This is a genomic window from Aeromonas sp. S15(2024), from assembly GCF_041402265.1.
In the GTDB taxonomy this organism is placed as follows: Bacteria; Pseudomonadota; Gammaproteobacteria; order Enterobacterales; family Aeromonadaceae; genus Aeromonas; species Aeromonas dhakensis.
Map to the genome: position 1 here is coordinate 169,719 of NZ_JBGLQY010000006.1, position 53,450 is coordinate 223,168.

The window sequence follows — 53,450 nt, forward strand, 5'->3', positions numbered from 1 at the left end:
GTTGTGCGGGCGGCTTTATGCCTCGTTGGCGTGGGCTTTTTGGCACCCTTCCACGGCATGGGCGATGAGTTCGAGCGCGCTCTTGTCACACGGCGGCAGTTCGGCCTCGCACGCCTTGATGGGTGTCACGCGCTCGCCCCACTTGATGATGGCGGCGCCCCAGGTCAGGCCGGCACCGAAGGCGGCGGTCAGCAGATAGCTGTTCGGCTGGACGCGGCCCTGTTCCAGTGCCTCGCACAGGGCGATGGGCACGGTGGCGGCGGAGGTGTTGCCGTAGTGCTCGATGTTGACCATCACCTTCTCCATCGGCGCGTTCATGCGCTTGGCGAGGGTCTCGATGATGCGGATGTTGGCCTGGTGCGGCACGATCAGATCGATCTGCTCCGGTGCGATGCCGGCCTGTGCCAGTACCGTGTTGGTGGCTTCGCCCATGCCGCGTACGGCCCGCTTGAAGATCTCCTGACCTTCGAAGTTGAAGGTGAAGAGGCCGTCGATGTCGGCAAAACGCACCCGGTCGGTACCGAAGTTCGGCACGTGCAGGATCTCGCGTGCCTCGCTGTCACAACCCAGCTTGTTGGCAATCAGGCCGCTCTCCTGCTCGCTCGCCTCGATCACCACGGCGCCGGCGCCGTCGCCAAAGAGCACGGCGGTATCGCGACGGGCCCAGTCCAGCAGATAGGTGAGTCGCTCGGCGCCGATCACCAGCACCTTCTTCATCATGCCGGTCTGTACCAGCGAGGTGGCGACCGAGAGGGAGTAGACGAAACCGGTGCAGGCGGCGTTGAGGTCGAACACGGCGGCATTGGTGGCGCCCAGCTTCTTCTGCACCGCGGAGGCGGCGCTCGGCAGCAGGTTGTCCGGCGTGGCGGTGGCCAGGATGATGCCGTCGAGGTCGCTGGCTTCCAGCCCGGCGCAGGCTAGTGCACGACGCCCGGCCAGGGTGGCCAGATCGGAAGTGCTGACATGGGAGATGCGGCGAGCCTTGATGCCGGTGCGCGGGTAGATCCACTCATCCGACGTATCCATGATGGTGCTGAGGTCGTCGTTGGTCAGTACGGAGGGAGGCAGGCATTTGCCCCAGCCTGTGATATTGGCGTATTTCATCTTGTTACCGCTTCTCAAGTGGATCGCCCGCGGGCGGAAAATCGCGCAATTATGCCGCACGGGGCAACCACTGTCATCTTGTGGTCATGGTTATCTGGCTGCAGGGTCACGCCAGGTTGCGGGGGCCGGCGGGAAATTTCGCTTAAACCACAGGGCTTGGCTGCCCTAAGATAGGGCTTTCGCCACTGGATGGAACCTCTCCCTTGCACAAAGCCAATCTCAACCTGCTGCCGACCCTCAAGGTGCTGCTGGAGACCCGCAACATCAGCCGGGCGGCGGAGCTGCTGCACCTGAGCCAGCCTTCCATCAGCAAGCAGCTCGGCCAGCTGCGCAGCGAGTTTGGCGACGAGTTGCTGGTGCGGGAGGGGCAGCGCTGGCTGCTGACGCCACGGGCCGAGGCGCTGGCTGCCCAGTTGGCGGATTCCCTCGGTGCGCTGGAGCGACTCTACGAGGCCCCCGGTTTTGACCCAAGCCGCTGCGAGCGGGTGTTCCGGCTCGCCTCCTCCGATTACGTGGCCCAGCACATCCTGCCGGACATCTGCGCGGCGCTGGCCAGGGAGGCGCCGCTGGCGGCGCTGGAGTACAGCCTGTGGGACAAGCGCCTGCTGCCGCAGCTGTGGCAATCCGAGCTGGACATGGTCTCCACCATCACCGAGCTGGTGCCGGATCAGATCCGCGGCCTGCATCAGGGGGAAGATCGGCTGGTGGTGTTGATGGGTAGCCACCACCCGTTGGCAGGGCGCTCGCTCAGTCTCGATGACTACCTCGCCTGGCCTCACCTGCAGGTGAGCGGCGGGGGCGACAAGGACAGCCCGGTGGAGCAGGTGCTGGCACCGCAGGGGTTGAGTCGGCGCTGGTTTGCCCGGGTGCCCTTCTTTCAGGCGGCGGTGGAGGTGTTGCTGCGTACCGACTGCCTGCTGACCACCCCGGCCCACATCGCCTGGCAGCTCTCCTGCGAGCATGCCCTGTACTTTTGTGATCTGCCGTTTGTCAGCCGCACCCAGCAGTATCATCTGCTGTGGCATCAGCGCCACCATCAGGACCCGGCCCACAGGTGGTTTCGCGAACTGGCCTATCCCTTCCTGCGCGAGCACCTGCAGCGCACGGTGGCGGCGAGCCGCAAGGTGTTGAACCCGCCCCGCTAGCAACAGACGCTTCTGTTGGCCTATAACCATTGGCTATGGGTTCTATTCCCAACTTTCACTTCTGGCATAACCAGGGGCCCTTTACCCTGAGCGCAGACATTCATATTCCGCTTGAGACAAGGAACACCATGGAACTGACGAGTTGGCTGGCACTGGCCGCAATCTGCGTAATGGGCGCCATCAGCCCGGGGCCGAGCCTGGCGCTGATCATCCGCAATACGGTGCAGGGAGGGCAGGGGCACGGCGTGGCTACCGCGCTTGGCCACGGCTTCGGAGTCGGCATCTATGCGCTGATCACGGCTTTGGGTCTGGCCATCCTGATCACCCAGACCCCGCTGCTGTTTGACGTTATCCGCTACGGTGGTGCGGCGTTTCTCGCCTGGCTCGGGGTCAAGGCGCTGCTGGCCAAACCCGCCAAGGGGGAGGTGAGTGAAGAGGTGCATCAGCTGCGCGGTCGGCAAGGCGCCTTCGAAGGCTTTATGGTGGCCTTTCTCAACCCCCAGCTCGCGGTCTTCTTCATCGCCCTGTTCAGCCAGTTTGTGCATGCCGATACCGGCTGGCGCGAAGGGGGCATCATGATGCTCACCGCCGGTGGCATAGATGCGATCTGGTATGTGCTGGTGGCGCTGGTGCTCTCTCGTGGCCCCGTGCTTGCCTGGCTCAAGGCCAAGTCCTTCGTCATCGACAAGGTAAGCGGTCTGGTGCTGCTGGGGCTGGCCCTGAAGGTGGTGCTCTGATCCAATCCTGTATTTTGCGGTGATCTTAAGCGGGATCAAGGCGGGGAGGGGGGCAATGCCCTAGAGTGGCGCCCATTTGCTGTCCGCCCTGATCCCGAGACCATGCACCAGAACAAGCACCCGTTAAGCCACCACAACCGGTTGGAGCTGCTGGCTCCGGCCAAGAACCTCGCCTACGGCATCGAAGCCATCAACCACGGCGCCGATGCCGTCTACATGGGCGGCCCCGCCTTTGGCGCCCGCAGCGCGGCGGGCAACTCCATTGAGGATATCGAAGTGCTGGCGCGCCATGCCCATCGCTTCGGTGCCCAGGTCTTCGTCGCCTTCAACACCCTGCTGCACGATCACGAACTGGAACAGGCCCGGCGGCTGACCCACCAGATCTACGAAGCCGGGGCCGATGCGCTGATCGTGCAGGACATGGGGCTGCTGGCGCTCGACCTGCCCCCCATCGCGCTGCATGCCAGTACCCAGACCGATAACCGCACCCCGGAGAAGGTGAAATTTCTGCAGGATGTGGGCTTCTCCCAGGTGGTGCTGGCGCGTGAGCTGTCCCTTGCGCAGATCCGCGAGATAAGCGCCACGACCAATGTGCAGCTGGAGTTCTTTATCCACGGTGCGCTCTGCGTCTCCTACAGCGGTCAGTGCAACATCAGCCATGCCCGCACCGGCCGCAGCGCCAACCGCGGCGAATGTGCCCAGCTCTGCCGCCTGCCCTGCTCGTTGCAAAAGCCGGACGGTGAAGTGCTGGTGGCCGACAGCCACCTGCTCTCCCTCAAGGACATGGATCAGACCGACAACCTGGAGGCGCTGATCGAAGCGGGGATCCGCTCCTTCAAAATAGAGGGGCGCCTCAAGGGGCTCGACTACGTCAAAAATGTCACGGCCTGGTATCGGCAGAAGCTCGACGCCATTCTGGAGCGCCGCAGCGATCTGGTGGCCGCTTCGGCCGGCCGCTGCAGCTACAGCTTCACACCGGATCCGAAAAAGAGCTTCAACCGCGGCAGCACCGATTACTTCCTCCATGGTCGCCAGCCCGGGATCGACTCCACCAAGAGCCCGAAATATGTGGGCGAGCCGCTGGGCCGGGTTACCAGTGTCACCAGGGATGGCATCGAGATTGACGGCAAGCAGGTCACCCTCAACAACGGCGACGGTCTCGGCTTCTTCAAGCCGAACAACGAGCTGGTGGGGATGCGCCTGAACAAAGTAGAAGGTAAGCAGTTACTCCTGTCAGAGCGCATGCCTGGCTTGAAGGTGGGCACAGAAATCTACCGCAACCACGATCAGGCATTCAGCAAGGTGCTGGAGAAGGCGAGCGCCGATCGCCGCATCCGGGTCGATATGGTGCTGGCAGAGTGTGATGAGGGATTGCGCCTCACGCTCACCGATGAGCAGGGTATCAGCGCCGCCGTCACGCTCCCCTGTGACAAACAGCCGGCCGACAATCCGGAGCGGGCGCTGCAACAGGCGCGCGATCAGCTCGGCAAACTCGGCAATACCCTGTTCGTGGCGCGCAAGGTTGAGTTGGCGTTTACTCACCCGCTATTCATTGCCTCATCCATGCTCAACGGTTTGCGCCGGGATGGCATCGCCGCGCTGGAGGCTGCCCGTCTGGCCGGCTACCAGCGTCCCGAGCGGCGCATCGCGCTGCGGGATATCCACTATCCCCAGCACCGTCTCTCCTACCTTGGCAACGTGCTGAACAGCGCGGCCGAGCAGTTCTTCCGCGAGCACGGGGTGGAGCGCATCGCCCCCGCCTATGAGGCGAACAAGGAGGAGCGGGAAGTGGTGCTGATGATCACCAAACACTGTATCCGTTACAGCCAGAACCTCTGCCCGAACGAGGTGCCCGGCCTCAAGGCCGAGCCGCTGGAACTCAAGATGGGCAAGGACACCTTCCGCCTGCGCTTTGACTGTCACCGCTGTGAAATGCATGTGATGGGGAGTTTGAAACGCTGAGAAGCACGATGCCGCCAGGTTCCATGGCTCGGGCAGTGTGGCCCATTTGGAATTGAGTTATCATCCTGTGCCAGGGATCCCCAGCAAGCTGCAAGGAAGGACCTATGCTCGCACTCTCCATCGTGGCGCCCCATGGCGCCAATATTGCTTCGGGCAAGAAGACGCTCGAAGTTCGCTCGTGGTTGCCTCCCTCACTGCCCATTCGCGACCTGCTGATCGTTGAAAATGGCCGATACCTCAGCGCCGATCATCCTGGGGATTCGGCCGGTCGAGCGGTCGCCCTGGTTGATATCGAGGAGGCCCATGAGTGGCAACCCGATGAGGTGTTGGCCGCCTGCTCCGGGGGCTGGGAGCCGGGTTACTTTGCATGGCGGCTGTCCAACGTGCGTCCTGTGGTCGATGGGCCCGTGGTGCCGGCGCAGAGGAAGTTGTATGAGGTAGACGGCTCGGGCGTTCTGGGCGCACATTGCGGCTAAAACAGGGCTGGTCAGAGGAACAGGCATCGGCTTGTGGGTTGATACCCATGGAGAGTGTTATCGGAGGTGGTGAGGTGGCCGCACAGCCCCTTCGATGCTGCGCAGTGCGAGCGGCATCTACAGGGATGGCACCCCTGCTGGATTGCCGGTGCGGGGAGGTGCCTTCAAGATTTTCAATTATTGGAATTTATTCAGAAACGCCTCTAATGCCTCTCCTGGGTTCTCTTTTTCAGATGAGATCATGCTGATCCCCCATTGCTCAAGGACGGCCTCTTGTACCGGATTCGACTTGGCCGAGAAAATATACGATTTCGGCTGGGCATCACCCGCCTGGTTGGCTTTCCATAATTTGGAAAGTTTGTAAAATAAAAGCCGCAGGTTGATATCGGCCAAGCTATATCCGATAAACAGCACTGATTTACCCAGCACATCCGAACGCAGTTTTATATCCAGTGGTGTTTCGAATTCAAGTCGTTCAAAATAACTGGTCTCATCAATGACAATGGACTTGTCATCATCAAAATCACCATGAAATTTTACAACTTGTACCTTGTCACTTTTGATCCTGGTAAAGTCTGATACCGATGCGATTTTGGTAAATGGCTTGCCATAATATGCAAGGGCATGCTCTATCCAGCGATCATAGTTGGTGGTGTATATTATCGGAAAGTTAGCTTTGGCAATGTATTCATGGACTTTGGACGTTGAAATATCAATGTCAGGTGAATGCCAAACTCTGTCCATCCAGCTTCTTAAAGGGCCTATGCTGCCTTTTTGTAAACGATAATATTCTGCCAGCGCATAGTGATCGCCAAAAGATTTGTATATTTCAGGCTCATAGCCAAGATCCTTGGCGATCTTGTCGAGCAGGGTTGACCATGATGGAAGACCAAGGTTCATCGATACCCCGGCCCCAACAAAAAGAATGACGTTGCCCTGTCTAAAGGCCGATAGTAGTTGCTCCATATTTAATCTCTCCTTAATAAATATGGTTCTGCCACTATACTCGGGTTAGAAAAGTCGATGAAATCGTAAATCTGTGGTGGATATTATTTTATGATAGATAGTGTCTATGGCTTATAGGCATTACATTATCTTTCACTGATATTCTCCAGTTGCAGCAACGCCTTTTTAATCTCCAGTCCCCCCGCATAGCCGGTCAGGCTGCCGTTCTGGCCGATCACCCGATGGCACGGAATGATGATCGAGAGCGGGTTGCTGCCGTTGGCAGCCCCCACCGCCCGCACCGCATTGGGCTTGCCGATGGCGCGGGCGATGTCGCCGTAGCTGCGGGTCTCGCCGTAGGGGATGTCGCACAGGGCCTGCCAGACCGCTTGCTGAAACGCCGTGCCTCTTGGTGCGAGCGGCAGGGTGAAGCGTTGCAGGCGGCCGGCAAAGTAGGCTTCAAATTGAGCGAGAAAAGGGGCCAGCGCCGTCTTGTCCTGTTGCCAGTCGCGCATCTCGGGCAGTGCGCGCAGCCCCGCCACAAAGTCCACGTGCACCAGACCGCGCTCGTCGATGGCCACCAGCAGATCGCCGCAGCGGCTGGGCAAGAAGTCGTAACGGATCATGGGGTTGTCTCCTCTGCTTGGTTGTCGCTTGCAGCGCCGCCTGGTGCTGACTCGGTCAACAGTGCCGGCTGCTCGCTCATGGCATGCCACAGCCAGCTCGCCGCGTAGCCGCGCCAGGGCCGCCACCCTTCGCTGTGGGCCAGTACATCCTTCACCGGCAACTTGGTGCCGCCTCCCAGCGCTTTTTGCAGCACCAGATCCGAGGCGGGGAAGGCATCCGGATCCAGTCCGCAGCGCAGCCGCCAGTAGGCGACCGTCCAGGGGCCGATGCCGGGTAGCGCCAGCAGTTGTTCATCGCTGGCGCAGGTCAAGCTCAACTCGCCGCTGGCCAGCGCCTGTGCCAGCCCCTGCAGCGTTCTTATCCGGCTGCCGGGCATGCCGATACCGTCCAGATTGAGCTCGCACAGCTGGGTGGGGGTGGGCAACTGCGCCACCCCGAATTGCGCCTCGGTGCGCGCCACCAGCCGCCCGAGTATGGTGATGGCCCCCTTCACCGACACCTGCTGGCCGACGATGGCGCGCAGCATCACCTCGTACTCATCCCAGCCGGCGGGCAGCCGAACCCCCGGCCAGCGCGCCTGCAGGCGTGCCAGCAGCGGATCCTGCCCGAGCCGCGCACCGATGCGCTGCATGTCAGCATCGAGATCCCACATCCGGCGCACCCGATACAGCAGATCCGGCAGTGCGGCGGGCGGCAGATCATGGACGCTGAGCTGCAGGCTGTTCCCCTTGCCCTGGCTGATGCGTACCCGTGCGAGCCGATCGCCGACCCGGTGCAGGCGTTCATACACCTCGCCATCTACCCGCTCCAGCCCCGGAATGGCGCGCAGCCGGTAGAACGCCAGCATGGCCGCCACGTCATAAGGGGGGCGGTAGGGCAGTTGCAGCGTGAGCATCGCCCCCTCCTCGGTCAATGGCGCAGCCTGCGACAGGGCGGTGGCGTCGTCGGTTGGCTCGCTCTGACGGCGCAGCGCCCGCGGTGCCAGCCCATATGCCTGCTGCCAGGCGTCGTTGAAGCGGCGAATGCTGGCAAAGCCCGCCGCAAACGCGATGTCGGTGATGGGCAGCCGGGTTTCGGTCAGCAGCCGTTTGGCGAGCAGCAGCCGGCGCGTCTGCTCCACCTGTTTTGGCGAAGCGCCGAGGTGCTGCTCGAACTGGCGGCGCAGCGTGCGCTCACTGATGCCGGCCTGTTCAGCCAACGCGGTGAGCGAGCCTTCCGCCAGCTCGCCGCGATCGATCCGGGCCAGCAGGCGCGCCAGTGTCGGCGGCAGATCGCCGGGGGTGGCGGGCGCGAGCTCAGGCCGGCAGCGCAGGCAGGGGCGCAGGCCATGCTGCTCCGCTGCGGCGGCGCTTTGGAAGTAGCGCACGTTGTGCTCGTGCGGTGGCCGCGCCGGACAGACAGGCCGGCAGTAGATGCCGGTGGAGAGCACGCCGGTAAAGAAGCGACCGTCGAAACGTGCATCGCGGGCCAGGCGGGCGGCATGGCACTGCTCGGCGCTGAGCGGCAGGCCTGACTCATCCTCTGGGGCCGGCGGCATCGTCATGACGTGATCTGTTGGCATCGGTGGCTCCTTGCGCCGAAAACGGGGTGGGCACGGTGGCCCGGATGAGTGAGAGACTAAGCAGGAACGGGGGCTATGACTAGCCAGAAACGGACAGCAATTGAAATAAAGCCGATGCCGCGTGCACGGTATGAAAAACAGATCGGTTTGAGGGGGCAAGTGTGCGAATCTGGGCTGACAACATCCAAGGAGGAGAGAGTCATGCCAGGACCCGCACGTGCCGGTGCCCTGATCTATGCCAGGGATCCCGGCCTGCTGAGCCACTTTTATCGCACCCTGCTGCAGATGGAGATCCGCAGCCAGAGTGACGAGCTGATCGTGCAGGAAAACGCCGACATCCAGCTGTTGCTGCACGCGATCCCAGCCCCCTATGCCGAGCAGGTGGTCATCACCACGCCGCCGCAGCTGCGCGAGCAGGGCGCCATCAAGCTGTTTTTCACCGTGCCTAGCCTAGCCTCGCCTGGGCGGAAGCGAAAGCGGCCGATCTCGGTGGAGGCCTGCTGCCGCAGCAGTGGTCAGGCCCAGGCTTCGTGGTGCGCAATGCGTTTGACCCCGAGGGCAACATCCTGCAGCTGCGCGAGTTCACCGGCGTGTCGGACGGGCGCTGACACGCCACGCCGCCATGAAAAACGGGGCCGTGAGGCCCCGTTTGTTATCTGCTGGCGGGCGCGCTGGCACCTTATTTCAGATAGCGCTGTTCCAGATGGCGGCGCAGCCAGTGCGGATTCAGCGCCTCGCCGGTGGCGCGGCTGACCAGCTCGTCGGTGCCGTAGCGGCTGCCCTGGGACCAGATGTGGCGGCCCAGCCAGGCGAAGATCTCCGGCAGGCGGCCCGCCGCGATCAGCTCGCCCATGCTGCCGAGCTCCCGCTCGAGCGCGAAGCGCAGCTGCGCCGCATACATGGCACCGAGCGTGTAGCTCGGGAAGTAGCCGAACGAGCCGTCGGTCCAGTGAATGTCCTGCATGCAGCCATTCTGGTAGTTGCCCTTTGTGGAGAGCCCCAGCCACTGCTGCATCTTGGTGTCCCACAGCGCGGGGATGTCTGCCACCTCGATGCGACCTTCCATCAGATCGCGCTCCAGCTCGTAGCGCAGGATGACGTGGGCCGGGTAGGTCACCTCGTCCGCATCGACCCGGATAAAGCCGGGCTCGACCCGGTTGTAGAGCTTGACCAGGTTTGCCGGCGCCAACGCCGCCTGCTCGCCGAAGTGGGCGCGAATGTGCGGCGCCAGCAGTGTCAGGAAGGCGGGATCATGGCCGAGCTGCATCTCGCAGAACAGGCTCTGGCTCTCGTGAATGCCCATGGAACGCGCCTCGGCCACCGGCTGGCCAAGCAACTGGCGCGGCAAGCCTTGCTCGTAACGGGCGTGGCCGGTTTCGTGGACGATACCCATCAGGCTGGAGACGAACTCCTGCTCGTTGTAGCGGGTGGTGATGCGCACGTCGGTCGGCACCCCGCCGCAGAACGGGTGGCTGCTCACATCAAGCCGGCCATGGGCAAAATCGAAGCCGAGCAGCCCCATCACCTGCTGGCCGAGCGCCTGCTGGGCGGCGATGGGGAAGGGGCCTTGCGGGGTCAGGATGGTTTCGCTCTTTTGCTGCTCACTCACTTGTTGGATGAGGGAGGGCAGCCAGCCGGTCAGATCGCCGAAGATCTCGTCGAGCCGGGCGCTGGTCATGCCCGGCTCATAGAGCGCCAGCATGGCGTCGTAGGGGCGCACCCCCAGCGCCTCGGCACGCAAGGAGGCGACCTCCCGCGACAGTTTCACCACTTCTGCGAGGTTCGGGGCAAAGCCGGCCCAGTCGTTCTCCTTGCGCTGGCGGCGCCAGGCGTGCTCGCACTTGCTGCCGGCGAGCGACAGCGCCTCCACGAGATCCCCGGGCAGCAGGCTTGCATCCTGCCAGTGGCGCTTGATTTCGCGCAGGTTGGCGCGCTGGGTTTCGTCCAGCGGCTCGCTCTCGGCTTTGGCAATCCAGTCGCCCAGTTCGGGGGCGGTGCGCTTGTGGTGGATCAGCAGCCCCAGTTCGGCCATGGCCTCGGCGCGGGCTTCGTTGCCCCCCTCCGGCATCATGGCGGCCTGATCCCAGCCACAGATGGCGGAGAGGTGGGAGAGCCGGTGCAGCTGTTGCTGATGTTGTTCAAGTTTCTGATATGACATGGGATTATCCTTGTTATCGTCCCTGATGGCGTACACCCCGTACCTGGCATGCTCGGGGCCGTTCGATGCTACCACCGCTCACCGGTCGGCGCGAGCCGCCGCTCAGCCAAGCCGCTTCTGGTGGCGTTCGCGGTTCTCCGCCTTCTTGCGCTCGCTCTTGCGCAGCAGTACGTAGAGGGCGCCACCGCCGCCGTGGCGACGCTCGGCGCTGTGCATGGCCATCACCGCCGGCAGTTGCGGCAGCCAGGCGCTGACATAGCTTTTGAGCAGGGCGCGCGGCGTGCTGCGCTCCCCCTTGCCGTGCAGGATCAGCAGGCAGCGGATGTCGCGCAGTTCGCAATCTGCGATGAACTGCACCAGGCTCTGGCGCGCTTCGTTCAGGGTCTTCTGGTGCAGATCCAGGCTCGCCTGCAGCTCGTATTTGCCGAGTCGCAGCTTCTTGTAGACCCCCTCCTGCACCCCGTCGCGCTTGAAGCCGACGATGGCGTGGGGGTCGAGCATCTCGACCGCTTCCATGCTGAGGTGATCCAGGGCGAGTTGTTCGGCGGTGGCGGCCTGGCGCCGCGCCAGCTGGGCGTCGGTCGGGCTGCTGGCCGTCTGGAGGCGGACATGGTCGTTGCGAATGGGGCGCACATCGGCCACTTCATTGCGAAACAGTGAGAGTTCGTCGTTTTGAGACACGGCAGGCTCCCCGCAGGTGGAATGAGCGGCCATTATAGCGGGCGGGGGCGGATCTGAAAGTGGCGGGCGCGGCAGTGGCGCGGGTCTGCTCAGACCCTGAGCAAAGGGGAGGCGAGGGCGGGATCAGGCGATCGGGGATCGGGGATCGCCTGACGCAGGCTTATTGGCCCTCTTTCGGCGGCTTGGCGTTCATCACCTTGTAGATGAAATAAGCCGCGTAGGAACTGATCAGCAGGAAGGTACCGATAATCACCAACATGGACATCAGTCCCACGCTGTTGCCGAACATCAGGTTCATCCAAAAATCCATCTCGTGCACTCCTGTCATCCCATTGATGACAGGCATGATAGATACCTCTTTGGGAGCAAAGAGATGATCTCGATCAAGTCCCCTTGTGGTTATTTAATCGGCAGCCGGATCTGTGAGCCTCCTCCCAGTTCAAGACCCTTACGGGGCCGGTGTGGCCCCGTCGGCGCCTATTGGCGGGCAGGCTTGCGCGGGCCTGGCTCGGTGAGCGGGGTGATGCGCCAGCCCTGCTGCTCCAGCAGGGCGAGCAGCCCCTGGTCGCCGTAAAGATGCAGCGCCCCTACCACGATGAAACTCTCGTTCGGCAGGGTGGACCACTTCTTCAGCCAGTTGTGGTTGCGCTCCGCCAGCAGGGTCTGTTCCAGCCAGGCCTGCAGTTTGGGCGGTGCCATCTCCGATTTGAGCAGATTGATGAGGGTCGCCTCGTCCCCCTCTTCCCACGCCTTCATCACCTCGCCAAAACCGCGTTCGAGCTCGGGCAGTTCGTCCAGGGTGCTCTCCAGCATCAGGGTCTGGTTGTCACCGACGCTGGCGAGGTAGCCAAGCTGCTCGAGCAGGGTCTCGAAGCCGATGATGGGCTTGCCGCCGTCGGTGGCCTGTTTGGCGAAGTGCTGATCCACCCCGAGCGCGCTGCGAAAATCGGTGCGCTCCAGTGCCGCCTGGGTGAGGGTGATGGCGGCGAACCAGGGGCGCAGCGGGGCCAGCATGTTCTCGGTCAGGCCGTTCTGGCCGGCGGCGATGATGGTGCGCCGGTAGAGGTCGAGCGGTATGTGCTCCTTGAGGGTCTTGCCGTCCACCAGCCGGGTGATGGCCCCCATCTCCTGCCACTGCTGCTGGCTGATGTGGGTCAGATCGACCTCCAGCACCAGGGCGCGGCTCTGCAGCCAGGCCCGCTCTATGGGGTCGGGCAGCGGATAGAGCGAGGGCTTGCCCGCGTGGATGGAGCCCAGCAGCCAGTGCTGCTGATCGCCCTTGCTGACCCGATAGAAGGCGGGGTCGGCAAGGGCGCTCAGCGGCAGCAGCAAGCAGAGCAGGAAGGGGAGCAGCAGGCGATGGAGTCTCATGGGGCACCTTATGTCAGCAGATGGCTTCTCTTCGTCACAATAACCCCTATGATAAGTCCTCATTTGTCACAGCCAAGAGGTTTTCCCATGCCCCACCTTCGTTTCCGGGCCGTCACCGTCGACACCCTCAAGCAGATAAGCACCCCCCTGCTGACGGATCTCTGCGCCCTCACCGGGGGCAAACCTGAGTTTGTCACCCTGGAGTGCATCGACAGCCACTGGGTGCGCGGGGGGGAGCGCGAGGCCGGCTTTCCGTTTGTCGAGCTGGTCTGGTTCGAACGCCCGCAGGAGCTGCAGGACGCGGCCGCGGCACTGATCACCCGCCACCTGAAAGCGGTGCTGGGGGAGCAGACCTATGTGGTGGTGCAGGTGCTGCCCATCGTCAAGAGCTGCTATTACAGCAACGGCCAGCACTACTGAGCGGGGACGGCCAGGGATGGCGGCTTGAATGATTCAAGCCACTCTGGCGCTGCACTCTGGTGCCGGTTGGTGGGGATGAGACGAGAGGCGACGATGCGCGTCGTCGCCTCTGGTTGCCAGTAGTGTGCGGGCGTGCCGGGGGGCGAAGCGGTTGCCGTCAGGCCGACTTGGCGAGGATCCGGTCGAGCAGGCGGCTTGGCAACAGGCGGCGCAGCACCCCGAACAGCCGGGTCGGGAAGGTGACCGGGTAGCGGTGTTTTGGGCGCGGGCTGCCGAGTGCATGCAGCAGCGGTGCGATGCAGGCTTCGCTTGGCAGGGTAAAACCGCGGGCACCCCCTTCGCGCTCCAGCCGGCTCAGGGTCTGCTGGTAGGCGGCCTGATGGCGGCTGGTTGCGGGATCTATGTGGCGCAGGAAGGCGGCGCGGGCATTGGCCCGAAAGCGGGTATCGATAGGGCCGGGCTCGATCAGGCTGATCTGCACGCCGCTGCCGGCCAGCTCCAGGCGCAGGGTATCGGTATACCCTTCCAGCGCGAACTTGCTGGCGTTGTAGGCGCCGCGATACTTCATGGCCACCAGCCCCAGCACCGAGCTGTTCTGCACGATGCGCCCCTCGCCGGCCGCCAGCATGGCCGGTAGCAACTGGCGAATGAGGTGGTGCCAACCGAACAGGTTGGTGTCGAACTGCTCGCGCAGCGCCTGGGTGGGCAGATCCTCCAGCGCGCCGGGCTGGCCGTAGGCGCCGTTGTTGAACAGGCCATACAGGCGGCCACCGGCCAGTGCCTGTGCCTCGGCCGCGCCCCGCTCTATGCTGGCTTCGTTGGCCAGATCCAGCTCGACGGCCAGCAAACCCAACTGGCGCAGCTGCGTCACGTCCTCGGCCTTGCGGGCGGAGGCGATGACGGTGTAGCCGTGCTGGCCGAGCGCCTTGGCGGCGGCCAGGCCGATGCCGCTGGAACAGCCGGTGATCAGAACGAAGCGGGACATGGTCGCATCCTTGTGGTGACGGGGCAGGCAGAAGCGCCTGCGGCTTTGCATGTTAACCCGCTGATCAGAAAAAAGAAAACCGGGCCAATCGGCCCGGTTTGCTAACTTCAACCACCTGCTTACAGGATGGTGAACGGCATGATGATGTGGAACTTGACGTCTTTCTCGGAGGCGAAGATGTTGGGGTATTCGGTCCAACCGCCGCCCTGGCTGATGTCGTTGTTGTAATCGGTGTAGTGCAGCTTGAACAGGGTGCCCTTCAGCTTGCCATCCTGCACTGTGTACATGACGTCGAAGTTGGCTGCCCATTCGGTATCTTCACCGTTGGTGGCCTTGGTGCCGTCGCCTTTCTGGATATCCCAGCCGTAGGCACCGGAGACACCGACGGACCAGCCAGGTGCGCCCACCAGGTCATCCAGGGAGCGGGTCACGCCGAAGAACAGCGCTTTTTCGTTGTTGGCGTTCCAGTCGGAGCGGGAGTCCCACCAGATTTCGTTCGCGCCCTGGGAGTTGCCGTAGCCACGGGTCAGACGGGGCAGGTAGTTGCCTTCGTTACCCTCGGCCTTGGTCCACAGACCTTCCAGACGGAAGCCGTACGGGCCCATGCCCCAGGCGGCGGTCAGCGCTTGCTGCCATGCCAGGCCGTCGTAAGTCTCGATGTCGGCACCGCCCTTCTGATAGGTCTCGGTGTCGGAGCCGTAGAACTGGTAGCTGGTGGAGAGGCCGCCCAGCACGTCAAACTTGTGGGCCAGCTTGAAGTGGTAGCTGTCCATGTAGTTTTCGGAGTTACCGTAAGAACCGGTAATGGAGGTGCCGTTTTCGAAGGTGTAACGCGCCGCTACGCCCTGGATGTAGTCGATGACGTTTTCATCGGCGAACGGATCCATCCATGCCTTGGCGCGGGAGAACTTCTGGGTCTCCTTGTACCAGGGGGATTTGTACTCGTCGGCGATGGCGTAGGTCAGGTAGAGGCCGCCGAAGTTGCCTTCAATCTGGCCACCACGGTAGGTACCCGGCTGATAGGACCAGTTCACGCCGATCACGCCCGGTACGTAGAGCTGGGTCAGACCGCCCTTGGCGGTGAGGGCACCGTCCAGCGCCTTGAATTTCAGTGAGGCGTTGGCCAGGCTGAAGCCGCCTTCCGGGGAACCGTCCTTGTAGTTTTCGCCCCATTTGTTGCCGGCGAAGGAGAATTCGTTCTCCTGGTTGACCGGGTGGTTCTCGGTCACGGCCAGGTCATAGGCACCGAAACCGCCCACATCGATACCCACCACGTCCCAGGCGTAGCCGGAGTTGAAGTTCAGGGAGGCCTGGGTGGTGGCGTGGCTCAGGTTGGACTGGTACTTGCCTTCTTTGTTCTTGGCAGTGGGGTCGCCGTCGATACGCTGACGATCACGCTGGAAGTAGAAGAGGCCACCGTTGAGTTTGCCTTCTTCATAGAATTTGCTGGCGGCGGCTGCATAGGTGGGACCTGCTTCGTCGGCAGCCAACACCATACCGGGGGCGAGCATGGCAGCAACGACGGCTGCGCTCAATGCGGCACGTTTGAAGATCACTTTTTCCATTTTGTATTGCTCCTGATTTTATGGACTTAGCTTTTTTGTCCGGCAGTCAGGCAGGTGCCCGCCGCTCGGTATTGGCATTGCAATCAAGACCCCGAAGGGCAAAAAGTTCGAGTATGTCGGCTGCGGCCGCGACGTCTTGGCACATCTGCGGTGGGTGCAGTTCTGTTCATCACATATTTTGTTTTTTTGTGTTCCGATACTTGGCTATCGGACAGCTCAAGAGTACGTTCGCGGTGCGAAATATCAATGGAAAGTTCCCACCAAGTTTCAAAAATATGACCGAGTGCAAATAATCATGACGCTCGTTGTGGACACTCCCAGCCCGCTCATAACGGCGATGACAACGTTTTCAGATGAAATTGCCGGCCGATCCGGACGGATCGCACTGTGCAGAGGGATCTTTCCTCGTTAACCTGCGGATAACAGATAATTTTGTGCCACAAAAAAAGATAAACCCCTGCGCGATGGCAGGGGCTGGGTTGGGGGAGCCGGCTGAACCGGCGCGGCTCAGGCCTGGTGGCCGAGGATGCGCGGGATCTGGCTGGCCTGGTGGTGGATGTGCTCCGACACCTGCACCGAGAGGCGGCTGCCCTGGCGGGCGTGCTGGCTGATGCGGCCGATGAGATCGGCAAAACTGGCCAGCTTGTGCTCCTGGCTCTTGGCGTTGTCGGCCCCCTGCAGGGCGATGACTGCCGTGCTGCGCGCCATCTCCCGCACCGCCTGGGTGGTCTGGCGCAGCTGCTCCGCCTGTTGACGCTGGGCGGCGGCCTCTGCGGTGATCCGCGCCAGCACGGTGCCGAGCTGATCCCCCGCCTGGGTCAGTCTGGTCAGGATCTCGGTGATCTGGCCAAGGGAGCGCTGGGTATCGGCGGAGAGGTGGCGCACCTCGTCGGCCACCACCGCAAAACCGCGCCCCTGTTCCCCGGCCCGGGCCGCCTCGATGGCCGCGTTGAGCGCAAGCAGATTGGTCTGCTGGGAGATGTGGCCAATAACGTCGACGATGGCGGTCACATCTTCCACCGAACGCTTGAGCTGAGCCAGGGCGCCACCGCTCTCGTCGATGGCGAGCCCGGTCTGGGCGGTGGCCTGCAACATGCCCCCCACCAGCTGCTCGCTCTGGCTCATGGAGTGCTCGTTGTGCTGGGCGTGCTGCGCTATCTCGGCGGCCACCTGGTGTACCTCGCCGGCCAGCTGGTTCAGCTCGCTCATCATCAGATCGCTCTCGTCCACCGCCTGCTCCGTGGTGCGGGTGCTGTGATGGATCTCCTGCACCTGGTTGACCATCCCCTGCAGGCTTTGCGACACCGCCGACAGCTGGCCCTCTTTCTGCTGCTGATCCTGTTGCAGGCGCAGGATGAGGCGGTTGTAGCTGGCGACGATGTCGGTCAGCTCGTTGCGCTCGCGCCCCTCTGGCAGGGTCTCGGCCTGCCCGGTCTCGTCGAGCTGCAGAAAGGCCGCGCGCAGGCGCAGCAGCGGCCTGACCAGCCAGCGGCGCTGCACCAGCGCAAACAGCAGGGCCACCAGCACCAGACAGAGTGCCAGGCTGCCGAGGATGACGGCCAGCCGCTGGTTGACCGCCTGGCGGGCGGCGGCCAGTTCGCTGCCCATCTGGCCGGTGGCTTGCAGCATCTGGTCAATGTCCTGCTGCACCGCCTGGCGCGCCTGCTGCTGTTGTTGCAGCGCCTTGCGGCTGTTTTCCAGCTCCTGCGGGTAGCGCTTGAGCAGGGAGATCAGCTCGGCCTTGGGAAGATCCCCCAGCTCCTTGCGCTCCGGCTCCCCCAGGGTGAACTCGTCGGCGGGAGGCGCCTCGAAAAGCGCCAGGCTCGGCAGAGCCGCCAGCTGCTCGGCCTGTTTTTGCAGGGCCGCCAGCTCGAATTGCAACCCTTCCAGCAGCTTGGGGCTGGCCTGCTCCATGTAGTTCTGGCGCAGGTGAGCGAGCCCGGGCAGGGCCGCCAGCAGGTCGCCGGCCAGCTGGCGATAGCGCTCGGCGCTGGCCGGGTCGCTTCCCGTCGCCCCTTGCTGACCGTATCGCAGCAGCGCCCTGGCCTGATCGGTCAGCTCGTTCTCGGCATTTTGCAGCAGCCACTGGCTGTTGCCGGAGAGCTTGCCCGCCGCCAGATAGTCGCTGTCGATGCGCGCTCCCATCTGCTCGAGCAGGGTGCGCAGCGGGGCAGTGAGCGCCCCATCTTGCTGGGAGAGCTGGGCGAGCGCCTGTTTGCGTACCCCTTCGGCCTCGGTCAGCCGCAGCGGATCGCCGCTGGCGAGGTAGTCGCGCAGGGTGCCCTGCAGGGTACCGGTGAGCCGCTGCTGCAGTCGTTCGTGCTGGTGCTGGGCCAGCTCGGCCTGGTTGAGCTGTTGCCAGCCGTGCCAGAGGGCAGCGACCTGCACGGCGGCGACCAGCAGCAGAGCGAGAGAAGAGAGGGAGGCATAATGGGCAATTTTCACGGCAGCATTCCTGCTTGTTGAACCACGGCGATGGGCGTCGGCGTGAGCTTAAGCAGCAGAGATGGCGCTTTTATGACAGTCAACCCGGCGGCCCGGACTGACTGTCGAGAGGGCTGGCTTACGGCCGCAGGGCAGGGGCCTCCTGCTGCTGGCGGGCAGGGGGCTTGCCCAGCATGCCGAGCAGGGCGCCGCCCATGATGAGGGCGCCGGCCAGCAGGTGGCGGGGGGTCAGTTGCTCGCCGTTGAGCAGCACCAGCAGTAGGGTGCTCAGCAGCGGCGTCAGATAGGCCAGCGCCCCGATCCGGCGCGGATCCCCGTCTCGCAGCGCCAGATACCAGGTGACGAACGCCGCCCCCATGGGACCGAGTGCCAACCCTATGATGAGACCCCAGTCACCGGCCGGAATTTGAGCCACCGGCAGAGGTCCCTCCAGCAGCCAGGCCAGTAGCAGCGCCAGCAGCCCGGCGGGCAGGCAGGCCGCCGCCGTCATCACCGCCGGGGCCGGCGGCAGCCGGCGCGACAGCACCGAGTAGGCGCCCCAGACGATGGCGGCCCCCAGTGCCAGCAGATAGCCCGGCAGATAGGCCTGTTGCAGCTGCAGCTCGCCGTTCACCATCACCAGTACCGAGCCGGCCAGACCCAGGGCGCCGGCCAGCAGGTGACGGCCGTGCAGCGGGTGACCCGGCAGCAGCAAGGGGGTGAACAGAATGATGAACAGCGGCCAGAGGTAGTTGATGAGGTTCGCCTCCAGCACGGGGGCGTGGCGAAAGCTCATGAACAGCAGCAGGTGGTAGAGCAGCAGGGCGCTGATGGTCACCAGCCAGTTGACCGGACGAGCCCGCCACTGACGCCAGAACGGCAGGGCTCCCACCCCGCAGAAAAACAGCACCAGCCCCACCAGCACCAGCGGCGACACGCTGGTGACCCGGGAGGTGAGCGCCGCCAGCGAGGCCCATAGCACTATGGTCAGCAGCGCCAGCCCGGTGGACTTGTCGCACCACGAAGCAGCAGACATCCGACACTCCTTTGCAGATGAATGAACAAAAAGAGGGCCAGTCTAGCAGACCGGCCCTCCCTGGTGGCCATACCTCGGTGGTATGGCAGTGCGATTATTTGCTGTCGGTCACCGCGTTGCTGATGGCGGGCAACTGCTGGCGACGCACGCCCCAGATGATGAGCGCCAGTACCAGCAGGGGCAGCAAGGGATCCAGCCAGGTTCCGCCGGAGCCGAACAGCAGGTTGAGCAGGGCGACGCCGGTACCACCGATGGCCCAGGCGATGGTGGTCGGGATGGACCAGACGATCATCTGCTGTTTCACGTCCGAGATCCCCATCATGCGGTTGACCACCCAGAACAGGCTGTCGTTGAAGTAGCCGAAGAAGAGCGACCCCATGGTGGCGGCCTGGGCGGCCAGCAGCATGTTGACCCCGGGGATCTGCGCCAGGATGGGGGCGGAGATGGAGGCCGCCGTCACCATGGCCACGGTGCCGGATCCCTGGATGAGGCGCACCAGGGTCGCCACGATGAAGGGGATCAGGATGGGGGAGATGGGCAGCAGGGCGATCTGCTCGGCCAGCTGCTGGCCCGCGCCGCTGTCGCGCAGCACGGCCCCCAGCGCCCCGCCGGCCCCGGTCACCAGCAGTATGATGCCGGCGGATTGCAGCCCCTCCTCGAGGCGGGCGGCGGTGGCATGCCTGTCCATGTGCGGCACCAGGGTGTAGACCGCCAGCAGCACGCTGATGGCCAGCGCTATGATGGGGGTGCCGATGAAGTTGATGCCCTGCACCAGCGGGTTCGCCATCAGGCCGTCCATCCCCTCCAGGGTGGCGAGGGTGGTGAAGATGGCCTTGAGGAAGATGAGCACGATGGGCACCAGGATCGGCAGCAGTGACAGGGTCAGGCTCGGCAGGGTCTTGCCCTCCTTCTCCTTGAGGTACTGCTCATAGGTGACCTGCAGCTCGTCCGGGGTCTTTTGCACCTGCTGGGCAAACTCGGGGTACTTCTTGTCGAGCCACTGGGCGTAGAAGACGATGCCCACCACGCAGGGGATGGCCAGGGCCATGCCCATCAGCAGCATGGCGCCTATGTCCACCCCAAACAGGCCGGCCACGCCGAGCGGGCCCGGGGTCGGTGGCACAGTGTGGTGAGTCACCACCAGACCGCCCGCCAGCGCCACCCCCAGGGTGAGCAGGGAGCGCTTGCCGCTTTTCGCCAGCGCCTTGGCCACCGGATAGAGGATGACGAAGGCGGAGTCCACGAAGATGGGGATGCTGACGATGTAGCCGGTGATGGCCAGCGCCCACTCTTCACGCCGCTTGCCAAGCCACTTGATGAAGCTGTAGGCGATCTGCTCGGCGGCCCCCGACACCTCCAGCAGGCGGCCCATCATGACCCCCAGGCCGATGACGATGCCGATGCTGCCGAGGGTGGAGCCAAAGCCCTGGGTGATGACGGTGAGGGTCTTGTCGATGCTCATGCCACCGGTGATCCCGGCGATGCAGGCTGCCGCCAGCATGGCGATCAGGGCGTGCACCCGGGTGCGGATGACCAGAAACACCAGCACGAAGACGGCGATGATGAGACCTATGATGGGGGTTGGGATGTCGCTCATGATGCCTCCTGCATGTCATGGGTGATGAAGCTGTCGATGATCTCGGCAAACGTCCTGTCTGCCATGAAACCGAGGGCGGTGGCGCGCTGGTTGTCGATGCGTCCCGGCCAGCTGGCCACGATGCGCTCGATGGCGGGATCGGCGGCAAACTGCACCCGATCCCGCGCCGCCTGGCCGCCCGCCTGGGTCAGCGCCGTCAGCATCTCGCCGACGGTGACGCTGATGCCGGGCAGGTTGATGCTGCGGGCATCCCCCCTTGGCAGAGTGGCGGCCAGCAGGAAGTTGGCCACCACGGTGGCGGGGCTCGAGAGCCAGAGGCGCAGCTCCGGGCTCACCGGGCAGAGGGCGTTCTCTCCTTGCAGCGGCTCGCGGATGATGCTGCTGACAAACGACGAGGCGGCGCGGTTCGGCTTGCCAGGCCGCACGCAGATGGTGGGCAGGCGCAGCGCCAGGCCGTCAACGTAACCCTTGCGGCTGTAGTCGTTGACCAATAGCTCCCCCATCGCCTTCTGGGCACCGTAGGAGGAGGTGGGGGTCAGCGCCGTGCCATCGTTCACCAGCTCCGGCAGTGGGCCGCCGTAGACGGCCAGCGAGCTGGTGAAGATGAAACGAATACCCGGACGGGTGTGGCTGCACGCCTCCAGCAGGCTGCGGGTGGTGTCCAGATTGACCTGCCAGCCGAGATCGAAATCTTGCTCCGCGTGGCTGCTGACGATGGCGGCGAGGTGATAGACCACGGCGGTGCGTTCGCTGATGAGGGACTCGGCCACTCCGGGGGCGGTCAGATCCGCCTGCAGGCAGCGTACCCGCGGGTCGGCCAGGGCTGGTGGCGCCTGAATGTCCACCAGCAGCAGCTCGCTGAAAGGTAAGGAACTGTGCAACAGGGCACGGGCCAGCTTCTGTCCTAAAAAGCCGCCGCCGCCGGTGATGATGATCTGCATCTTGCTATCCTCAGACTCGTTCGTGTGTAGGGTCGTTATTGTTGTGCCAGCCAGGTCAGGCCTTGCCGGGTGTTGCCTCTGGGGTTGTATTCACAGCCGATCCAGTCGTGGTAGCCCGCCTGCTCCAGCACCTTGAACAGGTGCGGGTAGGCGATCTCCCCCTCGTCCGGCTCGTGGCGATCCGGCACCGAGGCGATCTGGACGTGGCCGATGGCCGGGCCCAGCTTGCCGATGAGACGGGTGAGATCTCCGTCCATGATCTGGGCGTGGTAGAGATCGAGCTGCACCCCCACGTTGGGCCTGTCTATCTCCTGCACCAGGGCCAGGGCGTCGAGCTGGTGGGCCAGGAAGTAGCCGGGTACATCCCGATCGTTGAGGGGTTCCAGCAGCACCTTGATGCCGTCTTCGGCCAGGAAGTCGGCGGCGAAGCGGATGTTGTCGATCAGGGTCTGGCGGTGGGCCGAGAGGCTATGAGCGGGGTCCACTATGCCGCTCATGGCGTGCACCTTGCTGCAACCGAGCGTCAGGGCGTAGTCGCGCACGCTTGGCAGATGGGCGCGAAATTCGGCCTCCCGCCCCGGGATGGCGGCCATGCCACGCTCCCCTGCCGCCCAGTTGCCCGGCGGCATGTTGAACAGTGCCTGGGTCAGACCGTGCAGTTGCAACTGGCGCCCCAGCTCGGCGGCTGGCCACTCATAGGGGAACAGGAACTCCACCGCGGCGAAGCCGGCCTCGCGGGCCGCCGCGAAGCGCTCCAGAAACGGCAGCTCGGTAAACAGCATGGTGAGGTTGGCGGCAAACTTGCTCATGATGTGATGCTCCTCAATGCGTTGTTTTTGTATCGGGTCAGAGGGACGGACCAGAGTTGGCTCAAGGCTTCAGACTCCTCAATTCGTTGATCTCGGGTTCGCTCAGGTAGCGGATCCGCTGGCCGTGCAGCAGCAGGGCGAGGCGGGCCGTCTCCTCCAGCTCCTCCATGTTGTTGACCGCGTCCACCAGATCCTTGCCGGTCACCACGGGGCCGTGGTTGGCCAGCAGGAAGGCGTTGCCTTCGGGGGCGCGGCGCCCCAGCTCCTCGGCGATGCGGGCATCCCCCGGCTTGTAGTAGGGAATGAGCGGCAGCTGGCCGACCCGCATCACGTAGTAGGGGGTGAAGGGGCGGATCACGTTGGCCGGATCCAGCCCCTCCAGGCAGGAGAGGGCGGTCAGGTGAGTGCAGTGCAGGTGCACCACGGCCTGGCACTCCGGCTTGTTGTGGTAGATGGCGAGGTGGAAGGCCACCTCCTTGGAGGGGCGATCGCCCCCCAGGTGCTCGCCACTCATGCTCACCCGGGCGAGACGCGCAGGATCGAGCCGGCCGAGGCAGGAGCCGGTCGGGGTGGCGAGCAGGGTGCCGTCCGGCAGTTTGGCGGAGAGGTTGCCGGCGCCGCCGGTGGCATAGCCTCGCTGGAAAAGGGATGCGCCCAGCATCACCATGGTGTCGCGCAGTGCCTGCTCAGTCATGGAAAAACTCCTGTGCCCGGCTGAAGAAGGTCTCGTCACCGAAGTTGCCCGATTTGAGGGCCAGCGAGAGAGGGGCGTCGGTGGCCCGCACCCAGGGCACGCCGGGGGCGATCTGCGGGCCTATGTGGAAGGCGGCGACGCCGAGGGCCTGGGTGACCCGGCTCGAGGTCTCGCCGCCGGCGATGATGAAGCTGTCTATGCCGGCGGCGCGCAGCAGCACGGCGAGGCGGGCAAAGCACTGCTCCACCGCCTCGCTCGCCGCGTCGCGGCCATGGCGGGCCTGGATCTCGGCCAGCCGAGCCGGACTGGTGGTGGCGTGGATCATGGGGGCGGGTGACAAAGGCTGATCCAGCACCCAGCGGGCCAGCTCGGCCGGGTAGTCGGCTTGCGTCAGGCAAGCGACCACGTCGAGGGCCAGTGCCGGCGCCACCTCCCGATAGCGGGCCACCTGGTGATTGGTCATCTCGGAACAGGAGCCCGACAGCACCACGGCGCGGGTGCCGAGCGGTCTTCCCGCGGCGAGGGCGGCGGCCGGATTGTTGTTGCCGAGCAACCTGGCCAGGCCGATGGCGAGCCCGGAACCGCCGGTCACCAGCGGCATCTCGATGGCGGCCGCGGCGATATCCAGCAGGTGCTGCTCGGTGAGGGTGTCGACCACGGCGTAACGCACACCAGCTTGTGTTAGCTGCTCGAAGGCGTCGGCAATGGCATCAGGGCCCTGCGCTATGGTGGTGAAGGGCACCAGTCCGGCGCGCCCTGAACCCTGCCCTTCCATCAGTCGCAACAGGTTGCTGTCGGTCATGGGGGTGATGGGGTGGTGACGCATGCCCGATTCGGCCAGCGGCTGGGCGCCGACAAACAGGTTGCCCTGATAGACGGTGCGACCGTTCACCGGCAGGGCCGGGCAGATCAGGGTGAATCGGCTCTCCAGTGCCGCCAGCAGGGCATCGGTGACCGGGCCTATGTTGCCGGCCGCCGTGCTGTCGAAGGTGGAGCAGTACTTCTGATAGATGCGCGGGCAGCCGCGCGCCTTGAGCCAGTCGAGGGCCGCCAGTGAGTCGCGTACCGCTTCGCCCGCCGGGCAGGAGCGGCTCTTGAGGCTGATCACCACCGCATCGATCCCGCTGAGATCCACCGCCGGCGGGATGCCGGCAAGCTGGAGGGTGGCGAGGCCGTTTTCCACCAGAAAACCGGCGATATCGGTGGCCCCGGTAAAGTCATCTGCAATCACGCCCAGTTTCATCGTGCCTCCTCCGTGCCTGGCAGGGTGATGCCGTCGAAGATCTTGATGACGGCGCTGTCATCCTCCTTGCCGTGGCCGGCGTTGCTGGCGGCGAGGAACATGTTGAGGGCGGTGCTCGCCAGCGGCAGCGGGAAGCGCAGCTCTCGCGCCGTGTCGGCCACCAGAGTGAGATCCTTGACGAAGATGTCCACCGCCGAGCGGGCCTGATAGTCGCCGGTCAGCACCCGGGCCATGCGGTTTTCGAACATCCAGGAGTTGCCGGCGGCGTGGGTCACCACGTCGTACATGAGATCGAGCGAGATGCCGGCCCGGCTGGCCAGTGCCATGGCCTCGGCGGCCACGGCGATGTGCACCCCGGCCAGCAACTGGTGAACGATCTTGACCGTGCTGCCCTGGCCCGGTTCGCTGCCGACCCGGTAGACCTTGCCGGCCACCGCATCGAGCACAGGAGCCAGCTTGTCGAAGGCGGCATCGGCGCCGGCGGCCATCACCGTCATCTCGCCGGCCTCGGCCTTGATGGCGCCGCCGGAAACGGGGGCGTCCAGCATCGGCAGCTCCAGCGCGGCCAGCTCGCGAGCCAAGCTTGCGGCCTCTTCTGCGGCGATAGTGGAGGAGATCATGATGCCGGTACCCGGTTTGAGATGTGCGGCGAGGCCGTGCTCGCCAAACAGGATCTTGCGCACCTGATTGGCGTTGACCACCAGCAGCAACACCGCATCGAGCGTCTCCGCCAGGGGGCGGGCATCAGCCATGACGGCGGCGGCACCGGCCTGTTGCAGCCGGTTGCGCGCCTCTGCATTGAGATCGATGCCGTAGGTGGTGAGCCCGGCCCGCAGGCAGGAGCGGGCGGCGCCCATGCCCATGGCGCCCAGGCCGATGACGGCAACGTGATAGGGTCTGCTCATCTGTCAGTTCCTCGATTACAACGAATGAACCGATAGTAGGGGTTTGTGGTGGTGAAATATCAGGCAGATGTCACAAAATTTAACTTAGGTGGTGTTAATTTTTGTTATTTTAAACGAGATGGAGCCGATTGAGTGACTTTTGTGGCGGTTTGGATGTGATTTGTTGTGAATTGTGAGCCTTGATTTGCTTTTTTATCAAAATTTCCCATCCCGCTGGGGTAACATGGGTGCTCGTTTTAGCGTTACGGATTGCCCATGATCCCCGTAGAGAGACAGCAACAGATCCTGCACCTGCTGGCCGAGCGCGGTGCCGTCAGCATCACGGAACTGACCGAACGGCTGCAGGTATCCCACATGACCATCAGGCGCGATATCCAGAAGCTCGAAGAGCAGGGGCGAGTCCTCTCGGTGTCGGGGGGCGTGAGCCTCTCCGAGCGGATCAAGAGCGAGCCCTCCCACGCCACCAAGCGCAGCCTGATGCAGGAGGCGAAGCTCGCCATTGCGCACAGTGCCGCGGCGCAGGTGGCCGCGGGCAGCTCCGTCTATCTGGATGCGGGTACCACCTCCCTCGAGCTGGCCCGCGAGCTGGCGCCGCGGGAAGACTTGATGATAGTGACCAACGATTTCATGGTGTGCGCCTACCTGATCGAGCACGGCCGTGGCCGCCTCTACCACACCGGCGGGCAGGTCATTCGGGAGAACCAGTCCTGCGCCGGCGAGGCGACCGCCCACTTCCTGCGCAATCTGCACCTTGATGTGGCCTTCTTGTCGGCCTCCTCCTGGGATGCCCTGGGGATCTCCACTCCCAGCGAGCAGAAGGTGCCGGTCAAGCGCGCCGTGGTGGAGGCTGCAGCGACCCGAATACTTATCTGCGACTCCTCCAAATACGGCAAGGTGGGTACCTTCAACGTGGTGGGCTGGGAAGCAATCGATCAGGTCATCAGCGACGGGCAACTGCCCGAGAGTGCGCGCGAGGTGCTGGCCCAGCACGGTGTCAGGCTCACGTTGGTTCCGCTGGGAGGGGATGCACACTATTCCACTGAGCTGGCAGGCTAGTCCAGGCTGGGTCGGTGGCGACGGGCTGCCGACGCACCCGCCATCGGCCGAACGGCGGCCTTGGCCAAAAACGAGCAAGGGGTTGGCATCATGATGATGCCAACCCCTTGTTTTATATGGCGTTCCCGACTGGAGTCGAACCAGTGGCCTGTCCCTTAGGAGGGGACCGCTCTATCCTGCTGAGCTACGGGAACCTTGTGGCCGGCATTATACAAGAAGCGGCTCCCTTTTAAACCCTTGATTCTTATTCCAATACTGCCAGATCGCCGATCTGGATGTTAAACGGCGAATATTTGTTCTGGCTGCTGATGATGGCGCCATCCTCGAATACCTGCACCACTTCGAACAGGCCGTCGGCCGGGTTGCGCAGCATGCGTGCCTTGCCATAGGGATCGATGAAATCGGCATCGTGCTGGATGCGGAACTGATCCCCAAGCCGGACGCCGTTGCGGCGGCCGAGATTGATGTAGGGACCGCGCTCGTTCTGGCTGACCACCCGGGCGGTAACCGGGGCGCAGCTGAGCTGGGCCACCAGATCCTGCACCGCCTCCTGCAACTGGTAGTTGACCTCCTGGCCGTAGCTCGACTGCCAGAACTGGCCGCTGCTGCTGCCCACCTGATCGCGCTTGGCGAAGGTCCAGTTGGCCCGGCCCTGGTACTCCTTGCGGCCGAGCAGGCTGCCGTTGATGCCGTCGAACAGATAGAGCTGCATGCGAAAGTTGCGAATGGGGTCTTCATACCAGCTGGTCAGCTGGTTGCCCTGCGGCTCGAGGGAGAGATCGTCGATGCTGCCGAGCACCAGGTACTGGCTGTCGGTGCGCAGGCTGAGCGCCTTGATCTCCTCGAGGGCGCTGCGATCCCCCTGCTGCAGGTGGAGCGGGTCGATGCGCAGGTTTTCGTCCAGCCACTGGCGCACGGCCACCCCTTGCGGCGCGCTGGCCAGCGCCTCGAACATGCGGCGTGACAGGTTGGCGGGCATGTCGTCGAGGGCGCCGTAGCTCGCCTGCTCTGGGTAGCGCAGCCGCAGCCGCACCAGCGTCAAATCCTTGGCGTAGTGCTGGGTCTGGCAGATCTGGCGCTCGGCCTGGATGTCGGCCATCACTGTGATGTACATGCGGCCGTTGCGCACCTCTTCCCGCTTGAGCCGGTACTGGCGAATGTCGCCGCCGGAGCGGATCTGGATCTGCTCGGAGCGCAGGCTGCCGTTTTCCAGGCGCTGGATGCTGGAGACGGCGGCGCCGCTCGCCAGCAGAGCCTGCCGCAGGGCATCGCGGGTTGCCTGCTCGCGGGCGTAGACCTCGTCCCCACCCAGGATGGCGGCACTGCCCTGCGCCTCGATGATCTCGGCCCGCGCCGACAGACTGGCCAGCAGCAGGGTTAACAGCAGCGGTAATTTCATGACAAACACCTTGAATATGCGGGTCGGCGCGATTCACCCCTGTCGAAGTGAGGTCGCCGGCCGATACAGATCACAGAGCCGTGCCGGTTGCACAGCACACCGCGAATATTTAGCAAGATCCATGCCTCATTCCCGGCTCAAGCTTTGGCCGGTCGAACCGATAACAAATCAGGTGCAGATACAGGAAAGGTATCCATGAACAAACTCATCACGGCGTTGGCGCTCGCTCTGGCATTGGCCGGTTGCGGCACCGACCCCATCAACCGGGATCTGGGTGATCCGCGCCAGGCGGCGCAGGGGATGGAACTCAACTGGCTGGTGGCTCGCATGACCGATCAGCTGATGGAGCGCAAGTCGCTCACTACCCTAACCGAGCCCATTGCGGTCGCCTCCTTCGTCGATCTCGATACCCTGCAGGACACCAACTGGATGGGTCAGCAGATCGAGGAGAGTTTTATCTACGAGCTCAACCGGCGTGGTGAGGTGGTGGTGGACTTCAAGCTGACTGGCAGCATCAAGGTCACCCCGCAGGGGGATTTCGTGCTGAGCCGCAACTACAAGGACCTCTCTCCCCGGTTGCCCATCTCCCGCATCCTGGTCGGCACCTTCAGCCGCAACAGCAAGGGGATCCTGGTCAACGCCCGCATCATCGACCTGCGTACCAAGATGGTGGAGACCACGGCCCAGAGCATGATCCCGCAGAAATACCTGTTCGGTGCCAACAATTCGTTTGGCCGGGCCTCGATCAACCGCGGTTACCTGATGCGTGACAGCCAGGCGCGTCCCGGCGGCCATCTGGTCAACCTGACGCCCTGACAAGGAGTAGACGCAATGAGAATCCTGTTCGGATGCCTGCTGGCCCTGCTGCTGACGGCGTGCAGCGGCGGCAATCGGGTGGTCAACTACGGCGGCAACAACAAGCCGGATGATTTCCCGGTGCTCAAGGCGGTCGGCTACGCAGTGATCGACATCCAGCCCGGCCCCTCCCAGTCCGAGAAGATGCTGCAGGCCATCCGCGCCTCCAAGATGGATGCCTACCGCGAGCTGGCCGAGCAGCTCAACGGCCAGCAGGTGCGTGGCCAGAGCAGCTACAAGGACCTGACCCAGACCTCCAACTCGCTGGACGTGTCGGTGGCCGGCATGGTACGCGGCGCCAGGGTGGTGGCCTCCTATCCCCGCGGCAACACCTATGCCACCGAGATGGAGCTCGATACTCGCGCCCTCTACAACATCAATCAGCTGATGGCTGGCCAGTTCTGACGGCCTGCCCGCAGCGAATGGACGACAAAAAGGCGACCACGCAGGGTCGCCTTTTTCATGGGCGGTGTCGGCCGGCAGATACCCGGGCCGGCCCAACCTTGGTGGATCAGCCGCCCATCAGCACCGGCGGCACTGTGGTCGGCTTGACGTCTTCGCTCGGGTAGCAGCCCAGCACCTTGATGTAGCGGGTGATCTTGGTCAGCTCCATCAGTGCGGCCTGCATGGACGGGGTGTTGAGGTTGGCGGAGACATCCAGGTAGAACATCTCCTCCCACGGGTTGCCCTGCACCGGCCGGGATTCCAGCTTGGTCATGTTGATCTCGTTGTTGCGCAGCACCAGCAGCGCCTCCACCAGCGAGCCCGGCTTCTGGGAGGTGGACATGATGAGGGTGGTCTTGGCCGGGATCTGCGGTGCCACGTCGATGGGCTTGCGCGCCACCACGATGAAGCGGCTGTAGTTTTCCTTCTGGTTGGCCAACTGCTCGGCCAGCACGTCCAGCCCATACAGCTCGCCGCCAGCTGCGCTGCCGATGGCAGCCGCCTCCGGGCTTGCCAGTTCCTTCACCTTCATCATGGCGCTGGAGGAGGAGTCGCAGATCTCGTGGCGCGCCCCTTCCAGCTTGCTGAGGTAATGGGAGCACTGCTGGAACACCTGCGGGTGGGCGTAGAAGGTCTTGATGCGGGACAGCTCGGTGGGCACGGCGGTGAGGATGCAGTGCTCGATGGGGTAGGTGAGCTCACCGACGATGGAGAGGCTGGTGTGCTGCATCACGTCGTACACCTCGTTGATGGAGCCCGAGCTGGTGTTCTCGATGGGCAGCACGCCGAAGGCGGCACGGCCCGACTCCACCGCATCCAGCACCTCGCGGAAATTCTGGCAGTTCACCTCGATCACCTGATCCTTGTAGCGGGCCAGGTACTTGCGGGCGGCGAGGCTGGAGTAGGAACCGCGCGGCCCCAGATAGGCGACGCTGGTCATCGGCTCCTGCTGCTCCGGGTTGAGCAGGCTCTGCAGATAGGCCTGCTGGGAGAGCACCGAGTCTTCGATGATGGTGTGATAGATGCGGGTGATGTACTGGGCATCCAGCCCCAGTCCGCGCCCTTTCTGGATCAGGGCGACCAGCAGATCCTGCTCGCGCTGGGGATCGCGGATCGGGCGCGGGTTGGCCTGCTTGGCGCGGGCGACCTCGATGCTGAGGGTCTTGCGTTTGGCCAGCAGGGCGAGCAGCTCCTGATCCAACTGGGTGATGTCTTGTCTGATCTCGTCGAGCGTTGCCATGATGGTTCCCTATCCAAGTAATCGATTGTGGTGGCTGCAAAAAAAAACCTCCGCTAGGGGAGGCTCGATTCGTCTTTGCTTTCTGTTTACGCGAGTGCTTCACGTGACGACTGGCCTTCCCTCATGAGGGCCGGATAAACGAGAAAGCAAAAAAGAATGGTGCGTGCATGAGTGTGTCCTTGAGGTAACGCCATAAGCATTAAGGGATTTGACCGTGCGATGCAAGTAAAACTTGCCCGTGGGTGGCGAACGGGGCAGGGTAGGGGCGTGAGCCTGCGGGGGCAGATGCGTGTCGGATGGACCCGCTTGCCGTCGCAATGATGCAGAGAGCTGGAGGTGAGAATGGCGATTATTTTCGATCTGGGACGAGTGGTGGTGAGCTGGGATCCGGTCGGTATCGTACGCTCGGTACGGGGGCCGCATGGGGCGGAGCAGCTGGCGGAGCAACTGTTCAACCATGGCGACTGGCTGGAAGTGGACCGAGGGACCCTGTCGCTGCACACCATGGCCCGTCAGGCGCAGGCGCGAACCGGCCTGTCGACGGCGGAGAATTTGGCCATTTTGCAGGCGGTGCCGCCATCCCTTGTGCCGGATCCCGCTATGCTGAGCCTGATAGAGGCACTGCACGGGGAGGGGCACACCCTCTACGCACTCTCCAACATGGGCCATGCTAGCATCGACTGGCTGGAGCAACATCAGGATTTCTGGCGCTTCTTCAGCGGCAAGGTGGTATCGGCAAGGGTACGGATGATGAAGCCGGAGCCGGATATCTATCGCTATCTGCTGGTGTCGTTCGATCTGCGGGCCGAGCAGTGTCTGTTCATCGATGACAGCCCGGCCAACGTGGCCGCTGCACAGACGCAGGGGATCGGCGGCCTGGTGTTTACCGATGCATACAGTTGTCGCCAGCAGCTGGTGGCACAGGGTTACCTGCCGGCCTGAGCGGGCGGGAACGCGGGGTAAGTTATAGAACACGGCAGGTTTCGCAATTGGCTCAGTCACTATCCGGATGCGGGGCTGCTGATCGCCTGTCTGGATGGCAGCGGTTATCAGCTCTGTGTCGAGGTGGATGGGGAGATGCAGTGCCTCACCGACAGCGAGGGGGGCAGGTTGACGTTCGCCTCCCTCGAGCAGGCTGAGGGTTTTCTGCGCATGCACCAGGTTCATCAGGCGAAACTGCGGATTTATGACACTCAACTGGATGAATATGATGATAATTGGTATGAAATAATCATTAAATTCTAGTTTATCCGCATTCTTTAAGGGTTTATTCAGGATTATTGCTGCACAATGGCGCCCAATTCATCATCCGGTGCCGTTGTTATGGATGCCAATATCGTTGTGCTGAATCGAGGATACGATCAGACCTTTCAGACCAGGGAGCAGTCGCTTATCGAGACCCTGGCTGGCTACGGCGAACTGGCGGTCTCCTTCTCCGGTCGACTGGAGTCCTGCTACAGCATGGATCTGTGCCGCGCCAGCGGCATCCGGATCCGCGCCATCACCCTGGACAGCCCGACCCGCAGCCGCAAGGAAGTGGCGCGTGCCAAACGTTACTGCCAGCGTTACGGCATCGAGCAGCGGGTCATCAAGACCGATGAGATGATTTTCTGCGATCACCTGCGCCACCTCAACGAGGTGATCGATCCGGTGCGTTACATCTGTCACCTCACCGCGCTGGAAACCGACTGGAGTCACCTGCCCATGCTGCTGCCGGCGCCGGTCGAGGAGCTGCGGGAGTATCTGCGCCGCTTCGGCAGCCTGCCGGACAACACCCTCTGGCTGTTCGCCAAGCAGGGCATGACCCACAGGGACTTTCGCTACGGCTTCAACAAACGTCAGCTGGGACGCTGGGGCAAGAGCGCCCATGGCTGCCTGAGCCACCGCTTCTCCGATCCCGAGCTGGTGGATCGCCGTCATCTGCGGATGGTGGACATGGCGGAGCAGATGCTGGCCGACATGGGGCTGGAGGAGGCGCAGGTGTTTTTCCATACCCTGGGCGATCGGGCCACCACCCTGGCCCGGGTACGGCTACCGGCCCGGTTGCGAGCCCGAGCATTCGATCTGCAGCCGGATATCCTCACCGCCCTCAAGAGCACGGCGTTCGATCTGGTGACCCTGGACATGATGCCGGCGGAGGAGCGTCAGGAGCTGGTGGTCTAGGCAACCGAGGGCAGGAACGTGAGTGCGGTCATAGGCAAGGTGCGGCGGACTCTTTATACTGACGCCCTTTTCCATCGACGCGAGTCATCACCCTATGAAACCCTTGTCCCGTCTGCTGGTTGCCCTCTGCTTGTCGCCCCTGCTGGCACAGGCTGCCCCGCTCACCCAGGTGACCCTGCCGGATGGTCGCCAGGTGCAGCTCAACGATGACTTCACCTGGGAATATCTGCTGCTCAAGCCCGCCGCCGACGGCAGCGCGGTGCAGGGCACGGTGGCCGTGCCGGTGCTGACCGAGCAGGCGATGAACAACCCGGATCTGCTGGCCCAGGCCGTCAAGGACGGGATCGGCGTCAAGCTCGCCAAGCTGGAAGGCTCGGATCCCCTGCAACTGCAATTCATGGTGAGCAACACCGGCACCCGCAACGTGGTGCGGGTGCGCGGCAGCATCACCCTGTTCAGCGAGCAGGGGGCCCAGCTGGCCAAGCAGGAGGCCCGCTTCTGGGTCGGCGAGAACCGTCTGCCGGAGTCCTATCTGCGCAAGGGGCAGCAGCGCCCCTCCATGGTGCTGGAGGTGCCGCGCCCGGCCGGTCTGACCGGCAAACCCCTGGTGCGGGTCGAGATTGAGGAAGTGGAGTTCCGCTGATCCCTCATGCAGCAGGCTCCTTCGTGGAGCCTGTCTTGATTGTTAACCCGGTAACCGCCAGCAACAGTTGCTTACATCTGACATGGTTTGGCAACAGCTTGCCGCTCGGCATTTCTCCCCGTCCTCTGCACAATGACCCCATTCCAGCTAGGTCTCAACTAGCTCAACGATGGAGTCATCAAAATGAAAAAAGTTGCACTTTCTGTTCTGGTTCTGGCCGGTTTCGCTTCTACTTCCGCTCTGGCTGAGGATGCCTTCAGCTACGCCAAAGGCGGTCTGACCTGGGCGCACACCAAGTCCGACTACATTGGCGGCAAAGATAGCAACAACCGCGACTTCGGCGGTCTGAACCTGGATCTCTCCAAGAGCTTCGGTTCCAACTTCTACGGTCGTCTGGGCAGCGAGTACACCTCCCGCAACAGCGGCAACGACAGCATGGGCATCTCCAGCCTGGGTCTGGGTGTCTACACCCCGCTCAGCACAGGTCTGAACCTGTATGGGGAAGCGGGCCTGATGGGCTATACCATGGAGCGTCAGGTGGCTGCCAACGTGAAAGACAGCGGCTGGGACGTCATCACCCGCAAGAACAGCGGCAGCATGTACGGTGAGGCCGGCCTGCGCTACGACATCGGCGCCGTCGAACTCTCCACCGCCTACCGCTACGCCAACATGACCGACGACATGCACGATTTCAAAGTGGGCGCTGCCTACAAGGTGAGCCAGAACCTGGCCCTCACCGCCGACTACACCTATCGTAAGTGGGATCTGCAACAGGGTTCCATCACCAGCCTGGGTGTGAAGTACAGCTTCTAATCATCCTTCCTGTAGTGTCTTCATTTTTACCCATGACTTCGGTCATGGGTTTTTTCATTTCCGGTTGATCCACCCTTCACCCTTGCGCCGTATCAGTCCGCAATAGTTATACAACTTCCGTTTTTTTGTATAACTGCTATAACTGATTCAGACTTATACAAGGAGTGATGACATGTACAAGATCAAGGTTGGTATCAGCGCCTGCCTGCTGGGGCAGGAGGTTCGGTTCGACGGGGGCCACAAGCGTTCCAGTTTCTGCGAGCGGGATCTCGGTGCCCACTTTGACTATCACCCCGTCTGTCCCGAGATGGCCATTGGCCTCGGGGCACCCCGCGCCGCCATCCGGCTGGTGAAGCGTAACGGCGAGATCCGTGCCGAGGCGAGTAACGGCAGCTTCGATGTCACTGACCAGCTCATCGCCTTCAGTGAGCAGAAGGCGCGCCAGCTCGACTTCATCTCCGGCTACATCCTCTGCGCCAAATCCCCCAGCTGCGGCATGGAGCGGGTGCGCATCTATGGCGCCAACAACGAGGGGAGTGCCAAGGAGGGGGTCGGCCTGTTTGCCAAGGCGCTGATGGAGGCCAATCCCCTGCTGCCGGTGGAGGAGGATGGCCGCCTGTGCGATCCCATCCTGCGGGAAAACTTCGTGCTGCGGGTCTTTGCCTACCACGACTGGCAGCAGCTCTGCGCGCGCGGCATCACCGCCTCTGCGCTGATCCGCTTCCACTCTCGCTACAAGTACCTGGTGCTCTCCCACGCCACCACCCACTACCGTGCGCTCGGCAAGCTGCTTGGCAACCTGGCCAGGGCCGACCTGCAGCAGGTGGCCGACAGCTACATCAAGGGGCTGATGGCGGCGCTGACCCTGCGGGCCAACCGGCGCAGTCACACCAATGTGCTGATGCACCTGCAGGGCTACTTCAAGCGGGTGCTGACCCCGGCCCAGAAGCAGGAACTGTGCGACACCATCGACAAGTACCGTACCGGCGTCTTTCCGCTGCTGGTGCCGCTCACCCTGATCCGCCACTACCTGCGCGAGTACCCCAATCCCTATCTCGCCGAGCAGGTGTACCTCAATCCCCATCCCGACACGCTGAAACTGCGCTACGGGCTCTGAATATCCTGTGCAGGCCCCGGCGGATGGCCGGGGCCTCTCCCTCAACCTTTGCTGGATGCCGTTATGTCTGATTTACCGCACGCCGCTTCTCCTTCGCCGGAGGAGGGGATCTACCCCATTCGCGAGGTCTCCCGCCTCACCGGCGTCAACGCCGTGACCCTGCGTGCCTGGCAGCGCCGCTACGGGCTGGTGCAACCGGCCCGCACCGAGAAAGGCCACCGCCTCTACAGCGAGCAGGACATTCGCCAGATCGGCGAGATCCTGAGCTGGCTGGAGCGGGGGGTGAGCATCGGGCAGGTGAAGGGGCTCCTGAGCGAACCCCAGGCCCAGCCGGTGAGCGATCACTGGCAGCAGACCCTGGAGCAGTTCAGTCAGGCGCTGCTTGCCTTCAACCAGCGCAAGGCGGAGGCAGAGCTCAACGACCTGCTGGCGAGCTATCCGTTCGAGCTGGTGCGCAGCCGGGTACTGCAACCCTTGGTGGAGCGGCTGCTCGGGCTGTGGCGCGAGCGGCCCGATGGCGAACTGCTGCAACAGGTGTGGCTGGGCTGGCTGCATACCCGCTTCGCCCGCCACCTCATCGAGCAGGAGAAGGGCGTACCGGTCACCCTGGCGAGCTGGGGACAAGTGGGCCCGCTCGATCTGGTCTGGGCCGCCTACGAGCTGATCGGTCAGGGCCATGAGGTGCAACTGCTGGGGGCGGTGGAGCCGCGCCATGCCAGCCTGCTGGAGGGGCGCGCCGTCACCCCCTGGCTGGTGTTGATGGGGGCCGGCCTTGGCAAGCAGGAGCTGGCTGCCGACTGGCCCGCCGCTACCCGCTTCTTTGGCGAGCTGGGGCGCCTCTACGATGGTGAGTGGCTGCAAGCCCATGGTTGGCAGGCGAGCCTTGCCGAGGTGATGGCAGACATGCCTGCGGCGGCAGGTGCCGGCGGACGCGGGAGGAAAAAATCATGAAGCTGGTCTGGTTTCGCAATGATCTGCGCCTGGCCGATAACCCGGCCTTGCGTCACGGTTGCGCCAATGATGAACCGGTCGCCGCGCTCTTTATCATCTCTCCCACCCAGTGGCGGCAGCACAAGCTGGCCCCCGTTCGTCAGCGTTTTCTACTGGCCCAGGTCGATGCGCTGGGCCGCGAGCTGGCGGCGCTCGGCATCCCGCTCCATCTGCTGCGGGTTGAAACTTTTGCAGAGGTGCCGGCGGCGCTGGCAGATCTTGGCCGCGAGCTGGGGGTAACCCAGCTCTACGCCAATCAGGCCATCGAGATCGACGAGCTGCGCCGGGATCAGGCCGTCACCGCCGCGCTGGCAGAACAGGGGATTGGTTGTCACTGGTTCAACGGCTGCTGCGTATTGCCGCCCGGGCGGGTGCTGACCGGCTCTGGCGAGATGTTCAAGGTCTTCACCCCCTTCAGCCGTGCCTGGCTCAAAGCCCTCGACGAGGATGGTTTCGCCATTCATCGGGTGCCTACACCCCGTGGGGAGCCGTTGCCGTGGCAGCCGCTGGCCGAGCGGGACTTCGTCGATGCCGCCCTTGGCGAGCTGACGGCGGACCCCCGTTGGCCGGTGGGGGAGGCCGAGGCCAGCCGCCGTCTGAATGACTTTCTGGAGCAGGCGGTGCTCGACTATGGCGAGACCCGGGATTTTCCTGCCATCGCGGGTACCTCCGTGCTCTCCCCCTATCTGGCGGCCGGCATCATCAGCCCGCGCCAGTGCGTGGCGGCGCTCCAGCAGCGGCTTGGCTACCGGCCCCAGTCCAAGGTCCAGCCCGGTTTTGTCTGGCTCAATGAGCTCATCTGGCGTGAGTTTTATCGCCACCTGCTGGTGCTGATCCCGACCCTCTCCATGAATCGCCCCTTCAAACCGGAGACGGCGGCCCTGCCGTGGAGCTGGGATCCGGATGCCTTCACCGCCTGGTGTGAGGGACGTACCGGCTACCCCATCGTCGATGCGGCGATGCGCTGCCTCAACGCCACCGGCTGGATGCACAACCGGCTGCGGATGATAGTGGCGAGCTTTCTCACCAAGGATCTGCACATTCACTGGCGGCTCGGGGAGGATTACTTCATGAGCCGGCTCATCGACGGCGATCTGGCGGCCAACAACGGCGGCTGGCAGTGGGCGGCAGGCACCGGGGCCGATGCGGCGCCCTATTTCCGGGTGTTCAACCCCACCACCCAGGGGCAACGATTTGATCCGCAAGGGGAGTTCATTCGTATCTGGGTCTCTGAGCTGGCTGATCTGCCTGCCGCCTATCTGCACCAGCCCCACGACTGGTTGCGGCTCAAGGGGCGGCACGATTATCCGGCCCCCATGGTGGATCACGCCGTTGCCCGGGTGAGAGCCATCGAGATGTTTCGCGCCCTGGAGAAATAGCATGGATGAGTCGCTGGCCCGCTTTGTGGCCCTCTATCAGCAGCTAAACCGAGATGAGTTGCACCGTTTGCCCGAGGTCTATGCAAGCGAGGTGATCTTTACCGACCCAGCTCACCGCATCGAGGGGCTGGCGGCGCTCACTGACTATTTTTCCGCTCTCTATCAGCGCCTGGCCTACTGCCGTTTCGTCATCACCAGCCAGCTGCAGCAGGGGCGCCAGGCCTGGCTCGGCTGGACCATGACCTTCTCTCACCCCAGATTGCGTGGTGGTGCGCCGGTGACGGTGGAGGGGGCGACCCGCCTCGAGTTCGACGAGACGGGCAAGGTGTGCCTGCATCGCGACTACTTTGACCTTGGCGCCATGCTCTACGAGCAGTTGCCGCTGCTTGGGTCCGTGGTGCGCACCATCAAGGGGAGGCTGGGCGCATGAGCGGCCGGGTGCTGATCACCGGCGCCACCTCCGGCATCGGCTTTCAGCTGGCGCTCGATTATCGGCGCGCAGGCTGGCAGGTGTGGGGTTGTGGTCGCGATGGCGAGCGGCTGCTGGCACTGGGGCGCCACGGCATCACGCCGCTGCAGTTTGACGGGCGCTCTGCAAACGCCGTGAGCGAGGCGGCCGCCGGCTTGCCATGGATCGACCTGCTGATCCTCAATGCCGGCAACTGCGAGTACATGACGGTGGACGAGGGGTTTGACGGCGCCCTGTTTGCCCGGGTCATCGAGACCAACCTCGTTGCCACCGGCCACGCCCTAGCCGCCTTTTTGCCGCTGCTGGGGGCAGGCGGACGCCTTGCCATCGTCAGCTCCTCGGTGAGCTGGTTGCCGCTGCCCAGGGCCGAAGCCTATGGTGCCTCCAAGGCGGCCCTCGACTATCTGGCGGATACCTTGCGCCTGGATTTGGCCGGCAAAGGGATCGGTGTGACCCTGATCCGCCCCGGCTTTGTGCAGACGCCGCTCACCGCCAAAAATGATTTTCCCATGCCCTGTCTGGTGACAGTGGAAGAGGCTTCCCGCGCCATCATGAACGGGCTCGCCGCCGGTCGCCACCAGATCCACTTTCCCCGCCGCTTCATCTGGCTGCTGCGCCTGCTCGGTGCGCTGCCGACGGGGCTCTGGCTGCGCCTTGGCCGCGCACTCGTATCGAAAGGACGCCCTTCATGAAGAAAAAGATCGCCATCGTCGGCTCCGGCATTTCAGGCCTCACCGCCGGTTTCCTGCTCCACAAGCTGCACGACATCACCCTGTTCGAGGCGGCGCCGACCCTGGGTGGCCACACCGCCACGGTCGATGTGGAGCAGGCGGGGCGCCGCTATGCCATCGATACCGGCTTCATCGTCTTCAACGATCGCACCTACCCCAACTTCCTGAGACTGCTTGAACGGATCGGGGTAGCGCGCCAGCCGGCCGAGATGAGCTTCTCGGTGAAAAGCCCGCAGGGGCTGGAGTATAACGGCCACAACCTCGACACCCTGTTTGCCCAGCGCAGCAATCTGTTGAGCCCGCGCTTCTACGGCTTCGTCGCCGAGATCCTGCGCTTCAACCGGGAGGCGCGGGCCTGGCTGGTGGATGGACAACAGCAGGGGGAGGGCCTCGAGCTGACCCTGGGGGATTTTCTGCAGGTGGGTGAGTTCAGCGACTACTTCGCCCGCCACTACATCTTGCCGATGGGAGCCGCCATCTGGTCATCGACCCTGGCCGATATGCGCGTCTTCCCCTTGAGCTTCTTTCTGCGCTTTTTCGCCAACCACGGCCTGCTCGAGGTGGCCAATCGCCCCCAGTGGTATGTGATCCCGGGTGGCTCGCGGGAATACATAGGCCCGCTGACGGCCGGCTGGCAGGCAAACATTCGCCTGGCCTGCCCGGTGCAGGGGATCCGGCGTCAGGCGGACGGGGTGCTGATCCAGAGCAGCCATGGCGAGGAGCGGTTTGACGAGGTGATCCTCGCTTGTCACAGCGATCAGGCGCTGGCATTGCTGGCGGACCCGGGCGAGCGGGAGCAGGCCATTCTCGGCGCCATGCCCTATCAGGCCAACGATGTCTGGTTGCACACCGATGCCTCCTGCCTGCCGGTGCGGCGCAAGGCATGGGCCAGCTGGAACTATCAGCTGGGGGAGGATGACGGGGCGCGGCCGCTGGTGAGCTACAACATGAACATCTTGCAGGGGGTGAGCTCGCCAGAGCCCTTCTGTGTCAGCCTCAATCCGCAAGGCAAGGTAGACGAGAGCAAGGTGCTGCGCCGCTTCGTCTATCACCATCCGGTGTTCAATCAGGCCTCCATCGCCGCCCAGCAGCGGCGGGCCGAGATTTGCGGCCAGCAACACACCCACTTCTGCGGCGCCTACTGGTACAACGGCTTTCACGAAGACGGGGTGCGCAGCGCCCTGGACGTGGCCAGGCGCTTCGGGGCCGAGCTATGAAGGATGCAGTCCTGGCAGGCCAGGAGGCGAGTGCCGAGGCCATGACCGGCCCCCTCAGCGCCATCTGGCAGGGGTCGGTGCGCCATCGCCGCTTCGCACCGCGCGCCCATGCCTTCTCCTACAACCTCTTCATGCTGGGGCTGGATCTCGACGAGCTGCCACAACTCGATCGCGGGCGCTGGTTCGGGGTGGAGCGAGCAGGGCTGCTCTCGTTTCACCGTGACGACTACCTGCGTGGCAGCGAGGGGCCTCTCAAGCAGGCGGTGTGGCAGAAGGTGAGTGAACTGGGTGGCGATGCCGAACCCGAGGGGCGGGTGCTGCTGCTTGGCAACGTGCGTTGCCTCGGTTTCTACTTCAGCCCGGTCAACTTCTACTTCTGCTACCGGCAGGGGGATGCACGCTATCTGCTGGCGGAGGTGTCGAATACCCCCTGGAACGAGCGTCACTACTACCTGCTGGATCTGGCGGCGCTGGCCCCCCACGACAAGGATTTTCACGTTTCCCCCTTCATGGGGCTGGCGATGCGCTACCACTGGCGCATTCGCCCGCCCGCGCAGGAGACACTGATCCACATCGAGAGCCACCCCGTATCCGGTGAAGCCAAGCTGTTTGACGCCACCCTGGCGCTGCGCCGGGCGCCGCTGTCGTGCAAGGGGTTGGCGGCCCTGCTGGTCCGCTGGCCCTGGATGACCATGAAGGTGCTGCTCGGGATCTACTGGCAGGCCCTGCGTCTTTTTATCAAACGAACTCCCATTTTCACCCATCCGGAGAGCCGCTAATGGAACTTGTGCAATCAACCCTCTCTGCCTCTTTCATCGACAAGGGGGCCAGGCAACTGCTGCTCAATCTGCTGGGGCGCCTCGAACATGGCCAGCTGTTGCTGCGGGATGGCGCTGAGCGCCACAGCTTTGGCGTGGCGGGCACCGATCTGCACGCCGAGCTGGTGGTGCAGGATCCCGCTTTCTACCGCCGCCTGTTACTGGGGGGCAGCATCGCCGCCGGGGAAACCTGGGTGGAGGGGCTTTGGACCAGCCCGGATCCGGTGGCTCTGGTGCGCTTGCTGGCCCGCAACCTGCCGCTGCTCGACTCCCTTGAGCGGCGTTTGGGCTGGCTCAGCTTCCCGTTCAACAAGGTGCGTCACTGGCTTAACCGCAATACCCTGACCGGGTCGCGCTCCAACATCGCCGCCCACTACGATCTCGGCAATACCCTCTATCAGGGTTTTCTCGACAGCCATATGCAGTACTCGAGTGCCATCTATCCCCATGCCGAGGCCAGCCTGGAAGAGGGGCAACAGGCCAAGCTGCGTACCATCTGCGAGCGGCTGGCACTTGGGCCTGAGGATCATCTGCTGGAGATCGGCACCGGCTGGGGCGGCCTCGCCATCTATGCAGCCCGTCACTACGGCTGCCGGGTGACTACCACCACCATCTCCCGGGCCCAGCACGATTACGCCAAGGAGTGGATTGCGCGGGAGGGGCTGGGGGATCGCATCAGCTTGCTGCTGGAGGACTACCGCAAGCTGGAGGGCACTTACGACAAGCTGGTCTCCATCGAGATGATCGAAGCGGTGGGCCACGCCTTCCTGCCGGACTATTTCCGCCAGCTGTCGCGGCTGCTCAAACCCGGTGGCCGCCTGCTCATCCAGGCCATCACCATCGCCGATCAACGCCATGCCCAGTACCTGCGCGGGGTTGATTTCATCCAGCGTTACATCTTCCCCGGTGGCTGCCTGCCGAGCGTCTCCCAGATGGCGAGTCTGCTGGCGCGCGAGACCGACATGCAACTGGTGCGGCTGCACGATCACGGCCACCACTACGCCCGCACGCTGGCTGATTGGTGCGAGCGCTTCCTGGCGCTGGCGCCCGAGCTGCCGGCTCTCGGTTACAGCCAGGACTTCATCCGGCTGTGGCACTTCTATTTTGCCTACTGCGAGGGGGGATTCTGGGAGCGCACCATCAGCCTGGTGCAGCTGGAAGCGGCCAAACCGGGCCCACTCGGCTGGAGTGGAGATCTGCCCGTCGACGGTCGCTGACCATGTGGCAGTGGGCTCATCTGCTGGGATTCAACCTCTACTGGTTGCTGGCAGTGAAGTGGCAGCAGCCGGGCCCGCTGCTGGCACTGCTGCTGCTTCATTTTCTCTTCTCACCCAGCCGCCAACGTGACTGGCGGCTCATCCCGGTCGCTCTTGCCGGCAGCCTGCTCGATGCCCTGCTCTGGCAGCTCGGGCTGTTTGATTTCAACGCCGGTTTTCCGCTCTGGCTGGTGCTGCTCTGGTGCGGCTTTGCCCTGACTCTCTCTCACGGTCTGCGCTGGCTGCGGCCCTTGCCGCGCTGGCAGCAGGGGCTGTTCGGCATGGTTGGGGGGGCCTCCTCCTATGTGGCGGGCGCCGCCATGGGGGCAGTACACTTACCTTGGGGCATCGGGGTCAGTGCAGCACTGCTGGCGGTGATCTGGATGTGGTGGTTACCCGTACTCCTGTGGGTAACGGTCAAGCTGGAGGGTGAAGCGAGATGAACACCTTTTCGACCGACACCTTGTTGTTTTCCAAGTGGACCAAAGAGAGCCGGCACGAGCTGACCGAGCGTTTCTATCTGGTGGTGGCCTGTCAGCGCGATGCGCAGGGGCAGCTGCAGCAGGTGGTGATGCAGGACATCAACACGCTGCTGGAACAGGAGATGGACTGGCATGAACTCGAAGATCCCGCCCATTGGCACATGGGGTGGAATTAGCCTGCTGCTGGCAGGCTTGAGCCTACCGTTGACCCCTTTCGCCCAGACCGGGCAAGCCCTGATCACCCCCTGGCAGCAGCTGCAGCCGGTCGGGCGCGGCGAGATGAGCTGGCTCTGGTTCAAGCTCTATGACGCCACCCTCTACAGCGAGAACGGCCGCTATCGGCCGAGTCACTATCCTCAGGCGCTCAGCCTCACCTACGCCAGAGCCATCGAACGGGACGATCTCTTGCGCGCCACCGCCGCCGAGTGGCAGCGACTGGGGCTTGGCAGTGAGCAGCAGCGCCAGGAGTGGCTAGGTCAGCTCGCCGCACTCTGGCCCGATGTTCGGGCGGGTGATCGGCTCACCTTCTATGTCGACAAGGGGGGCGCGGGCCATTTCTGGTGGCGGGACAAGCCGCTCGGCACCCTCGCCGATCCGCAGTTTTCGGCGGCCTTTCTCGCCATCTGGCTGGCAGAAGGGAGCCGTGATCCGGCGCTCACCCGCAGCCTGCGAGGAGAGTTCTGATGCAAAAGAGGTTCATGCAGTACATCCACGCCTGGCGCTACCTGCTGTTGTTGCCGCTGCTGCTGCTGGCCGGCTGTGGCAGCAGTCTGGAGGATTATCGCGATCGGGGCCCCGAGTGGGATCTCGCTCGCTTCTTCGATGGCAAGCTGACGGCGCACGGTCTGGTGACCGATCGCAGCGGCGAGGTGACCAGCCGTTTTAGGGTGGAGATGCGCGGGCGCTGGCAGGGGGGCAAGGGAGAGCTGTTCGAGCAGTTCTACTTTGACGACGGCCGCCAGCAGACCCGCACCTGGTTCTTGAGCAAGGGGGCGGATGGTCACTGGCGCGGCACGGCGGCCGACGTGGTGGGGGAGGCGGTAGGCAAGGCGGCCGGCTTTGCCCTCAACTGGCGCTATCAGCTCGATCTGGCATTGCCCGATGGCAGCGTGGTGCGGGTGAGTTTCGACGACTGGATGTACCTGCTCGACCAGGATCGTTTGATCAACCGGGCCGCCATCAGCAAGTTCGGCATCCAGCTGGGGGAGGTGATCCTTTACATCGAGCGGCGGCCTGAATGAGTTCGCCTCGCTCGGTCGGCAACGCGGACGATAGTCACTCGCTATCAATCAGTTAGGTCTTAACGATTACCTTTCGAGTCTGATGGGTTCTAAGATGACCAGGTCGTCAAATCTGGAGGTGAAACATGAAGAGTCCGATTGGTCTTGATACCGTTCAATCACAAGCGCTGGCCGCCGAGCTGAACAAGTTGCTGGCCAGCTACCAGATCCTTTACATGAATGTTCGCGGCTTCCACTGGAACATCCGCGGCAACCAGTTCTTCGAGCTGCACCTGAAGTTTGAAGAGATATACAACGACCTGTTGCTGAAGGTCGATGCTCTGGCCGAGCGTATCCTGACCCTGGATGGCGTACCGCTGCACAGCTTCAGCGACTACCTGAACGTTTCCGCCATTGCCGAGCAGAAGGGGCTGCACGACGGTCGTGCCTGCGTCGAATCCCTGCTGGAGAGTTTCCGCGAGCTGCTGGTGGCCCAGCGCCGCATCCTGGGGCAGGCCGCCGATGCCGGTGATGAAGGGACTGCATCCATTCTCTCCGACTATGTGCAGCAGCAGGAGAAACTGGTCTGGATGCTGCGCGCTTACCTGGCCTGATAGCCAACCAGGCCGGATGCATACGAAGTATGCCGGCTTGATGAAGTGAAGGGCTGGATCTGCCAGACCAGACGCCAGCCCAACCCGTTCCCTTACCGTGTTCTGTTGCAAACCTGAGTTGTCTCTCCTTTTATCCACCCGCTTGCCGCCCTGTTTGGGCGGCTTTTTTTGTTTTTGATCTGCATCAATGAAAATTGAATTGGCAAATTGAATGCCTATTAAGTTTTCCACGAGGGGAATAGAATCGCCACAAAATAAACAACTGAAATGTCCAATTAGGAGAGGCATGATGTTTTGTGTGCAATGTGAACAGACAATTCGTACCCCCGCCGGCAACGGCTGTGCCTATGCACAAGGTATGTGCGGCAAGACGGCAGAAACCTCGGATCTGCAGGATGTGCTGATCTATACCCTGCAAGGGCTCAGCGCCTGGGCGCTGGCCGCCCGCGAGCACGGCATCGTCGACAGCGAGATCGACGCCTTCGTGCCCAAGGCCTTCTTCGCCACCCTCACTAACGTCAACTTCGATTCCGCCCGCATCGTGGCCTATGTCAATCAGGCGCTGGCCTATCGCCAGCAGCTGGCTGCCAAGCTGGCACCGCTGGCCGTGAATGTTGGCGATCTGCCCGCCGCGGCCCGCTTCGAGCCGGGTAGAGAGCTGCTGGAACAGCTGGCCCAGGCACCGCAGACCGCGGTCAACCGCGGCAAGAACGAGGTCAACGAAGACATCATGGGGCTGCGCCTGCTCTGCCTCTACGGCCTCAAGGGCGCTGCCGCCTACATGGAGCACGCCCGGGTGCTGGATCAGCAGGATGCCGGAGTAGCCGCCGAATTCCACCGCATCATGAGCTGGCTGGGTACGGATCCGAGCGATCTGGATCCGCTGTTCAAGTGCGCCATGGACATTGGCCTGCTCAACTTCAAGATCATGGAGATGCTGGATCTCGGTGAAACCACCGCTTTCGGCCATCCGGAGCCGACCCAGGTACGCGTTACTCCGGTACCGGGCAAGTGCATCCTGGTCTCCGGTCACGACATGGTGGATCTCAAGCTCATTCTGGAGCAGACCAAGGGCACCGGCATCAAGGTCTACACCCATGGCGAGATGCTGCCGGCGCTGGCCTACCCCTTCTTCAAGCAGTACCCGCACCTGGTGGGCAACTACGGCTCCGCCTGGCAGAACCAGCAGAAGGAGTTTGCCAACTTCCCGGGCGCCGTGGTGATGACCTCCAACTGCATCATCGACCCGAACGTGGGCAATTACTCGGATCGCATCTTCACCCGCTCCATCGTCGGCTGGCCGGGCGTGACCCACTTGGAAGGAGAAGATTTCTCCGCCGTGATCGCCAAGGCGCAAGCGCTGGAAGGCTTCAAGCACGTTGAGCTCGAGCACTTCATCACTATCGGCTTTGCCCGCAACGCCCTGATGCAAGCCGCCCCTGCGGTGATCGACAAGGTCAAGGCCGGCGAAATCAGCCACTTCTTCCTGGTCGGTGGCTGTGACGGCGACCGTGCCGAGCGCGCCTACTACACCGAGTTTGCCAAGGCGATCCCGCAGGACAGCCTGCTGCTGACCCTGGGTTGTGGCAAGTACAAGTTCAACAAGCTCGACTTCGGCGACATCGGCGGCATTCCCCGTCTGCTGGACGTGGGTCAGTGCAACGATGCCTACTCTGCCATCCAGCTGGCGCTGGCGCTCTCCGAAGCGTTCGAGTGCGGCGTCAACGATCTGCCGCTGACCCTGGTGCTCTCCTGGTTCGAGCAAAAAGCCATCGTCATTCTGCTCACCCTGCTGGCGCTGGGCGTGAAGGACATCCGCACCGGCCCGACCGCCCCGGCCTTCCTCACCCCGGCCCTGCTCAAGGTGTTGGAGGAGCAGTTCGGTCTGAAAGGTACCACCACGGCCGAAGCCGATCTGGCCGAGATCCTGGCGGCCTGAGCAAAGAGACAGCCTTACACGCTCAGCATGTTGTAAGCCTTTGGCGAGCCTGATGGCTCGCCTTTTTTTAGCGACCCCTTTCCAACATTTTTCAACAAGAGGAGCCTTGCGATGACCTCCACCTCCCTCACCCTCAGGTGCATCGGCCGCCGGGCGGATACCCACGATGTAGCGAGCTGGCAGTTTGTGCCGCAGACGGGCAGCCTGCCCGCCGTGCTGGCGGGCCAGTGCGTGACGCTACACACCGAGATTGACGGCAAGCCCCACTGCCGTGCCTATACCCTCTCCTCCAGCCCGCAGGATGCCTGCTGGCAGGTCACCATCAAGGATGTCGGACTGGTCTCCCACCATCTGCATCAAACCCTGCAAGTGGGGGACGAGATCCGGGTGGATGGCCCCTTCGGCGACTTCAACCTGACTGCCTTGCCCTGCGAGCGGCCGCTGCTCTTGAGTGCTGGATCCGGCATCACCCCTATGTGGGCCATGCTGCGCGACGAGCTGGCCAAACGGCCGGACGCCGACATCCGCTTCATTCACAGCGCCCGCTCGCCAGAGGATGTGATCTTCGCAGACGACCTGGCTGCGCTGGCCGCGGCCCATGCCGGCGTTCGCCACGCGTTAGTGCTGGAGCAAGTACGGGAAGAGGCGCCGACGGCTTATCCCTGGGTTGGCCGGCTCACGCCGGAGATGCTGAGGGAGCTGGCGCCGGATTTGCTCGCGCGCCACGTCTATCTGTGCGGGCCTGCCCCCTACATGACCGCAGTCTGCACCATGCTGGCGGAGCTGGGACTGCCGGCAGCGCAGTTGCACCAGGAGTCGTTCGGCCTGCCTGCTGGAACATCGAGTGCGGCGCCAGTTGCGGCCAGCAGCGACCACTTCTGGCTGACCCTCAAAAAGAGCGGCAAGAAGGTGAAGATCCTGCCGGGTCAGACCCTGCTGGCAGCGCTGGAGGGGGCGGGGGAGACCATGATGGCGGCCTGCCGTGCCGGGGTGTGTGGGGCCTGTCGCTGTACCACGGAAGGTGAGATTGAGCGCCAGAGCGTGATGACTCTCAGCCCGCAGGATCTGGAGAGTGGGGTGGCATTGGCCTGCTCCTGCACCGCCAGGGGGGATGTTTGCGTCGACTATTGAGGAAAGGTAATGGGTACCCTGCTCTTTTCGCTACGAAGCAAGGCGGGTAGACTCAACTCCAGTTTCAGTCGAACACGGGATACATAATGACAATTCTGGTCACAGGGGGCGCCGGCTATATCGGCTCCCACACCCTGGTTGAGTTATTGAACGCCGGGCAACAGGTCGTGGTGCTGGACAACCTCTCCAACTCCTCCCCCGAGTCGCTCAAGCGGGTCGAGCGGATCACCGGCAAGCCGGTCATTTTCGTCGAAGGGGATGTGCTGGATCGGACTTGCCTGCAGCAGCTGTTTGCCGATCACCAGATCGAGTCGGTGATCCATTTCGCCGGGCTCAAGGCGGTTGGCGAGTCGAGCCAGATCCCGCTCACCTATTACCAGAACAACATCACCGGCACCCTGGTGTTGTGCGAAGAGATGGCCAAGGCCGGCGTGTTCCGGCTGGTATTCAGCTCCTCAGCCACCGTTTACGGCGATCCTGCCTCGGTACCGCTGCGGGAAGATTTCCCCACCAGCGCCACCAACCCTTATGGCCGCTCCAAGCTGATGGTCGAAGAGATCCTGCGCGATCTCGCCAAGTCCGATCCCCGCTGGGCCATCGTGTTGCTGCGCTACTTCAACCCGGTCGGTGCCCACGAGAGCGGTCTGATTGGTGAAGATCCCAACGGCATTCCCAACAACCTGCTGCCTTATATCAGTCAGGTCGGCGTGGGCAAGCTCAAGGAACTGGGGGTGTTTGGCAACGACTACCCGACGCCGGATGGTACCGGGGTGCGCGATTACATCCACGTGGTGGATCTTGCCATCGGTCACCTCAAAGCGCTGGCACGCATCGCGTCGGATACCGGGGTCTTTACCTACAACCTGGGTACCGGTCAGGGTTACTCGGTGCTGGAGATGATCAAGGCATTTGAAGCGGCCAGCGGTCGCACCATTCCCTATCAGATCAAGCCCCGTCGCCCCGGCGACATCGCCGAGTGCTGGGCCGAGCCGCACAAGGCCCGTGCCGAGCTGGGCTGGCAGGCCGAGCGCGGTCTGGAGCGGATGATGGTGGATACCTGGCGCTGGCAAAGCCAGAACCCGAACGGTTATGGCCCTGCTGCGAAGCCGTGATCAAGGGTCATGCGCTGCTCGGGAACCTCATTTATTCATATAAACTCGGGTCCCTGCGCAGCTCTTCGCCTTGCTGACCGCTTCTCACGGCGGCCCATCAGGCCTGATGGTTTGCAGCTTGAATAGCAAAACGCCCCGGCATGCCGGGGCGTTTTTTATGTGCCGGCGCGGGATTACTGAATGCTCTTGCCGGCGCGCACATCCTTGATGAAGCCTTTCAAGCTGGCCAGATCACGGGGGGCGCCGCGCAGGATCTGATCGCCGATGATGAAGGCCGGTGTGCCCGAGATACTCATGGCTTCGGCCAGCGCCCGGTTGGTGCCGAGATTCTGATCGATGCCGCCATCCTTGATCTTGGCTTCAACCTTGCTCCAGTTGACGCCGGCTGCTTCCGCCAGCTGCTTCACCTGTGCCTCGTCGGCCAGCGGGCCCTGATGGGCGTACAGCTTCTCGTGGAAGGCCTGGTACTTGTCGGGCTGACCCAGCTGTACCGCCAGGGCGGCGCGGGCGGCGAAGTAGGAGGTCTCGCTCAGGATCGGGAACTGCTTGTAGATGTAGCGAATGTCCTTGTCTTCTGCCAGCAGCTGCTTGATCAGCGGGTGGGCGCGTTTGCAGTAGCCGCAGTTGTAGTCGAAGAACTCGACCACGGTCAGGCTGCCCTTGGGATTGCCGCTCTCCGGATCCTGGTTGCTATAGAGCTGCTTGGCGTGTGCCTTGATCAAGGTCTTGTCGCTCTCGGCCTGCTGGCTCTCCTGCTTGGCGCGCAGAGCGTTGGACATCTCGACCAGGATTTCCGGGTTCTTGACCAGATAGTCGCGCACTATCTGTTCCACGTCGCTTTTGGTTAGTTCGCTCGCCTGAACCGGCGCCGCAAGCAGGGTGGCACCCGACAGGGCGCAAAGCAGGGCATGTTTGATTTTCATAAGTCCATCTTGCTGGGGATTTCGTGATGCTGACTATAGTGGGTGAGTCTGTTTTCAAGTCAAGTTATCTGGTTGAAAAAGCGCTGGTTATGCTCAAATTGGCGGCTTTGTGCGTCAGTTAGCCCAATAAATCGGCAAACGAGCGGCGAGGGGATTTACAAGGGCGATCGCCATGGGTAATATTCGCCGCACTGTCGCGGAGGGGTGGCAGAGCGGCTGAATGCACCGGTCTTGAAAACCGGCGATGGGCGACCATCCGTGGGTTCAAATCCCACCTCCTCCGCCATCTATATAGCCCAATTGATTGATTCGGTTGGGCTTTTTTGTGTCTGTGATTTTTGGTATACCAGTGAGTATGCCATTAGATGTTGGCTGCCTTTCTCCTCTATCGCATTTCTTTGGACAAGTATCGGCCCCACTTTCCGGTAGCTGCCCCTTGTGCTACTACCCGTAAAACGTAGCGCGTTACGAATGCCAGCGTTGCGTCGTATGCTTCATTGCATTGCCTATTCATATTTCGGATAGACAATGTGGCCAATAATCGAGCAGATCAAGCGAGAGTCACTGACATAAAACGTTTCTAGGTGGTCTGCGTTCTGTTCTCCAATAAAAAACACCCATGCTTTATCTTTCCTACCACCCCTTCTAGCCTGTTTGGCCTCTTCCTTTGCTGCATCTAACTCGTTAAGTAACATGGTTTTTTTGGCTTGTGACCAAGATTTCCACTCGACATGGAGCTGATAGTTTTTCGAGGGTTTCCGGTCTTCCCATTCTCCTGCTAGGGGGATAATTAACCGCTCCTCGCTCTGGGTGATCGGTAGCCACAACAACTCGGAATAAAAGATCTTCGTATCAGGGTACTTCTGAATTGGGCTACCTAACCTCTTGAACGCCGTCAGGTAATTGTCGGCTTCAATCCCAGGGATCTCCAAAGAGATGTTACGGTCGTGGGGGAAGTTGATGAACGCACGACAGATAGGGCGAATGCTTTGAGCTTTGCGTCTGGAAGTGCGTTGGGGGCCATTACCATTACCAGCAGCTACGGTTGGTGAATGTACCGAGGTTGAACCGTTTATTCCGTTTCCTTGATTAGTAGCTGTCGCTGGCCGTTTATCTATTAGCACTAGCCCTGAAGGTGACAACCCTGGCGATGAGTCCAATTGTTGACGCACGCTTTGTGTCTGTCCTTGGCTGATTACTTCCCGCTCAGCATCTGCATCACAATGGATGAGATGTTCCTTTCCCGGCATTTTGTTGAATGAGGGCCTCTTTTTGTTCTCTTTTTTCCAGGATGAGGGGTACATATCGATGCCGCATCCCCAGCACTCGTAACCATCCTTATCGACATGCACCAACATCCAGAGGGTCTCAGCCTCTATGATCTCACCGGTGCGTTTATCACGAGCAGATTCCATCGTTTTTATCCTTAGGCTTACCACGAAATTAATTGCTCCCATTACGACATGGGACGGATGAGATTGTCCACCAATAAGACTCGATAGGAGCTTTTTATGGGGGCGGGAATGCCAAGTTAGAGAATGAACTCATGCCGATCTGCTGTGCCTTGGGTATGGTAAATCGCCAGGTAGACATAACCATGGCTTCCCAAGGTGTCAGCTTCACAGGTGAAACCGTCGTGTTGAACAGTGATACGTTACTGGCATCGGGCATCCAGCTCACCGGTCAGCAGCTTGACTTCCAGTTCCTTGATGATGGTTGGGAAAGCTGCTTCCAGCTGGTCTATTGCCACCTCTGCCCATTCGCCAACCAGTGAGGCCCGATCTGACAGAAAGTGCAGTCGGTGGTGCTCTTGGATAAGACGAACGCCAAAGCGCGGGGTGACGGTATGGGGTAAACCCCACTGCGCAAAAATCCGCGTGGGCTGGTCTGGGGCTGCGGGTTGTTGGTCATTGGTGTTGATAGCTGTCGCGGTCATGATTAGCGATACCTCAGTTGAATGTCGATGAAGGTGCCGGGCACGTTGTGGCGCTGGCGCAATCTGGTCAGATGCTCCGAGAGTTCAGTCAGGCTGGCCAGTCGCCCCCGGTAGAGCCGGGAGAGATTGATGTAGTCAGGGTGACTCACGGCGATGGTTACCTGATGCCCTGGCTGCCAGCGGCCAAAAAGGTGGGCTTTGGCCTCTTTGATGGTGGTGATGCCGGGAGCGGGTAACATCTGCCGGTTGCGCAGGTGCAGCTTGTTGAGCTCGGGGGCATAGCGATGCACCTCGAGTCTGGTGATAAGACGGGTCATGTTCGGTGACTCCAATGATGCAAAGGGCCAGCCTGTGAGGGCTGGCCCTTTATGCAGTGTGTGAATGAGCTGGGCTTGGGTGGTCGTGTCTGTTTGCCGGGCCGCAGTGACAGGCGCAGTGGCTAGCCGTTGTAAAACAGGATGTAGTTCACACCAGCTTGTTGGGCGGCAGTAATTAAGGGTTGCAGTGCTGGCGGGATAGCATCGAGCTCCATAGCCAGGTTCAGGGTGAACTCATAGGCCGAGCTATCCTTCACACCGACATGCTCATGGGAGGCTATTTGCTTGACCCATTGCCACTCAGGCGCCAGGTCTGCGTCATCGTAATCACCGATGATGGAACTCATGGCGACATCCAGCATCTGCATAACCGAATGGCCTGCCAGTGGGTCAGGTGTTGCAGGGATGGTGTTGGTCATTGCATCGCTCCTTGTTGTCTGGGTTGTGCGTTACATCTGATTGATAACCGGCTTGCAATTGAGCCGGTCCAGCAGGTGCCGCGAGCCGTACTGGGCTACCAGCCGGTCTATGGCCATCTGGGCGCAGGCCGCTCTGCTGGGCTTATTCTCAGGAATTGCGTAACGCGCAGTGAGCCAGCCGCCGAGCAGTGCAATTCGGTAGCCACTGGGGATATGGGTGAGCGAGGTGCCGATGCCCCTCCCGTGAATGAGGAAGGGCACGGTCTGCCCGCCGATGTCGATATCGATGCGTTGGCCCTTGAGCTCAAAGGTGGTGAGCTCGGCAGTTTGCGAATGTTTGCCGGGCACCTTGATGGTGATGTTCTTAGCCATTTCACACCTCCGGCTTGGCTTCAAAATGTCGGGTCACAACGCCCGCTTCTGGGTCGATGCTGATAAACGCCGGTGCTTGTGGGTGGTACTGGTAGAGCCGCGCCAATTCAGCGCGAAACGCCTCAACGTTTGGCGCAATCACATGGCTGGTATCGCCTTCGGCGTAGGTAAAGGTCTCCAGCCTCTCTGAGTGAATCCAGATGCCGAAGTACCAAGCGTCTCCCTCGGTGTCGTATTGCTGCCAGCCCTGGGCCAGCAGCGTCCGGTCGTAGTAGTAACGGTCAGCCTGATGGCTCTCCCGGTCGATGCGGCAACCCGTCACGGTGAGCTCAAGCGGGATACGCCCTACCTTCAGAGCCTTCTTGACCCGGCGCAATGTGTGCCGTGCCTTGGCCTTCTCTTTGCGCGGGTCGTAGGGGTTCAGCTTGCAGCCCACGTAGTTGAGGATCCCCTCGGCATTGGCGGCTGCATTGTGCGTCAGCGTGTGCAGCAGGGCGGTGACTTCACGGCGGGCCAGTGTGCCCACGTGATAGAACTTGTTCATGATACTTCTCCTTGAAACAAACACCCCGCTAGTTAGCGGGGTGGTAGATGTCGAGGTAGAGGTAGCCGTAGTTGCGCCTCGGACTGGCTTCACACACCTAGCCCTTGTGTTCAAGGCGAAACACCTCGTCCATGTCGGTGCATATCTGGTATGCCTTGGCCATCTTGGTTAACTCACGCAGGAAGTGCGGCAGCACCGTGTCGCACTCGGCCCGCCACGCCTCATCTGGCTCGCCGTACATACCGGCACGGTCGCCCAGGAAATCAACATAACCACGTTGCAGAATGGCTCGAGCCCCCAGCTTGGGCAGGTTCGGGGTGCCCAGTCCCCATGTCATGTGCTCGAAGATGCTCATGTGTGGCTGCTCCAGTTTGGGTTGTCGTTGGTGCAGTGGTTGAAGTAGGCACCCACAATGGTGCGTAACGGGATAGCCGAGGTCGTTGCACTCACGCTCCCACCACGCAA

Annotated in this window: 56 protein-coding genes, 2 tRNA genes, 2 pseudogenes and 1 other annotated feature (1 of these 61 only partly in view); of the genes and pseudogenes, 31 read left to right on the forward strand and 29 right to left on the reverse strand. The window is 62.7% G+C overall.

Going from position 1 to position 53,450, the window contains the following annotated elements:
• Positions 1–15 precede the first annotated feature (15 nt).
• Positions 16–1,104 (reverse strand): ketoacyl-ACP synthase III, encoded by a 1,089-nt coding sequence (locus ACB033_RS14345; protein WP_005303774.1) that lies wholly within the window; start codon positions 1,102–1,104, stop codon positions 16–18.
• A gap of 203 nt (positions 1,105–1,307) precedes the next feature.
• Between ACB033_RS14345 and ACB033_RS14350 the strand changes: the two genes are divergently transcribed.
• The 4 genes from ACB033_RS14350 to ACB033_RS14365 all read left to right on the forward strand — a co-directional run bounded on the left by ACB033_RS14350 (position 1,308) and on the right by ACB033_RS14365 (position 5,424).
• On the forward strand, positions 1,308–2,249 hold the full coding sequence (locus ACB033_RS14350; protein WP_139431487.1) for a LysR family transcriptional regulator: 942 nt from the start codon (positions 1,308–1,310) through the stop codon (positions 2,247–2,249).
• 128 nt (positions 2,250–2,377) lie between these two features.
• Positions 2,378–2,986: a LysE family translocator gene (locus ACB033_RS14355; protein ID WP_162519864.1), complete on the forward strand. Its 609-nt coding sequence runs from the start codon at positions 2,378–2,380 to the stop codon at positions 2,984–2,986.
• Positions 2,987–3,088: 102 nt separating this feature from the next.
• Positions 3,089–4,948 (forward strand): U32 family peptidase, encoded by a 1,860-nt coding sequence (locus ACB033_RS14360; protein WP_139431486.1) that lies wholly within the window; start codon positions 3,089–3,091, stop codon positions 4,946–4,948.
• 104 nt (positions 4,949–5,052) lie between these two features.
• Complete coding sequence (locus ACB033_RS14365) at positions 5,053–5,424, forward strand: ASCH domain-containing protein (protein ID WP_139431485.1); 372 nt, start codon at positions 5,053–5,055, stop codon at positions 5,422–5,424.
• Between the two features lie 177 nt (positions 5,425–5,601).
• Here the strand turns inward: ACB033_RS14365 and ACB033_RS14370 are convergent, their stop codons facing one another.
• The 3 genes from ACB033_RS14370 to ACB033_RS14380 form a co-directional block, all read right to left on the reverse strand.
• A complete protein-coding gene (locus ACB033_RS14370; protein WP_139431484.1) occupies positions 5,602–6,390 on the reverse strand; it encodes an SIR2 family protein in 789 nt (262 codons plus the stop codon).
• A gap of 125 nt (positions 6,391–6,515) precedes the next feature.
• The gene (locus ACB033_RS14375; RefSeq protein WP_139725300.1) at positions 6,516–6,995 is read right to left on the reverse strand and encodes a methylated-DNA--[protein]-cysteine S-methyltransferase; all 480 of its coding nucleotides are present in this window, start codon (positions 6,993–6,995) and stop codon (positions 6,516–6,518) included.
• Entirely contained in the window at positions 6,992–8,557 is a 1,566-nt protein-coding gene (locus tag ACB033_RS14380) for an AlkA N-terminal domain-containing protein (protein ID WP_371140566.1), read from the reverse strand. Before ACB033_RS14380 ends, ACB033_RS14375 begins: the two co-directional genes overlap by 4 nt.
• A gap of 201 nt (positions 8,558–8,758) precedes the next feature.
• Here ACB033_RS14380 and ACB033_RS14385 point away from each other — a divergent pair.
• Positions 8,759–9,165: pseudogene (locus tag ACB033_RS14385) on the forward strand (glyoxalase/bleomycin resistance/dioxygenase family protein).
• Between the two features lie 71 nt (positions 9,166–9,236).
• Here ACB033_RS14385 and ACB033_RS14390 read toward each other — a convergent pair.
• From ACB033_RS14390 to ACB033_RS14405, 4 genes are all read right to left on the reverse strand, one after another.
• A complete protein-coding gene (locus ACB033_RS14390) occupies positions 9,237–10,715 on the reverse strand; it encodes a carboxypeptidase M32 (RefSeq protein WP_371140567.1) in 1,479 nt (492 codons plus the stop codon).
• 102 nt (positions 10,716–10,817) lie between these two features.
• Positions 10,818–11,396, reverse strand: coding sequence for a DNA endonuclease SmrA (gene smrA / locus ACB033_RS14395; protein ID WP_010634865.1), 579 nt, complete (start codon positions 11,394–11,396; stop codon positions 10,818–10,820).
• 160 nt (positions 11,397–11,556) lie between these two features.
• Positions 11,557–11,706 (reverse strand): DUF3149 domain-containing protein, encoded by a 150-nt coding sequence (locus ACB033_RS14400; protein WP_010634864.1) that lies wholly within the window; start codon positions 11,704–11,706, stop codon positions 11,557–11,559.
• A 167-nt stretch (positions 11,707–11,873) separates the two neighbouring features.
• Positions 11,874–12,767 carry a TraB/GumN family protein gene (locus ACB033_RS14405; RefSeq protein WP_017779193.1) on the reverse strand — a complete coding sequence of 298 codons (894 nt, stop codon included), beginning with the start codon at positions 12,765–12,767 and terminating at the stop codon, positions 11,874–11,876.
• Between the two features lie 87 nt (positions 12,768–12,854).
• On the opposite strand from ACB033_RS14405, the gene ACB033_RS14410 reads away from it, so the two are divergent.
• Complete coding sequence (locus ACB033_RS14410; RefSeq protein WP_368204492.1) at positions 12,855–13,187, forward strand: DUF1904 family protein; 333 nt, start codon at positions 12,855–12,857, stop codon at positions 13,185–13,187.
• Between the two features lie 157 nt (positions 13,188–13,344).
• On the opposite strand, the gene ACB033_RS14415 is transcribed toward ACB033_RS14410, so the two are convergent.
• From ACB033_RS14415 to ltnD, 10 genes are all read right to left on the reverse strand, one after another.
• Positions 13,345–14,172 (reverse strand): SDR family oxidoreductase, encoded by an 828-nt coding sequence (locus ACB033_RS14415; RefSeq protein ID WP_017782052.1) that lies wholly within the window; start codon positions 14,170–14,172, stop codon positions 13,345–13,347.
• A 119-nt stretch (positions 14,173–14,291) separates the two neighbouring features.
• Positions 14,292–15,737, reverse strand: a complete 1,446-nt coding sequence (locus ACB033_RS14420) for an OprD family outer membrane porin (protein ID WP_005303739.1) — start codon at positions 15,735–15,737, stop codon at positions 14,292–14,294.
• Positions 15,738–16,244: 507 nt separating this feature from the next.
• Positions 16,245–18,182 (reverse strand): methyl-accepting chemotaxis protein, encoded by a 1,938-nt coding sequence (locus ACB033_RS14425; RefSeq protein WP_139725311.1) that lies wholly within the window; start codon positions 18,180–18,182, stop codon positions 16,245–16,247.
• Between the two features lie 118 nt (positions 18,183–18,300).
• Entirely contained in the window at positions 18,301–19,197 is an 897-nt protein-coding gene (locus tag ACB033_RS14430) for a DMT family transporter (protein WP_139725313.1), read from the reverse strand.
• Between the two features lie 94 nt (positions 19,198–19,291).
• Positions 19,292–20,794, reverse strand: coding sequence for a GntP family permease (locus ACB033_RS14435; protein ID WP_268027100.1), 1,503 nt, complete (start codon positions 20,792–20,794; stop codon positions 19,292–19,294).
• Positions 20,791–21,735 (reverse strand): D-erythronate dehydrogenase, encoded by a 945-nt coding sequence (gene denD, locus ACB033_RS14440; RefSeq protein ID WP_139725317.1) that lies wholly within the window; start codon positions 21,733–21,735, stop codon positions 20,791–20,793. The genes ACB033_RS14435 and denD overlap by 4 nt, the downstream gene beginning before the upstream one ends.
• Before the next feature lie 35 nt (positions 21,736–21,770).
• Positions 21,771–22,544: a 2-oxo-tetronate isomerase gene (gene otnI / locus ACB033_RS14445; RefSeq protein WP_139725319.1), complete on the reverse strand. Its 774-nt coding sequence runs from the start codon at positions 22,542–22,544 to the stop codon at positions 21,771–21,773.
• 61 nt (positions 22,545–22,605) lie between these two features.
• A complete protein-coding gene (locus ACB033_RS14450; RefSeq protein ID WP_017779202.1) occupies positions 22,606–23,238 on the reverse strand; it encodes an aldolase in 633 nt (210 codons plus the stop codon).
• Positions 23,231–24,481 (reverse strand): 3-oxo-tetronate kinase, encoded by a 1,251-nt coding sequence (gene otnK, locus ACB033_RS14455; RefSeq protein ID WP_371140568.1) that lies wholly within the window; start codon positions 24,479–24,481, stop codon positions 23,231–23,233. The genes ACB033_RS14450 and otnK overlap by 8 nt, the downstream gene beginning before the upstream one ends.
• The gene (gene ltnD / locus ACB033_RS14460; RefSeq protein ID WP_095593257.1) at positions 24,478–25,386 is read right to left on the reverse strand and encodes an L-threonate dehydrogenase; all 909 of its coding nucleotides are present in this window, start codon (positions 25,384–25,386) and stop codon (positions 24,478–24,480) included. The genes otnK and ltnD overlap by 4 nt, the downstream gene beginning before the upstream one ends.
• Positions 25,387–25,641: 255 nt before the next feature.
• On the opposite strand from ltnD, the gene ACB033_RS14465 reads away from it, so the two are divergent.
• Positions 25,642–26,442 carry a DeoR/GlpR family DNA-binding transcription regulator gene (locus ACB033_RS14465; RefSeq protein WP_017763931.1) on the forward strand — a complete coding sequence of 267 codons (801 nt, stop codon included), beginning with the start codon at positions 25,642–25,644 and terminating at the stop codon, positions 26,440–26,442.
• 117 nt (positions 26,443–26,559) lie between these two features.
• On the opposite strand, the gene ACB033_RS14470 is transcribed toward ACB033_RS14465, so the two are convergent.
• Positions 26,560–26,636 (reverse strand) — tRNA-Arg (locus ACB033_RS14470).
• Between the two features lie 50 nt (positions 26,637–26,686).
• Positions 26,687–27,841: a flagellar assembly protein FlgT gene (locus tag ACB033_RS14475; RefSeq protein WP_025202107.1), complete on the reverse strand. Its 1,155-nt coding sequence runs from the start codon at positions 27,839–27,841 to the stop codon at positions 26,687–26,689.
• A 195-nt stretch (positions 27,842–28,036) separates the two neighbouring features.
• Between ACB033_RS14475 and ACB033_RS14480 the strand changes: the two genes are divergently transcribed.
• On the forward strand, positions 28,037–28,657 hold the full coding sequence (locus ACB033_RS14480) for a FlgO family outer membrane protein (protein ID WP_005303721.1): 621 nt from the start codon (positions 28,037–28,039) through the stop codon (positions 28,655–28,657).
• Positions 28,658–28,672: 15 nt separating this feature from the next.
• A complete protein-coding gene (locus ACB033_RS14485; protein WP_005303718.1) occupies positions 28,673–29,101 on the forward strand; it encodes an LPP20 family lipoprotein in 429 nt (142 codons plus the stop codon).
• 106 nt (positions 29,102–29,207) lie between these two features.
• Here ACB033_RS14485 and pheA read toward each other — a convergent pair whose 3' ends face one another.
• The gene (pheA, locus tag ACB033_RS14490; protein WP_017763932.1) at positions 29,208–30,380 is read right to left on the reverse strand and encodes a prephenate dehydratase; all 1,173 of its coding nucleotides are present in this window, start codon (positions 30,378–30,380) and stop codon (positions 29,208–29,210) included.
• A 38-nt stretch (positions 30,381–30,418) separates the two neighbouring features.
• Positions 30,419–30,553: a sequence feature (Phe leader region), on the reverse strand.
• Positions 30,554–30,722: 169 nt separating this feature from the next.
• Here pheA and ACB033_RS14495 point away from each other — a divergent pair.
• The 21 genes from ACB033_RS14495 (at position 30,723) to galE (ending at position 48,474) form a co-directional block, all read left to right on the forward strand.
• Positions 30,723–31,322, forward strand: coding sequence for an HAD family phosphatase (locus tag ACB033_RS14495; protein ID WP_005303711.1), 600 nt, complete (start codon positions 30,723–30,725; stop codon positions 31,320–31,322).
• A gap of 24 nt (positions 31,323–31,346) precedes the next feature.
• A complete protein-coding gene (locus ACB033_RS14500; RefSeq protein ID WP_005303707.1) occupies positions 31,347–31,625 on the forward strand; it encodes a DUF6482 family protein in 279 nt (92 codons plus the stop codon).
• Positions 31,626–31,670: 45 nt separating this feature from the next.
• Positions 31,671–32,543: a hypothetical protein gene (locus ACB033_RS14505; RefSeq protein ID WP_017784403.1), complete on the forward strand. Its 873-nt coding sequence runs from the start codon at positions 31,671–31,673 to the stop codon at positions 32,541–32,543.
• Between the two features lie 94 nt (positions 32,544–32,637).
• A complete protein-coding gene (locus tag ACB033_RS14510) occupies positions 32,638–33,186 on the forward strand; it encodes a DUF3157 family protein (protein ID WP_005303701.1) in 549 nt (182 codons plus the stop codon).
• A gap of 183 nt (positions 33,187–33,369) precedes the next feature.
• On the forward strand, positions 33,370–33,999 hold the full coding sequence (locus ACB033_RS14515; protein ID WP_010634840.1) for an outer membrane beta-barrel protein: 630 nt from the start codon (positions 33,370–33,372) through the stop codon (positions 33,997–33,999).
• A gap of 172 nt (positions 34,000–34,171) precedes the next feature.
• The gene (locus ACB033_RS14520) at positions 34,172–35,116 is read left to right on the forward strand and encodes a DUF523 and DUF1722 domain-containing protein (RefSeq protein WP_054544253.1); all 945 of its coding nucleotides are present in this window, start codon (positions 34,172–34,174) and stop codon (positions 35,114–35,116) included.
• Positions 35,117–35,179: 63 nt separating this feature from the next.
• Positions 35,180–36,067, forward strand: a complete 888-nt coding sequence (locus ACB033_RS14525; protein ID WP_139725351.1) for a MerR family transcriptional regulator — start codon at positions 35,180–35,182, stop codon at positions 36,065–36,067.
• Positions 36,064–37,485, forward strand: a complete 1,422-nt coding sequence (gene phrB, locus ACB033_RS14530) for a deoxyribodipyrimidine photo-lyase (RefSeq protein WP_139725352.1) — start codon at positions 36,064–36,066, stop codon at positions 37,483–37,485. The genes ACB033_RS14525 and phrB overlap by 4 nt, the downstream gene beginning before the upstream one ends.
• Position 37,486: 1 nt before the next feature.
• Positions 37,487–37,915, forward strand: coding sequence for a nuclear transport factor 2 family protein (locus ACB033_RS14535; RefSeq protein ID WP_017784408.1), 429 nt, complete (start codon positions 37,487–37,489; stop codon positions 37,913–37,915).
• Positions 37,912–38,646, forward strand: coding sequence for an SDR family NAD(P)-dependent oxidoreductase (locus ACB033_RS14540; protein WP_139725353.1), 735 nt, complete (start codon positions 37,912–37,914; stop codon positions 38,644–38,646). The genes ACB033_RS14535 and ACB033_RS14540 overlap by 4 nt, the downstream gene beginning before the upstream one ends.
• A complete protein-coding gene (locus ACB033_RS14545) occupies positions 38,643–39,902 on the forward strand; it encodes an NAD(P)/FAD-dependent oxidoreductase (RefSeq protein ID WP_099359035.1) in 1,260 nt (419 codons plus the stop codon). Before ACB033_RS14540 ends, ACB033_RS14545 begins: the two co-directional genes overlap by 4 nt.
• Positions 39,899–40,681 (forward strand): DUF1365 domain-containing protein, encoded by a 783-nt coding sequence (locus ACB033_RS14550; protein WP_139725354.1) that lies wholly within the window; start codon positions 39,899–39,901, stop codon positions 40,679–40,681. Before ACB033_RS14545 ends, ACB033_RS14550 begins: the two co-directional genes overlap by 4 nt.
• Positions 40,681–41,937, forward strand: a complete 1,257-nt coding sequence (locus tag ACB033_RS14555) for a cyclopropane-fatty-acyl-phospholipid synthase family protein (RefSeq protein ID WP_139725355.1) — start codon at positions 40,681–40,683, stop codon at positions 41,935–41,937. The genes ACB033_RS14550 and ACB033_RS14555 overlap by 1 nt, the downstream gene beginning before the upstream one ends.
• A gap of 2 nt (positions 41,938–41,939) precedes the next feature.
• A complete protein-coding gene (locus ACB033_RS14560; RefSeq protein WP_139725356.1) occupies positions 41,940–42,419 on the forward strand; it encodes a DUF2878 domain-containing protein in 480 nt (159 codons plus the stop codon).
• Positions 42,416–42,634 carry a TIGR02450 family Trp-rich protein gene (locus ACB033_RS14565; RefSeq protein WP_011705034.1) on the forward strand — a complete coding sequence of 73 codons (219 nt, stop codon included), beginning with the start codon at positions 42,416–42,418 and terminating at the stop codon, positions 42,632–42,634. The genes ACB033_RS14560 and ACB033_RS14565 overlap by 4 nt, the downstream gene beginning before the upstream one ends.
• The gene (locus ACB033_RS14570) at positions 42,591–43,142 is read left to right on the forward strand and encodes a chalcone isomerase family protein (protein ID WP_162852102.1); all 552 of its coding nucleotides are present in this window, start codon (positions 42,591–42,593) and stop codon (positions 43,140–43,142) included. Before ACB033_RS14565 ends, ACB033_RS14570 begins: the two co-directional genes overlap by 44 nt.
• Entirely contained in the window at positions 43,142–43,699 is a 558-nt protein-coding gene (locus ACB033_RS14575) for a DUF3833 domain-containing protein (RefSeq protein WP_371140569.1), read from the forward strand. The genes ACB033_RS14570 and ACB033_RS14575 overlap by 1 nt, the downstream gene beginning before the upstream one ends.
• A gap of 125 nt (positions 43,700–43,824) precedes the next feature.
• The gene (locus ACB033_RS14580) at positions 43,825–44,292 is read left to right on the forward strand and encodes a Dps family protein (RefSeq protein ID WP_017779811.1); all 468 of its coding nucleotides are present in this window, start codon (positions 43,825–43,827) and stop codon (positions 44,290–44,292) included.
• A gap of 289 nt (positions 44,293–44,581) precedes the next feature.
• Positions 44,582–46,231, forward strand: coding sequence for a hydroxylamine reductase (hcp, locus tag ACB033_RS14585; protein WP_371140570.1), 1,650 nt, complete (start codon positions 44,582–44,584; stop codon positions 46,229–46,231).
• A gap of 111 nt (positions 46,232–46,342) precedes the next feature.
• Complete coding sequence (locus ACB033_RS14590; protein WP_324043063.1) at positions 46,343–47,362, forward strand: hybrid-cluster NAD(P)-dependent oxidoreductase; 1,020 nt, start codon at positions 46,343–46,345, stop codon at positions 47,360–47,362.
• 86 nt (positions 47,363–47,448) lie between these two features.
• Positions 47,449–48,474, forward strand: coding sequence for a UDP-glucose 4-epimerase GalE (gene galE, locus ACB033_RS14595; RefSeq protein WP_371140571.1), 1,026 nt, complete (start codon positions 47,449–47,451; stop codon positions 48,472–48,474).
• A 173-nt stretch (positions 48,475–48,647) separates the two neighbouring features.
• Here the strand turns inward: galE and ACB033_RS14600 are convergent, their stop codons facing one another.
• Positions 48,648–49,397, reverse strand: a complete 750-nt coding sequence (locus tag ACB033_RS14600; protein ID WP_139725361.1) for a DsbA family protein — start codon at positions 49,395–49,397, stop codon at positions 48,648–48,650.
• 198 nt (positions 49,398–49,595) lie between these two features.
• On the opposite strand from ACB033_RS14600, the gene ACB033_RS14605 reads away from it, so the two are divergent.
• Positions 49,596–49,683, forward strand: a tRNA-Ser gene (locus ACB033_RS14605).
• Positions 49,684–49,903: 220 nt separating this feature from the next.
• Here the strand turns inward: ACB033_RS14605 and ACB033_RS14610 are convergent.
• From ACB033_RS14610 to ACB033_RS14640, 7 genes and pseudogenes are all read right to left on the reverse strand, one after another.
• Positions 49,904–50,812, reverse strand: coding sequence for a hypothetical protein (locus ACB033_RS14610; protein ID WP_223951406.1), 909 nt, complete (start codon positions 50,810–50,812; stop codon positions 49,904–49,906).
• 116 nt (positions 50,813–50,928) lie between these two features.
• Positions 50,929–51,333: pseudogene (locus tag ACB033_RS14615) on the reverse strand (type IV toxin-antitoxin system YeeU family antitoxin).
• Positions 51,334–51,335: 2 nt separating this feature from the next.
• Entirely contained in the window at positions 51,336–51,650 is a 315-nt protein-coding gene (locus tag ACB033_RS14620; protein WP_371140572.1) for a hypothetical protein, read from the reverse strand.
• A 122-nt stretch (positions 51,651–51,772) separates the two neighbouring features.
• A complete protein-coding gene (locus ACB033_RS14625) occupies positions 51,773–52,069 on the reverse strand; it encodes a hypothetical protein (RefSeq protein ID WP_223951404.1) in 297 nt (98 codons plus the stop codon).
• A 30-nt stretch (positions 52,070–52,099) separates the two neighbouring features.
• A complete protein-coding gene (locus ACB033_RS14630; RefSeq protein ID WP_223951403.1) occupies positions 52,100–52,441 on the reverse strand; it encodes a hypothetical protein in 342 nt (113 codons plus the stop codon).
• A 1-nt stretch (position 52,442) separates the two neighbouring features.
• Positions 52,443–52,985 carry a hypothetical protein gene (locus ACB033_RS14635; RefSeq protein WP_223951402.1) on the reverse strand — a complete coding sequence of 181 codons (543 nt, stop codon included), beginning with the start codon at positions 52,983–52,985 and terminating at the stop codon, positions 52,443–52,445.
• Between the two features lie 97 nt (positions 52,986–53,082).
• Positions 53,083–53,450 carry the 3' portion of a type IV toxin-antitoxin system YeeU family antitoxin gene (locus ACB033_RS14640; RefSeq protein WP_223951401.1) on the reverse strand. It continues 238 nt past the right edge of the window, so only the last 368 of its 606 coding nucleotides appear in the window; the start codon falls outside the window, past its right edge — the gene reads right to left on this strand; its stop codon occupies positions 53,083–53,085.

Bases quoted from the DNA above. Each gene is read 5' to 3' on its own strand.
- ACB033_RS14630 (WP_223951403.1), bottom strand. From the start codon at position 52,441: ATGGCTAAGAACATCACCATCAAGGTGCCCGGCAAACATTCGCAAACT.
- denD (WP_139725317.1), bottom strand. From the start codon at position 21,735: ATGCAGATCATCATCACCGGCGGCGGCGGCTTTTTAGGACAGAAGCTG.
- ACB033_RS14365 (WP_139431485.1), top strand. From the start codon at position 5,053: ATGCTCGCACTCTCCATCGTGGCGCCCCATGGCGCCAATATTGCTTCG.
- ACB033_RS14355 (WP_162519864.1), top strand. From the start codon at position 2,378: ATGGAACTGACGAGTTGGCTGGCACTGGCCGCAATCTGCGTAATGGGC.
- ACB033_RS14625 (WP_223951404.1), bottom strand. From the start codon at position 52,069: ATGACCAACACCATCCCTGCAACACCTGACCCACTGGCAGGCCATTCG.
- ACB033_RS14535 (WP_017784408.1), top strand. From the start codon at position 37,487: ATGGATGAGTCGCTGGCCCGCTTTGTGGCCCTCTATCAGCAGCTAAAC.
- ACB033_RS14420 (WP_005303739.1), bottom strand. From the start codon at position 15,737: ATGGAAAAAGTGATCTTCAAACGTGCCGCATTGAGCGCAGCCGTCGTT.
- ACB033_RS14435 (WP_268027100.1), bottom strand. From the start codon at position 20,794: ATGAGCGACATCCCAACCCCCATCATAGGTCTCATCATCGCCGTCTTC.
- ACB033_RS14390 (WP_371140567.1), bottom strand. From the start codon at position 10,715: ATGTCATATCAGAAACTTGAACAACATCAGCAACAGCTGCACCGGCTC.
- ACB033_RS14560 (WP_139725356.1), top strand. From the start codon at position 41,940: ATGTGGCAGTGGGCTCATCTGCTGGGATTCAACCTCTACTGGTTGCTG.
- galE (WP_371140571.1), top strand. From the start codon at position 47,449: ATGACAATTCTGGTCACAGGGGGCGCCGGCTATATCGGCTCCCACACC.
- ACB033_RS14375 (WP_139725300.1), bottom strand. From the start codon at position 6,995: ATGATCCGTTACGACTTCTTGCCCAGCCGCTGCGGCGATCTGCTGGTG.
- pheA (WP_017763932.1), bottom strand. From the start codon at position 30,380: ATGGCAACGCTCGACGAGATCAGACAAGACATCACCCAGTTGGATCAG.
- phrB (WP_139725352.1), top strand. From the start codon at position 36,064: ATGAAGCTGGTCTGGTTTCGCAATGATCTGCGCCTGGCCGATAACCCG.
- ACB033_RS14565 (WP_011705034.1), top strand. From the start codon at position 42,416: ATGAACACCTTTTCGACCGACACCTTGTTGTTTTCCAAGTGGACCAAA.
- ACB033_RS14450 (WP_017779202.1), bottom strand. From the start codon at position 23,238: ATGACTGAGCAGGCACTGCGCGACACCATGGTGATGCTGGGCGCATCC.
- ACB033_RS14405 (WP_017779193.1), bottom strand. From the start codon at position 12,767: ATGAGACTCCATCGCCTGCTGCTCCCCTTCCTGCTCTGCTTGCTGCTG.
- ACB033_RS14400 (WP_010634864.1), bottom strand. From the start codon at position 11,706: ATGGATTTTTGGATGAACCTGATGTTCGGCAACAGCGTGGGACTGATG.
- ACB033_RS14510 (WP_005303701.1), top strand. From the start codon at position 32,638: ATGAAACCCTTGTCCCGTCTGCTGGTTGCCCTCTGCTTGTCGCCCCTG.
- ACB033_RS14590 (WP_324043063.1), top strand. From the start codon at position 46,343: ATGACCTCCACCTCCCTCACCCTCAGGTGCATCGGCCGCCGGGCGGAT.
- ACB033_RS14485 (WP_005303718.1), top strand. From the start codon at position 28,673: ATGAGAATCCTGTTCGGATGCCTGCTGGCCCTGCTGCTGACGGCGTGC.
- ACB033_RS14635 (WP_223951402.1), bottom strand. From the start codon at position 52,985: ATGAACAAGTTCTATCACGTGGGCACACTGGCCCGCCGTGAAGTCACC.
- ACB033_RS14475 (WP_025202107.1), bottom strand. From the start codon at position 27,841: ATGAAATTACCGCTGCTGTTAACCCTGCTGCTGGCCAGTCTGTCGGCG.
- ACB033_RS14505 (WP_017784403.1), top strand. From the start codon at position 31,671: ATGGCGCCCAATTCATCATCCGGTGCCGTTGTTATGGATGCCAATATC.
- ACB033_RS14370 (WP_139431484.1), bottom strand. From the start codon at position 6,390: ATGGAGCAACTACTATCGGCCTTTAGACAGGGCAACGTCATTCTTTTT.
- ACB033_RS14520 (WP_054544253.1), top strand. From the start codon at position 34,172: ATGTACAAGATCAAGGTTGGTATCAGCGCCTGCCTGCTGGGGCAGGAG.
- ACB033_RS14430 (WP_139725313.1), bottom strand. From the start codon at position 19,197: ATGTCTGCTGCTTCGTGGTGCGACAAGTCCACCGGGCTGGCGCTGCTG.
- ACB033_RS14515 (WP_010634840.1), top strand. From the start codon at position 33,370: ATGAAAAAAGTTGCACTTTCTGTTCTGGTTCTGGCCGGTTTCGCTTCT.
- ltnD (WP_095593257.1), bottom strand. From the start codon at position 25,386: ATGAGCAGACCCTATCACGTTGCCGTCATCGGCCTGGGCGCCATGGGC.
- ACB033_RS14415 (WP_017782052.1), bottom strand. From the start codon at position 14,172: ATGTCCCGCTTCGTTCTGATCACCGGCTGTTCCAGCGGCATCGGCCTG.
- otnI (WP_139725319.1), bottom strand. From the start codon at position 22,544: ATGAGCAAGTTTGCCGCCAACCTCACCATGCTGTTTACCGAGCTGCCG.
- ACB033_RS14540 (WP_139725353.1), top strand. From the start codon at position 37,912: ATGAGCGGCCGGGTGCTGATCACCGGCGCCACCTCCGGCATCGGCTTT.
- ACB033_RS14465 (WP_017763931.1), top strand. From the start codon at position 25,642: ATGATCCCCGTAGAGAGACAGCAACAGATCCTGCACCTGCTGGCCGAG.
- ACB033_RS14620 (WP_371140572.1), bottom strand. From the start codon at position 51,650: ATGACCCGTCTTATCACCAGACTCGAGGTGCATCGCTATGCCCCCGAG.
- ACB033_RS14555 (WP_139725355.1), top strand. From the start codon at position 40,681: ATGGAACTTGTGCAATCAACCCTCTCTGCCTCTTTCATCGACAAGGGG.
- ACB033_RS14495 (WP_005303711.1), top strand. From the start codon at position 30,723: ATGGCGATTATTTTCGATCTGGGACGAGTGGTGGTGAGCTGGGATCCG.
- ACB033_RS14480 (WP_005303721.1), top strand. From the start codon at position 28,037: ATGAACAAACTCATCACGGCGTTGGCGCTCGCTCTGGCATTGGCCGGT.
- otnK (WP_371140568.1), bottom strand. From the start codon at position 24,481: ATGAAACTGGGCGTGATTGCAGATGACTTTACCGGGGCCACCGATATC.
- ACB033_RS14360 (WP_139431486.1), top strand. From the start codon at position 3,089: ATGCACCAGAACAAGCACCCGTTAAGCCACCACAACCGGTTGGAGCTG.
- hcp (WP_371140570.1), top strand. From the start codon at position 44,582: ATGTTTTGTGTGCAATGTGAACAGACAATTCGTACCCCCGCCGGCAAC.
- ACB033_RS14345 (WP_005303774.1), bottom strand. From the start codon at position 1,104: ATGAAATACGCCAATATCACAGGCTGGGGCAAATGCCTGCCTCCCTCC.
- ACB033_RS14550 (WP_139725354.1), top strand. From the start codon at position 39,899: ATGAAGGATGCAGTCCTGGCAGGCCAGGAGGCGAGTGCCGAGGCCATG.
- ACB033_RS14525 (WP_139725351.1), top strand. From the start codon at position 35,180: ATGTCTGATTTACCGCACGCCGCTTCTCCTTCGCCGGAGGAGGGGATC.
- ACB033_RS14545 (WP_099359035.1), top strand. From the start codon at position 38,643: ATGAAGAAAAAGATCGCCATCGTCGGCTCCGGCATTTCAGGCCTCACC.
- ACB033_RS14575 (WP_371140569.1), top strand. From the start codon at position 43,142: ATGCAAAAGAGGTTCATGCAGTACATCCACGCCTGGCGCTACCTGCTG.
- ACB033_RS14610 (WP_223951406.1), bottom strand. From the start codon at position 50,812: ATGGAATCTGCTCGTGATAAACGCACCGGTGAGATCATAGAGGCTGAG.
- ACB033_RS14570 (WP_162852102.1), top strand. From the start codon at position 42,591: ATGAACTCGAAGATCCCGCCCATTGGCACATGGGGTGGAATTAGCCTG.
- ACB033_RS14410 (WP_368204492.1), top strand. From the start codon at position 12,855: ATGCCCCACCTTCGTTTCCGGGCCGTCACCGTCGACACCCTCAAGCAG.
- ACB033_RS14600 (WP_139725361.1), bottom strand. From the start codon at position 49,397: ATGAAAATCAAACATGCCCTGCTTTGCGCCCTGTCGGGTGCCACCCTG.
- ACB033_RS14580 (WP_017779811.1), top strand. From the start codon at position 43,825: ATGAAGAGTCCGATTGGTCTTGATACCGTTCAATCACAAGCGCTGGCC.
- ACB033_RS14380 (WP_371140566.1), bottom strand. From the start codon at position 8,557: ATGCCAACAGATCACGTCATGACGATGCCGCCGGCCCCAGAGGATGAG.